Origin of the sequence: Flavobacterium fragile (assembly GCF_023634865.1) — a bacterium.
In the GTDB taxonomy this organism is placed as follows: Bacteria; Bacteroidota; Bacteroidia; order Flavobacteriales; family Flavobacteriaceae; genus Flavobacterium; species Flavobacterium fragile.
This window is the reverse complement of record NZ_JAMLJN010000002.1, coordinates 288,358-346,028: the sequence shown is the minus strand read 5'-3', so window position 1 is coordinate 346,028 and position 57,671 is coordinate 288,358. Positions and strand designations below refer to the sequence as shown.

Below are 57,671 nucleotides of genomic sequence, written 5' to 3'. Positions count from 1 at the left end.
AAATCTTCATGTACGACCACATTATCCATTTCTAAGTATTTTCCGCACCACAATTTTGTTCCAATCCAAAATCCTGCCAAACCCATTGTGATTCCGTTTTCGACTACAATTAATTGTTTATAATTGTGCGGAATCATTTTGTCTAGCAAATTCCCATAAATTTCAAGCGTATAATCAGGATACAACTGTTGAATGATAGGCAATTGCTCTAACATTTCGGCTTTAGTTCCTAATTCTATTAACTGTGACATTTTATTTTTGTAATAGATTTTCGTTGAATAAATTTAAAATTCTTCGGTATTCGTCAACCCAAGAATACGTTTCTGTGAAACCGTGTGCTTCTACTGGGAAAACTGCTAAATCCCAATCTTTTTTACCTAATTCGATGAAACGTTGCGTCAATCGAACAATGTCTTGAAATTGCACGTTATCGTCTACCATTCCGTGTAACATTAACAATTTGTCTTGTAAGTTATTCGCGAAATAAATCGGGGAACTTTTTTTGTACGCTTCTGGATCAGTTTCTGGGAAATTCAAGATGTTTGACGTATAACCGTGATTATAATGCGCCCAATCGGTAACCGAACGTAAAGCAGCTCCAGCTTTGAATTCGCCTGGCTCTGTTAGCAATGCCATCAATGTGATGAATCCGCCATACGAACCTCCGTAAATTCCCACTCGGTTGGCGTCTATTCCTAAATTTTGAACTAAATATTTCTTTCCATCTAATTGATCCGATAAATCTTTTCCGCCCATGTGACGGTAAATTCCCGTTCTAAAATCGCGACCGTAACCATCACTAGCTCTGTAATCGATGTCTAAAACGGTGTAGCCTAAATCGGTTAACATGTTGTGAAACATGTATTCTCTGTGGTAGGTACTCCAATAATTGTGGGCGTTTTGCAAATATCCTGCTCCATGAACAAAAATTACTGCAGCTTTGTTCTTATTTTCCATTTTAGGTTGGTACAAACGTGCGTAAACATTGGTTCCGTCTTCGGCTTTAAAGGTGATGACTTCAGGTGTTTTCCAATTGTATTTTTTGAATTCTGGTGTAGTGGAAAACGTAATTTGTTTTAATTCCGAATTTGGCTTATTAGCTCCAACGTATAATTCCCAAGGTTTGTTTTTATACGAATAACGCACCAAAAGTGTTTTTTCATCGGGAGATACTTCTACTTCATAGTTACCGTCATTGGTTAAAATTCCCGTCATTTTTTTGGAAGCGATGTCTAATTTGTAAAAACTTCTGTTACCTGGATGCGTTGTTGTAGTCGTAAGGTAAAATGATTTTTTATCGTTGGCTAATTTCACTTCACGAACTTCCCAATTCCCTTTTGTTAACGCTTCTTTTTTCTTGGTTTTAAAATTGTATGTGTACAAATGCGAAAAACCAGTAGCTTCCGATTGAAAATAAAAAGTAGAATTATCAATAAAACCTAAAGTTCCGCTACTGAAACTATAGCCTGGAATTCCGGGTCCGCCAATCCATGCTTCGTCTTGTTGGTGGTCTAACTCGGTGATTTTTCCTGAAGTTAAATCCAATTGCACAATCCAACGGTGTTTGTTGTCTTGACTTCTGATTTCTAAAACGGCGTTTTTCCCGTCTGGACTATATACCGGACTCATCATTACAATAGCCGTTTCGTAATCCGTTTTATCTTTTAGATTTTCGTAATCTTGATAGTATTTTGGTGCGTCTTTGATTCCATTTAAATTCGAAAATGAAACGTAATACGTGGTATCTTTTTCGACATTGAAAATTCCGAATTTATGCTTACTGAAATTAGATGTCGAAACTTTTGCTCGTGCTTTTTCTTGACGTGTAAAACCATCAGCGGTGATGAAGTTTTCAACATTTGTTGAGGGCTGATTTGGATAATCTGAAAGACGGAAGGTTACAAATTTTCCATCTGGCGAGGGTTTAATTTGCTCTAACGAAGATTTATCGTAATAGATTTCTTTCGGGAATTTCTCTTTTTTAGATTTTGATTTTTCTTCATACCATTTTGAAGACGCTTCTTCATCACGAACAAATTGAAACAATGCTGCCTGTTGGTTTTTTAAAAAAGAATCTTCTTCTTTTGAAACTTTATTTTCTTTTCCAGATTTAAAATTGGTCAATTGAACAATCGAAAAATCTTTGGTATTGAATTGATATACATTGCGATTTTGCTGAAAAAAAATAATATCAGGATTACTGCTTCTATCCACCGAATTAATGCGTTCGGCTAATTGAATGACTTTTTTCGTTTTTTTATTGGATTTGGTATACGAATACAAAACACCTTGATTGGTATAATACACCACATCATACTCTTTTTGAGTTGCCATAAAATCCAAATCGTAAATAGGATTTGAAGTCGTTACTTTTTGCGGTGTTTTTAAAGTGGAATTCCAGAAATACGTGCTAGTTCCTATTTCGTTATTCGGATTCCAATCGAATAAAACGGTTTGCCCATCGATTGACCAACGATGATTATCCGGTTGGTGCCCGATGAATTCATTTCCTTTCATGATGTCTTCTAAACGAAGATTTTGTGCCGAAGCCAAAAAGGTAAAAAGTACTAAAACGAAAGATATATATTTTTTCATTGGTTAATTGTTATTCTTACAAATATACCAATAAAAGTAAATGAGGGAAAAAAGGTTTTGTTAAATGAATTACCGATGTATGGGTTCGGAATGCAATTCCGCGCTATCTGGTTAAATTATTCATAATCGGGATAAAAAAAACTAAAATTACCTGTTCTCATTCTCTCAATTACATCATATGGATTTACTACTAAACCAAGCTCAGCTTTAATATTATCACCTTCCAATTTTCCAACAAAAGTGAAATCTTTATCATTAATTTTCCAAACATACCAGTCTGTTGAGAACTTTATTTGTTCACCTGGCTTACATCCTGAATCTCTTGAACCTCTAAAAAGTATATTTTGAAGTTCTCCTGTTTTATTTGAATTGCCGACTTTTTCCCACAGTTTCATTTTTAAACCTAACTTTATTACACAATGGGCATAGAAATCTATTTCACCATCTAATATTGATTCTATTTCAACAATTTCATTGAGCAAATATTTTCTATTAAATGATCTTATTACATCACTATTTAACTGCGTTGAATCAACAGCAATGTACTGAAAAAATTTTTTTTCTGATTCAGAAATATTAACGGAAAAAACATCTCCAATCTTTATTCTCACTGATTTATAGTTTTAGTAAATTCCTTAGTTTTTTATTTATTACTATCACAAATATAAAACAAAAAAATCCCGAATAAATCGGGACTCTTTATGAAATCTAAATTAAAATTAGTTATTCAAAGCTTCAGCTCCACCAACAATCTCAAGGATTTCTCCAGTAATTGCTGCTTGACGTGCTTTGTTGTAAGTTAATTTTAATTGGTTTCTTAATTCTGTAGCGTTATCGGTTGCTTTGTGCATTGCGGTCATACGTGCTCCGTGTTCTGCTGCAAATGAATCTCTAATCGATTTGTATAATTGTGTTTTTAATGATTTTGGAATCAAAGTCAACACAATTTCTTCTTTAGAAGGTTCAAAAATATAATCAGAAGCTACTACTTCGCCACCAACAATTGGAGCTAAAGGTAAAAACTGTTGCGTTCTTACAATTTGAGTCGCTGCATTTTTGAATTCGTTATATACGATTTCAATTTTATCATATTCACCTGCTACGAATTTATCCATTAACTGCTGTGCAATAGCTGCTGCATTGTCAAAAGTCAATTGGTCAAAAACACCGTTTTGAACGTCAACCACATTGTGGGTTTTACGTAAAACGTCGTTTCCTTTTTTACCGATAGCAAAAACATCAACTTGTTTTCCTTGGTAAGCATCAGCTACTACTTTTACTTGTTTGATAACGTTTGAATTGAACGCACCACACAAACCTCTATTAGAAGTAATTGCAACGATAAGTACTTTTTTTACTTCTCTCTGAGTTGTAAAAGCACCACCAACTTCTCCTTCAAGAGTTGCACTTAAGTTTTGTAATAGTTCAGTAAGTTTTTCTGCATACGGACGCATAGCCGTAATGGCGTCTTGCGCTTTTTTTAATTTAGCAGCAGAAACCATTTTCATCGCCGATGTAATTTGCATCGTAGATGAAACAGAAGTAATTCTATTACGTATTTCCTTTAAGTTTGCCATGTTATTGTATTAAGATTTTAGTATTAAGTATTAAGACTAATGCTCTGTAATATCAAAGTCTTTCGTCTTAATACTTGATACTTAATACTATTAATTATATTTTGCTGAAATTTCTTTAGCTACGTTTTCTAAAACGTCAGTAATTTTGTCATCAAATTTACCTGCTTTTAACGCATCTAATGTATCTCTGTGTTTTGCATTTAAGAACTCTAAATAATCTTTTTCGAATTCTTTTACTTTATCAACTGGCACATTTCTTAACAAGTTTTTAGAACCTGCATAGATTATTGCAACCTGATTTTCAACTGTAAATGGAGAGTTTAAACCTTGTTTTAAGATTTCAACGTTTCTCTTACCTTTTTCAATTACGTTTAAGGTAACCGCATCTAAATCAGAACCAAATTTCGCGAAAGCTTCTAACTCACGGAATTGTGCTTGGTCTAATTTTAATGTACCAGCAACTTTTTTCATGGATTTGATTTGTGCATTACCTCCAACACGAGATACCGAAATACCTACGTTAATTGCAGGACGAACTCCAGAGTTGAATAAATCACCATCTAAGAAGATCTGTCCGTCTGTAATCGAAATTACGTTTGTTGGGATATATGCAGAAACGTCACCCGCTTGAGTTTCAATAATTGGTAACGCTGTTAACGAACCACCACCTTTAACGATTCCTTTGATAGAATCTGGCAAATCGTTCATATTTCTAGCGATTTCGTCGTTAGCGATAACTTTACAAGCTCTTTCTAATAAACGAGAGTGTAAGTAGAAAACGTCTCCAGGGTAAGCCTCACGTCCTGGTGGTCTTCTTAATAATAAAGATACCTCACGGTAAGCAACTGCTTGTTTAGATAAATCATCATAAACAATTAAAGCTGGACGACCAGAATCTCTGAAATATTCTCCGATAGCAGCACCCGCCATAGGAGCGTAAACTTGCATTGGAGCAGGATCTGAAGCGTTAGCCGCTACGATGATGGTATATGCCATAGCTCCTTTTTCTTCTAATGTTTTTGCTAAAGCAGCAACAGTTGAAGCTTTTTGACCTACAGCAACATAGATACAGAATACAGGTTGACCTGCATCATAAAATTCTTTTTGATTTAAGATCGTATCGATACAAACTGTTGATTTACCAGTTTGACGGTCACCAATAACTAACTCACGTTGTCCACGACCTACTGGAATCATCGCATCAACTGCTTTTACTCCTGTTTGTAATGGTTCAGTTACTGGCTGACGGAAAATAACTCCAGGAGCTTTTCTTTCTAATGGCATCTCATATAACTCACCACCGATTGGACCTTTACCGTCGATTGGGTTACCTAAAGTATCTACAACACGACCTACCATTTGCTCTCCTACTTTAAGAGAAGCTATACGTTGTGTTCTTTTTACTGTAGAACCTTCTTTGATTCCTGTTGATGGTCCTAAAAGTACTACCCCAACATTGTCTTCTTCTAAGTTCAAAACGATAGCCTCTAATCCGTTTTCGAATTGTACTAACTCTCCGTATTGAGCGTTTGATAATCCGTAAACACGAGCGATACCGTCTCCTACTTGAAGTACAGTTCCAACTTCCTCTAACGTTGCACCTGATTCAAAACCAGATAACTGTTGTTTTAATATTGCTGATATTTCAGCAGGTTTAATTTCAGCCATAATTATATATAATTATTATCCTCCTATATTAATATTTATGCCAGATTTCTTTGGCTCTTGATTATTATTGATAATAATGGTTTGACCATTATTTGATTTATTTAATCTATCTGAAAATTCAGTTCCATACTTTTCTACAAGTAAATTAACTTTTTCTTCATTTAAAGTTTGATCTTCATTAATTACTTTAGATTTATAAAGTAATTCAACAATTGATTTAGAAGATTTTTTTAATTCAATTTTTTTATTCAAACCTAAAAAAGAAACTTCCCAATAAACTAAATCTCCATCAGGGTTTGATGGTATTCTTGCTTCAACCCCAGAAACGCGAATGACTTTTATAAAAATAATTTCGTCCCCGTTAGTGGTATTTACAAGCGAACAGAAAGAATCAAATCCACCACAACCATCATACTTTAACCATATGTTACCATCTACTAATACTTCTTGGTTCTTAAATTTGAACTTTTGAGAGTAACCTAAAACAGAAAATAACATCAATAAGAGTAGTAAAACTTTTTTCATTTAACAAAGAATAATTAATTACTAAACTCTCTTTTTAAATTTTGCAAACTGTTTGCTACAGATGCATTGTATTGTTTGTCACCAATTCTTAAAATAAATCCTCCAATGATGGCTGGATCTACAATATTTTGAATGGTGATTTTTTTATTTGAAAACGATGCAATTTTTGCCAACACTTTAGTTTCTAACTCAGGCGTCATTGGAACAGCTGTTGTAACTTTAGCTACTTCAATTCCGTTAAGTTCATCGTATAAAGCATTGAACTGTAAAGCAACATCGTTTAATAATTCAAATCTTTTGTTTACTAAAAGCAACTGAAATAATCCTTTTGTCTCTTTTTGAGCAGAAGTAAAAATTTCGTTTAAAGAAGAAAATTTAATTTCCCCTTTAATAATTGGGCTTTGCAAAAAGTCTTTTAATTCTGCACTATCTTTAATTGCATTTACAATTGAAGTCATGTCTGCATTTACTGCATCAACAGAATTGTTTTCTTTAGCAATGTCCAAAATGGCTTTAGCGTATCGAATTGCTGCTCTAGTTCCTGCCATGATATTAGTTTAATTTAGCGTCACCTAACATTTTCTCAACCAATTTAGTTTGAGCTTCTTTGTTAGATAATTCTCCTTTTAATAATGTCTCAGCAATTTCTAATGACAAAGTTGAAACTTGATTTTTCAATTCTGCCATAGCTGCATTTTTCTCACTTTCGATTGAAGCTTTCGCTGATTCAATCATTTTTTCACCTTGTGCTTGCGCCTCAGATTTAGCATCAGCAATCATTTTTTCTTTGATTTCTCTTGCTTCTTTGATCATAGCATCTCTTTCCGCTCTTGCTTCAGCTAATAATTTTTCATTATCCGCTTTAAGGTTTTGCATGTCTTTCTTAGCGTTTTCTGCTGCTAACAAAGCATTAGAAATACCTTCTTCACGAGCGGCTAATGCTGCTAAGATAGGTTTCCAAGCAAATTTAGCTAATAATACAATTAATATGAATAAAATAATAGCTTGCCAAAAAAACAAACCATAAGAAAAATCGTTGATTAACTTATCCATTTATATAGTCTTTATAAAATTCTTTTTTTAAAATACTGTTTAATTAAACAACACTTGTAGCCAACCGCTACAGGTGTTGTTTTTTTAATTAAGCTCCTAAGATTAAAGCACCGAATGCTAAACCTTCTAATAACGCTCCAATGATAATCATTGCAGTTTGGATTTTTCCAGCAGCTTCTGGTTGACGAGCAATAGCATCCATTGCAGATCCACCAATTTTACCTAAACCTAAACCAGCTCCGATTACGATTAAACCAGCTCCTACTAAATTTGGAATTGTCATGATAATTGATTTATATAATTAAACAAAATTTATACTAATTAATGATGATCGTCGTGATGATGATCTTGAACTGCCATACCTATAAATAAAGATGACAACATTGTAAAAATATACGCTTGTAAAAACGCCACTAATATTTCAATAACCGAAATAAACAAAGTTAAAGCTAATGAAACTGCTGTAGCTCCACCTACTGTTAATTGTTCTTTCATTAAAAATACGATTGCAATTAATCCCATTACTACTGTGTGACCCGCTGTAATGTTAGCAAAAAGACGGATCATTAATGAGAATGGTTTTGTGAACATACCTAATACCTCAATTGGCGCTAAGATAATTTTCATTGGAACAGGAACTCCCGGCATCCAGAAAATGTGTCCCCAATACTCTTTATTCGCACTGAATTGTGTAATAAAGAAAGTAAATAAAGCAGCACATAAAGTGAAAGCAATGTTTCCTGTTACGTTAATTCCTAGCGGTGTTAATCCTAATAAGTTTAACAACCAAATTAAGAAGAATACCGTTAACAAATAAGGCATGAATTTTTTATATTTTTTCTCACCAATGTTTGGTCTTGCAATTTCATCACGAACATATAATACAAGAGGCTCTAACACTCTGCTGAAACCTTTTGGTAAATTGTTATGTCCGTTTTTGTATGTTTTAGCTAATCCAACAAATAAGAAGAATAAAATTACCGCAGTAAGAATTAACGAAACTACATTTTTAGTCATCGAAAAATTCAAAGGCATTTTGTTTGTTGGGTGGTGGTGATCATCCATAGTTAAGTCACCAGCAGCGTTTGTTTCGTAAATTTTTCCGTGGTATAATTTGTAGAATTTACCGTCTACTTCAGCAACTGTTTCACCGTAGTGGAATTTAGATGCTGAGAAAACTTTTAATCCTCCATCAATTAAAATTACTGGAAGTGGGAACCCATAATGCTTACCTTCTGCCTCATCAGCAAAAAATGTAAAATAGTAATCGTCTTGAAGGTGGTGCTGAATATGAGCATTAACAACTTCTTTTGGCGATTTTGCTTCTTCTGCGTGCTCTCCATGTGCTTCAACTTCTGTTGTTGCAGGCGCTGTGGCTACTTGTAAAGAATCAGTAGTTTCACTTGCAGAAAAAACCATTGAACTTGTTAAAAACAATATCGCTGTTAAAATGGAAATGGGTTTCCTTAAAATCATCATAACTATAATTCTTATGTTTCCTAAAAATTTTTGCAAAAGTACAATTTTAATTAATATTCCAAGTTTCTTAAATACATTTTTTGAAAAATTGTTGCTTTTTTACTTGAAAATTATTTTTTATTTAATAATCTTATTACAAAGTAAGCGTCTAAGCCTAAAAAAACTAAAAATGCTACGAAAAAATGTATCTTAATTTCTTTTGCAACTTCTATACCTTGAAACAAAAATTGGGTCGCAATAAGGTAACTCAAAATTACTTTCGCAGAGGTTAATCCTAAAAAGGCATATCCTAATTGTTCTTTTGCTTTTTTATCAATTTGAAGTAAGACCGATAAAATAAGCGCTGTTAAAACCGCCTGACTCACATAGGAAACCAAAAAATTAACCCTATGAAAATTAGCATCCATAAACTGTGCGATTCCAAAATGAATTCCAAAAACAATTCCCACTACGATTGCTACCTTAGCATAAACTGACATATCTTATTTGTTTTTATTTATTTGATTCACTTGACTTATTACTTGATAAATGGCAATAAATACTCCAATTAATGTAAAAATCTTAAAATTGGTTGTTGCCATATTATTATTAGTTGCATCTAACCAAGTTCCTAAATAGGAAAATCCAAAAATAACTAATCCCATTTGAAATGGGATAGTGATTAAAGCTAACCATTTATTCGGTTGTCTTTTTTTGGAATCCATGTTTTTTAGGATTTGCTTTTTATTTAGAATTCAACAACTTAGGTGTTTCGCATTTCACAACTAGCTTCAAAACGAGCTCCTGGTTCGACAGCTAATTTACCAACGATTACTTCTCCTGTGATGTGCGCTTTTGATTTTACATTTAGCATTCCTTCGGCTTGTAATTTTCCTGAAAACACACCTTCAATATCAATATTTTTACAAATAATATCTCCAATTACTTCTCCTTTAGGACCAATTACTATTTTGCCTTCTGAAGTAAAATTCCCTTTTAATTTCCCATCCAATCTAAAATCTGCTTGTGTTGTAATATCTCCAGTAATAGTTGTTCCTTCCACAATTCTATTAGTCTGTCCTAATAAATGATCTTCATTTTTAACTTTTTCAAACATATTAATAGGTATTTGGGTTGTTATTTATTTAACAAAATCCATTCGTTCAACTTCTTTTTCATTTGTATAATCTTGTAATCCTCAGTTGAAATTATATAAGCTTTGTCGGATAATTTGTAATTTTTATGCAATTGTAGTACTGATAATACTGATATTGCAGCATCTTTATTATCAAAACCATGGATTACAATAAAGTTGTCGGTTAACGTATAAATATCCTCCGAAGTCTTTAAAGTTGTATTATTGATATCTTTTAAATAGTTTGAAATTTTATCCGTAAGATTCTTTACTTCTTTTTCATAAGGATATTTTTTAGGAAAAATAATCTTAAACGATGTTGCTGCTGTATTTCCAAAATTCAATGCTTCAATAGTTGGAATTTCATCCTTAAGCATTTTTTCTGCTTGTTTTCCTTCTTCAACATTTGGATAAGTTAAAGCAACAAAGTTTAATGCGCTTTTATAATCTTCTATTCCTTTTAACCTTCCGCTTACTTTTGCTTTAAGCATTTCAAACTTTGGAAGCGATTCCTCACCTGTAAATCTAAGTATAGCATCATCAAGAGCTGTATAAACCTCTCTTATTTGATTTTTTTCAAAATTTTTATATAGTTGATTAAAAACAATTTCTGGATTATCTTCATCAGTAATTTCAGTTTCTGGATTTTTTATAATCTGGGCATATCTACTTTCTGGATATTGATTCAAAATTTGTTGTTTTACCATTGATGCTTTATCTGGATGTATTTGTTGGTAAATTTTGTACAAATTATACATCGCTGGAAGTATTAATCTTTCCTCTGGATTGTTTTTCAAAAGTTGTTCTAAACGGGAAGCCGCCAACTCGTATTCTTTGAACTTTTCTTTGTAAATTATACCCAACTGATAATAGGCAAAATTTCGATCTTTTACAAAAGTTGCAATTAATTCCTGATCCGTAGGAATTTTAGATAAATACGTTTGAACATCATATTTAGGATCCAAAGCTTTCTCTTCATTGGTTTGACCATCAGTTTCATTGTCTAAGGCAATCTGGTCTTCTTTATCTGAATTTTTATCCGAAGATAACAACCTCCAATTGTCTACTAATGAGCGTTTACCCCATCGCGACTGAAACTCTTTTTTTCCAAATTCTACAGCTACTGGATTGTAAAAATAAAAATTACTTCCGTCTGATTTAGAGTTTATTCCTGGCGGAAGCATTGGCATAGGGCTATCTATAACACTTATATCTTTTTTTCCAAAAGCAGCATCATCAGCATTAAAAGCATTTAAATTTTTATTGGCATTAGCTTGAGAATTAGCTTTTGTGTTCGCTTCTTTTTCAGCTTTTTCTGCTGCTATTTTAGCTTTTCTATCGTCTTCAATTTTTAATTTTGCAATGTAATCCTCATAATAATTTTTTCTTTCAGAAAAACTCATTGCTACCACTTTCAAAATACTATCATTCTGTTGTGCAATGGTTTCGTATTTGATTACATCGTCTAAATTGTCTCTTTTTTTCTTGATTTTTCTATGCTCTCTCGTTCTTTCTTTTAAACTCGATAAGGTACTATCGTAATATTTACCAGCTATTTTATATTGAGCATCTTTAAAATAAATTTCCCCTATATTTCTATAATTTGAAGCTACTAGATATTTATCTTGAGACCCTGATTTTACAGATTTATTATAATAAAATTTAGCTTTTTTGTAAACACCTAATTTATCATAAAAAAGCCCCATTTGATGATTTAAAATATCTAAATATGGACGATTTTCTCTGTCTTCTAAAAGTGCATTAAATTTTTCAACAAAAAGCAAAGTATCTCCATTTTTGTAATCAAACTGTGATGCTTGTTTAGCGTGTGATTGAATTACGTATCTACGAGGCGACTTTCTATTCATATCAATTACCTCCTGAAAAGCAGCGTAAGCACTATCATGATAATTTAGATTTTCATACAATTGCCCTAAAATAAAAGCATATCGTGCCTTTTCGTCATTGCTTTTTGTGGTTTCTTTTGCAATTTTTATTGCTGCAACAGCCGTATCATTAATTTGAAGATTCATATAAGCCTGAGCTAACATTGCATTAGCGTCGGCTAAATCTTGTCCTTCAATTTTTTTATCTTTCAAGAGGAGTTTTAGATTTTTAATAGCAACATCTTCATTATCCAATCGAATATTTACTTTTTCTCGCCATACTTTAGCATGATAAATTCTATCACTCAAAGGATATTTATATAAGATATAGTTTAATGCTTCTAAAGCAGGAATGAAACGATTTTCGTAGTAACGCGCCTTAGCCAATAACAAATAGGCTTCATCCATTTGAGGATTCTTTTCAGTCCCAGCGACGTTCATGGAATGCTTTTGAATTGCTTTTACAGCTTTTTCTTCAGCACGTTCAAAGTTCTGATTCTTTGTTTGCCCTGGTAAAAGTGCATCTTCAAGACTAGAAACACGTTCGATGGGTAAAATTTCCCAAAAATTATCTTGATACGTTGTATTTAATTCTTTCAAACCATTTTCGAGTGCAACATTCCCGTTGAACAGAACATTATATTCCGTTGTAACAGCATGGAAATTTCGGTTAACGAATTTATCCTTCTTAACAGAACAAGCTATTAAAATGAATAAAAAACCTAATCCTAAATAATATTTTTTTATAGTGATTTTCAATTTAAAACGTTTTTGTACTTAAACTACTAAAATTACTTTTTAGTATACAGATGGGTAAAAATACGTTTCTTTTTTTGATGTGAAAAAAAATACAACCATTTTTATTAATCAAATACATTTTTAAGATCCTTTATTACCTTAAAAGCTACATCAATTTGTTCATCGCTAACAATAATGGTAAACTCATTGGTCGTAGAAATTACTTCATGAATAATAATTCCTTCCCAGGCCAATCTTTGAAAAATGTAATAATAAACCCCCGGAGTTGAAATGTTTTCCTGAGGCAATTTTACTGTTATAGAAGATAAATTTTCAATTTTGTGTGTTAACTTTTCGTTTTTAAAAAAAGATTCGACAAGGGGCGCAATAGATGTACTTGTTACAATATTTGTTTCATTAACACCGCGAGATGAAGTATAAAAAATATCTTGCTGTTTATTAATTTCAGACATCAATTTTGCTTGATTGTCTAAAAGGGTATCAGAAATAACAAAACTATAATCTGTTAATGACGAACGAACCGTAATTTCGCCAATATTTTTTAAAACCTTTGAAATTTTATAGTTGATTTTGAAATCCAACTCTTCAGAAAGTCTTTTTAATGACATTACAACAGCACCTTGTTTCACATCTTTTCCTAAATGTGCTTCCAACTCAGGCATCATTATTCTTGCTAAAGAAGTTAAATTAATAATTCCTTGCGAGAGCGAACTTAGTAAAAAAGGCTTCGATTTAATGTATTGCTCTACTACTGAGGATATTGTTTTCATACTTTTAGTTGTTTGTTTGGCGCAAAGATAAAAACAAAAAACAAATTGTTATAAATTTAACATCAAAAATAGTAAAATGCTTCTTCTATATGTTCTATAACAAACTCTGTGTTTTCTTTGTGAATTGCAACAATATCAAAACGAACTTCAACGTCTAAATCATTTTGAACAACATATTCATTTACAGCCTTGACCAATAATTGGATTTTTTTTGGCTTTACAAATTCTTGAGGCAAACCAAATTCAATACTCGAACGCGTTTTTACTTCAACAACGGCTAATACTCCATTTTTTTGGGCTATAATATCGATTTCGGCTTTATCAAAAACCCAATTCGTTTCTAAGATTTCATAGCCATTTTTTTTTAAGAAGTCAACTGCTAATTCTTCTCCAAATTTTCCTAAATCGTTGTGTTCTGCCATTACTTAATGTGTCAATTTTAATGGAATTGAAGCTTCACTTCATTATCATTTACTTCAAAATCAACTTGTTTCCCTAGAATCAATGTTCGGTTGTCTTTTTGGTGTCCCGCTGGAAATTCGAATGCGATTGGAATGTTATATTCTTTAGCAATTGCGGTAATAATTTGCACTTCGTTTTGTCCGAACGGAATTTCGTTATCGTGCATATCAGCCATACTTCCCACAATAATTCCTTTTACATTTTCGAAATACCCATTGCGTTTTAAATTGTACATCATTCTGTCGATGTGATACAAATATTCATCCAAATCTTCAATAAAGAGAATTTTTCCATTGGTATCAATCGAAGATTTAGAACCTAACAAACTATATAAAATCGAAATATTTCCACCAACCAATTCGCCCGAAACTTTTCCTTTTACATCATATGGTTTTGATGGAATTGTATAGGAAACAACTTCTCCAAAAAGCGCTTTTCGTAAGGTTTCTTTCACTTCTTCAGGTGCTTTTGGAACTGTAAACGGCATAATCGAATGTAAAGTAGCCACGCGTTCCACATTCAATTGACTGTGCAAAACCGTTACGTCGGAAAATCCCATAATCCATTTCGGATGTTTTTTGAATTTGGTAAAATCTAACGAATCGATAATTCGAACCGTACCATAACCGCCACGCGCGCACCAAATCGCTTTGATGTTGTCATCATCCATCATTTCTTGAAAATCGGCAATTCTTTCGGCATCAGTACCACCAAGTTGGCAACTATCTAAACCTATGGTTCTGCCTAATTTGGCTTTTAATCCCCAAGATTCTAATAATTCAATAGCGGGTTTTGCATCTTCTGGAAAAAATTTACGAGCCGTACAAACAATAGCAACTGTGTCGCCTTTTTTAAGATAAGGTGGAATTTTCATTTTCTTTTGCGAATGAGAAAAGTTTGAAATTAAAATAAGTATCAAAATAAATCTATACATCGTCAGATTTTATTAACTCAAAAGTAAACAAAATCCAATTAAAATTCGGGATTTCATCACTAATCGATTATTTTTGTTTCAGTTTTTAATAAAAAAATCTTTGTGCTTTTAAATTAATACTTCATTTGTTCAAAATTTAACGCAAAGTTTAGAAGTTTTTCGCAAAGTTAAAAAAGGAAAAATGACAGAAAATGAAATCTCAAATAGAGTTATTGGAATTGCCATTGAAGTTCATAATGCATTAGGACCTGGCTTACTTGAAAATACATATAAAGAATGTCTTTATTATAAACTTGTACAAGCAGGATTTAAAGTTGAAAAAGAAAAATCAATTCCATTGATTTTCGAAGAAGTAAAACTAGATTGCGGTTACAGAATCGATTTACTTGTAGAGGATAAACTCGTTTTAGAATTAAAAAGTGTTGAAGAACTTTCCGAACTTCATTTTGCTCAAACTCTAACTTATTTAAGGCTTGGTAACTTCAAATTAGGCTTACTTTTAAACTTTAATTCAGTTCTTTTAAAAGAAGGTATCAGACGAGTTGTGAATAAATTATAATTTTCACGACATTTGCACTTTTAAAACTTAAATTTCTTTGCAAAGCTTTGCGAAAAACTTAGCGTCTTTGCGTTAAAATAAAATAAATTATGTTAGAAAATCCGAAAAGATATACGATTACAGCGGCTTTACCTTATACAAACGGACCTATTCACATTGGACATTTAGCAGGTGTTTATGTTCCTTCTGATATTTATGCAAGATATTTGCGTTTGCAAGGAAAAGATGTGGCTTTCATTTGCGGAAGCGACGAGCACGGTGTGGCGATTTCAATGAAAGCTAAAAAAGAAGGGATTACGCCTCAACAAGTAATTGATAAATATGACGGAATCATTCGCAAATCGTTTGAAGATTTCGGAATTTCTTTTGATAATTATTCGAGAACTTCTGCCGAGATTCATCATAAAACGGCTTCAGAATTTTTTAGAAAATTATACGATAACGGTGATTTCATCGAAGAAACTACCGAACAATTATACGACGCCAAAGCAGATCAATTCTTAGCAGACCGTTTCGTAACCGGAACTTGTCCAAAATGCGACAATCCAGAAGCGTATGGCGATCAATGCGAAAAATGTGGTTCGACTTTAAATGCAACCGATTTAATTAATCCAAAATCAACTATTACAGGCGAAACTCCGATTTTAAAATCAACAAAACACTGGTTTTTACCTTTAAATCGCTACGAATCGTTCTTAAAAGAATGGGTTTTAGAAGGGCACAAAAACGATTGGAAACCAAATGTTTACGGACAAGTAAAATCATGGGTTGATGGCGGTTTAGAGCCAAGAGCGGTAACACGTGATTTGGATTGGGGAATTGATGTTCCTGTGGAAGGTGCCGAAGGAAAAAAATTATACGTTTGGTTTGATGCGCCAATTGGTTACATTTCGTCAACCAAAGAATGGGCAGCTCGTGAAGGAAAAGATTGGGAACCGTATTGGAAAGATGCCGATACAAAATTGGTTCACTTCATTGGAAAAGACAATATCGTTTTCCATTGCATCATTTTCCCAGCGATGTTAAAAGCGGAAGGAAGTTATATTTTACCCGATAATGTTCCAGCAAATGAATTTTTAAATTTAGAAGGAAACAAATTATCGACTTCTAAAAACTGGGCGGTTTGGTTACACGAATATTTGCAAGATTTCCCAGAAAAACAAGACGCATTACGTTATGCGTTAACGGCAAATGCTCCAGAAACAAAAGACAACGATTTTACTTGGAAAGATTTTCAAGCAAGAAATAATAACGAATTAGCTGCGATTTTTGGAAATTTCATCAATCGTGTTGTGGTGTTAACCAATAAATATTATAACGGAATTGTTCCAGTTCCAAACGAATTTTCAGAAGTTGACGAACAAACATTAGCCGAATTAAAAGCGTATCCAGCTGTAATTTCAAGTTCTATTGAACGTTATAGATTCAGAGAGGCGTTAGGCGAATTAATGAACGTAGCTCGTTTAGGAAACAAATATTTAGCAGATGAAGAACCATGGAAAATGGTAAAAGAAAATCCAGCAAGAGTACAAACGCAAATGTATGTAGCGTTGCAAATTGCTTCTGCATTAGCGGTTTTATCGGAACCATTTTTACCTTTTACGGCTAAAAAATTATCGAATATTTTAAAAATCGATGCTTTAGGTTGGAATGATGTAACGACTAAAACTGATTTGTTACCAGCAGGACATCAAATTGGTCAAGCAGAAATTTTATTTGCCCAAATTGAAGATGCCGAAATCCAAAAACAATTAGACAAATTAGAAGCAACTAAAACTGCCAACAAAGTGGAAAACGCAAAAGCTGAACCTCAAAAAGACATTATCACTTTCGAAGATTTTGCCAAAGTAGATTTACGAATTGGAACCATCATCGAAGCTGAAAAAATGCCAAAAGCCAATAAACTTTTAGTGTTAAAAGTAGATACAGGAATTGATGTAAGAACCATCGTTTCTGGAATTGCTGAGCATTTTACACCAGAAGAAGTAATTGGAAAACGCGTTACGGTTTTAGTAAACTTAGCACCAAGAGCTTTACGTGGTGTAGAAAGTGAAGGCATGTTGTTGTTGACTAACAATGCAGAAGGCAAATTAGTTTTCGTAAATCCAGATGCGGAAGGCGTTATTAATGGTGCGATGATATCTTAAATTATATATTTAACTATGAAAAAGTTTATTTTACTGTTTTTTTTGTTCTCAAAATTAACTTTCTCTCAAGAGTTAGTAAATTCAATAGATATTAATCTTGACAAGATTAAAAGTTTTTATCGTATTGAAGACCCTAATAACAATGATTATGCACTTATTTTAAAAAATAAAGAAAACATTGAATTAATAAAAGCTGACAAAAGTTTTAATGTATTAAGTAGGTTTGAACATACAGAAATTGATAAGTCTGGAGATTTCATTGGTAATAGTATAAAAGAAAATTTATTCTACACTTATTGGAAAAAGAACAAAAAAACATTGGAGGTACTAACTATTGATTTTGAAAATAAAAAGATTATTAAAAATGAAATAAATTACCCCATTGAGAGTAATGAAAAAACGTTATCTAGTTATACAAAAGATGCATTTTTTAATGTTATTACTGTAACTAAAGAAGCATCAATTATAAATTATTATAGATTTAATGGTCTAACAGTAGAAAAAAAATCATTTGACTGCTCTAATATGAGTTTTGTCAATTCATTAAATCAAAAAATAAAATTTTGGGATTTTTTAAATGACGAAAACGGAACAGTTTATAAGGCTTCTTTTCCAATATTTTTAACTGATAAAATTAACTTTAACTCTGTTCATGCAACGGAAAAAAAGAAAATTTATGTTGATAATGAAAGAATAATTATTTCATCAGATGTAAATAATAATTTTAGTCAATTTGTAATACTGTCTTTAAAAGATTTTACTGCAAATAGCCACAATATTTCTAAGCAGGATGAAAATTCAATTGATTCATTTTTATCTAAGGAAACGAATTCTTTTGTAATTGACAATAAAATTTTTATTGCAAAATTTAGCAATGAAAGAATTTCAATCATTATTAAAAACTTTGACAATAAAACACTTAACTCTTTTTCAATAACCGCTACAGAAGGTCATCAATATATCAATTCAGAACTTATAGAAGAAGTTGGAGGTATAAAAAACAGAGAAATTCTTAAAAATGAAGAGAAATTCTTGAGAAAAAGTTTTGCTAAAAATCCTTCAATAACAGGATTCCTTTCAAACGGTAATTATTATTTATCTATAGCTGGAGTTTCTTATCCAAGACAACAATCTTATCAAATGCTTGGAATGTTTGGGTTAGTTGGAGGTATTGCAGCAGCAATTATTAATGATGGCTCAGGCTCATCAATTACTTCTTATTCCGATAAAGTTGTTGTATATATTAGAAGTTGTATATCATCTTCAAATTTCAAACCAACAGATTTGAAAAATGTGACTTCAAATTATGATAATGTTAGAAGTTACGTTGAAAATAATAATTTAAAAGAAAATTTTTTAACTCTTTTTGAAAGTAATAACCATTTTTATCTTTTTGCCCATAAAAACAAACAGGAAAAAGTAACAATATATAAATTCTAATTTTTTCATGACTCCAAAAATAATCGCTTTCGACGCAGACGACACTTTATGGCACAACGAACCTTATTTCGATGAGGCGCAAGAACGCTTTTGTGTCTTGTTTCAAGATTATGCTTCGAGTCAGGAAATTTTGGGATTGATTTTGAATCATCAGGTGAAAAATTTGCCTTTGTATGGTTTCGGAATTAAAGCGTTTACCTTGTCGATGATTGAAACTGCCTTGCAATTGACAAATCATCAAATTTCGGGGAAAGGGATTGAGCAAATTTTAGCCATCGGAAAAGATTTACTTCAAAAACCTGTCAAATTGTTACCTAATGTTGAATCTGTTTTGGAACAATTGAAAGGAAAATATAAATTGGTAGTAGCTACAAAAGGCGATTTAAAAGACCAACACAGAAAATTACACGATTCTGGAATTGGACCTTTTTTTCATCATATTGAAGTGTTGAGTGACAAAGCCGAGTTGGATTACGAGAAAATGTTAGGCCGTTTGGATTGCAAACCTGAAGATTTTCTAATGATTGGAAATTCATTAAAATCGGATGTATTACCTGTTTTGAACATTGGTGGACATGCAATTCACATTCCATACCACACTACTTGGGAATACGAGAAAATTGATTTCGAAATCAAGCACGATAACTTTAAATCATTTGAAAACATATCTAACATTCTTCCTTTATTGATATGAAACAAAACATAGATTTGAAGAATTGGAACCGAAAAGGGCATTTTGATTTTTTTTCAGCATTTGACGAACCTTTTTTTGGAATTACCTCAACGATTGATTGCACTATTGCAATGGAACGAGCTAAGGCAAATCAAATTTCGTTCTTTGTATATTATTTGCATAAAACTTTAGTTGCAATTAATAAGATAGAAAATTTTCGTCTACGAATCGAAGGCGAAAATGTAGTCCTTTATGATGAAATAGATGCATCGGCAACCATCATGCGTGACGATAAAACGTTTGGATTTTCCTTCATGAAGTTTCATGAAGATATAAATGAATTCCATAAAATAGTCCAAAAAGAAATCGCAAGAATTCAAACTACAACCGGAATTTTAACTAGAAAATATCCTGAAAATATTATTCATTTTTCGGCAGTTCCTTGGATCAATTTTACAGGTTTAACTCATGCGAGAAATTTTAAATTTGCGGATAGTTGCCCGAAAATCTCATATGGAAAAGTAATGGAAGAAAGCGGAAAGAAAACAATGGCGATTTCTGTAACCGCTCATCACGGACTCGTTGATGGTTACCACATTGGATTGTTTATTGAAGAATTACAAAATTTAATGAATTCGTAAATGTTTCCCATTGCATTTCATCCTATTTTTAAACATCCGTTACCCGAAGGACATCGCTTTCCAATGTTAAAATACGAATTGTTACCACAACAATTACTACATGAAGGCATTGCTGAAAAAAGTGATTTTTTTGAACCCGAAATTATACCGATTGACACAGTTTTAAGGATTCACACAAAAGAATATGTTTCCGATTTACTGAATTTAACGTTAGATCCTAAAGCAGCGAGAAAAATTGGATTCCCACTTTCCAAAGAATTAGTAGAAAGAGAATTACGAATTGCACAAGGAACCATTTTAGGCGCTGAAAAAGCGTTTGAAACCAAAGTAGCGTTCAATATTGCAGGTGGAACGCATCATGCCTACTCCAATCGCGGTGAAGCCTTTTGTTTATTAAATGACCAAGCCATTGCTGCTCAACATTTATTAGATAAAAAACTAGCAAAAAAAATCTTAATCATCGATTTGGACGTGCATCAAGGGAATGGAACGGCAGAAATTTTTCAAAAAAACGATAAAGTGTTTACCTTTTCTACCCATGGGAAATCGAATTATCCGTTTAAAAAAGAAACTTCTGACTTAGACATTGCGTTTGAAGACAATACTTCGGATGAAGATTTTTTGAAAACCATTTCCGAAATTATTCCAAAATTAATAGAAGAACAAAAACCTGATTTCATTTTCTATTTGGCTGGAGTTGATATTTTAGCTTCTGATAAATTAGGGAAATTAGGTTGCTCTATCGATGGTTGTAAAAAAAGAGACGAAATTGTTTTTCAAAATTGTGAGCGTTATCAAATTCCCGTTCAAGTAAGCATGGGTGGAGGTTATTCTCCTGAAATCAAAACGATTATTGAAGCACATGCCAATACGTATCGAGCAGCAAAAGACATTTTGTTTTAAATAAAAAACCACCAACTTTCGCTGGTGGTCTTTTCTCAAACAGCATTCAAAATAGCTAAAATATCTTCTCCGAATCGCTCCGATTTTTGTTTCCCGAAACCTTTGATTTGTTGTAATTCATCTAAGTTGCTTGGCTTGTACATGGCTAAATCGATTAATTCTGAATTGTGACAAATCATATACTTTTTCAATTTTAAAGCTTCTGATTTTTCGTTTCTCCATTGATTCAAATAACCGTAAACTTGTTTGTCTTTCGGATTCAAATCTTCGTACGATTTTCGTTCTAATCGCTCTGGTTTTTGTTGTTCTTCTGTTTCATAATAAACAATAACCGACCAATGCGCTTCATCAATTTCAACAAATTGTGTGCTTGATTTTTTAAACGTTACTGTATTCAAAAAAGCATTCAATTGTTGCTGATCGTACTCCAAAAAGGCAGCATCCAAACGGATTGAAAACACTCTAACTTGCATAACATCCTTATTTACCGATTAACAAAATTTCATTGGCAACAACTTCTGTAACATAGCGCTTGTTTCCGTCTTTGTCGTCGTAACTTCTGTGGGTTAACTTTCCTTCAATTCCGATTTCTTTTCCTTTGGTTACAAATCGTTCGATAATTTCGGCTGTTTTGCCCCAAGCAGTTACTCGGTGCCATTGGGTTTGTTCCACTTTATCACCGTTTTCGCGATAATACACTTCGTTTGTAGCGATACTGATGTTTGCTAATTTTTTTCCTCCTTCAAGGTTTTTGATTTCTGGTTCTTGACCAACGTGTCCGATTAATAGTACTGAGTTTTTCATGGCGTATAAATATTTAATGTTTGTGTTACTTGATTTTTAGGAACACAGATTTAAGAAATTGTAATAACTTAAAAAATCTGTGTGTTGAATTTTGAACTTGAATTTGATCTATTTCATTTACTTAATAAAACCAATTCATTAGCAACCACTTCCGTGATATAACGTTTGTTTCCGTCTTTATCGTCGTAACTTCTGTGGGTTAGTTTACCTTCGATGGCAACGTGACTTCCTTTGGTTAATAATTTTTCAATAATGTCTACTGTTTTTCCCCAAGCGGAAACGCGGTGCCATTCGGTTTGTTCTACTTTTTCACCTTTGGCGTTGGTGTAATTTTCATTCGTAGCGATTGTGAAGTTAGCTACTCTTCCAGATTCTAAGTTTTTGATTTCTGGTTCTTGACCTACATGTCCGATTAATTGTACTCTGTTTTTCATGGCGTGTAAAAATTTAAATGTTTATAAAATTAATATTGATTCTTTTTTGGAACACAGATTTAAGAAATTGGAATAATTTAAAAAATCTAATGTTTTGAAATTTGAACTTGCTCTTGTTTTTGAACTTGAACTCGTTGTTTCATTTCGACAGTGCAAAGATGTGGCGAGAAAAAAAGTTTATTCGGTAATTAGCTATTTAATATCGGTTGTAAATATTTGTAAGCGTTTGTAAATGGAAATTATTTTTGTATATTCGCTTTTACTATAAGACTTTACAGATGAAAAAATCTCTCTTCCAAAAAAGTATTTATTTTTTACTTTTTATTTGTTCGTTTACCACATTTGCACAAAACACCTTAAATTACAACGATGAAAAAGGTTCGCCAAAAGCCACTTTACAAGATGTAAAATGGATTGTAGGCAATTGGAAAGGCAAAGCTTTAGGTGGTATTTGTCAAGAAACGTGGAGCGAACCGATTGGGAATTCCATGATGTTTAACTTCAAATTAGTTGTGGATGGAAAAGTCGCTTTCTATGAATTGGGACACATTATTGAGAAAGAGAAAACCCTTTTATTACAACTCAAACACTTTGATGGCGAATTAAAAGGTTGGGAAAAGGCGGAAGTAAGTTTGAATTTTAGATTGGTAAAAGTCACCCCAACACATGTATATTTCGATAAATTTACGTTTGAGAAAATTTCGGATAATGAAATCAATATTTACGTGGTTTTTGAGGATAGTAGTAAAGAAATGAAGTTTAATTTTAAGAAGTAAGCCATGAGTAAAACCTGTTTAGAATGTGGCGATAAAATCATTGGTCGCGAAGACAAAAAGTTTTGTTCGGATGGTTGCCGCAATGCGTACAACAACAAAATGAACAAAGATCAGAACAATCTGATGCGCAACATAAATAACAAATTGCGTAAAAATTACCGCATTTTGTGTGAACTCAACCCAGAAGACAAAGGAAAAACCACAAAAACCAAATTACTTAGTAAAGGTTTCGATTTTGAGTTTTTTACGAGTATGTTACAAACCAAAACCGGTAACACCTATTTCTTTTTGTACGACCAAGGCTATCGTGCTTTGGAAGACGATTTTTATATGTTGGTGAAGAAAGATAGTTAAGAAGATAGATGAAAGAAGAAAGAAAAAAGATTGCCATACTCGGTTGCGGTTGGCTCGGTTTACCCTTAGCCAAATCATTGCTTTCAAAAGGTTACGAAGTAAAAGGTTCTACGACTTCGGAAAGTAAGTTAGAAGTGTTGGAAAACTCAGGAATTTTACCTTTCCAAATTCAATTGGAGGAACATCAAATCATTGGAAATATGGAAGGTTTTCTGAAAGAAACCGATGTTTTGATTATTGATATTCCACCAGGGTTGAGAAGAGAAACTTCGACTTCTAACGAAATGAGATTTGTAAATAAAATAAAAACGTTGATTCCTTTTATCGAAAAATCGGGCATTCAGAAAGTTATTTTTGTGAGTTCGACTTCGGTTTATGGTGATTCAAAAAACTTCTCGACTCCGCTCGAAGTGACAGAAGAAACAAAACCCAATCCCGATACCGAAAGTGGTAAACAATTAGTTATTACTGAAACTCTTTTGCAATCGAATCCAAATTTTAAAACTACAGTAATTCGTTTTGGTGGTTTACTTGGTGATGATCGTCATCCGGTGAAATTTTTAGCAGGAAGAACGAATGTTGAAAATCCGGATGCTCCCGTAAATATGATTGAAAGAGAAGATTGTATTGGAGTTATTGAAAAGATACTAAAACAAGTTCAGCATGACAATTGGGAATGGAATCAAACCTTTAACGCTGTGGCACCTCAACATCCAACTCGTAAAGCATATTATCACAAAAAAGCGGAAATATTCAATTTGCCATTTCCTACCTTTGCGGAAAATTCGGAATCGAAAGGCAAAATGATTTCTAGTAAAAAAGTAGAAACGATTTTGGACTATTCGTTCCAAAAAGAAATTTAGTAATGGCTTATTTTAGCGTATTTCACAATTACATCAAGCAAAAGAAAAATGCGATTGGCTTGCCGATTTTAGCATTAATTTGGATTAGTTTTTTCTGGGGAACCACTTGGATTGCTTCCAAAGAAGGTGTAAAACACATGCCTCCGATGCAATTGGTAGCACTGCGTCAACTTTTTGGAGGCTTATTGTATTTGCTCTATTTCTTAATCAAAAAACATCCTTGGCCAAACAAACGTCAATGGCGTACTATTTTAGTTTTGAGTGTTTTGAATTTCATGTTAAGTAATGGTTTGAGTACTTGGGGCGTGAAATACATTTCGAGTGGTTTGGGTGCGATTATTGGTTCGATATTTCCACTTTGGATTGTCATCATCAGTTTGTTTCGCGGACAAAAAACATCTTGGAAAGCGGTTGTTGGTTTGATTGTAGCTTTTGGCGGAATTTGCGTAATTTTTTACGATTACCTCAACGATTTCTTACAACCTGAATTCCGTTTTGGAATTTTACTTTCGGTAATTGCTACGTTTACTTGGGCATTGTCTTCGATTTATATCAAGGAAAACAAAACGAATTTCAATCCGTATTTTAGTTTGGGATTGCAAATGTTGATTTCGAGCGTTGTGATTTCGAGCGTGATTGGATTTAATGGTACTTCTGTTCCGTTGAGCGAAATTCCTGCGATTTCTTGGTGGTCGATTGGCTATTTGGTGGTTTTTGGTTCGGTTTTGACGTTTATTGCGTTTATTTATGCTTTAGAAAATTTACCGACTGAAATCAGTAGTTTGTATGCCTACATCAATCCGATGGTGGCTTTGTTTTTTGGATATTTATTGTTTGATGAACCTTTAACAACGGCGATTATCATTGGAGGAACGATAACCATTATTGGACTTTATTTAGTGAATCGAGCGATTAAGAAGAAATAATTTTTAGTTACAGATTAAATTTTCACAGATTATAATCTTTTAATCCTTGGCGATAATCTTTACTATTCAACAAAAAAATCCCACCTTAAAGATGGGATTTGATTTTATTTTAAATTTGATTACCAAATTTTAACGCGTTTATCTGGCGCAACATACATTCCGTTATTTGGCTGAATATTGAACGCTTTATAAAATGCTTCCACGTTTTGCAACGGCACATAAGCACGATACATTCCTGGAGAATGTGGGTCTGTTTTTACTTGGTTTTTGATGGCTTCATCACGCATTTTACTTCTCCAAATGGTTGCCCAAGAAATAAAGAAACGTTGCTCTGGCGTAAATCCGTCTATTAAACCTGGGTTTCCGTTTGCTTTCAAATAGATTTGTAATCCGTCGTAAGCAGCGTTAACTCCACCTAAATCTCCGATGTTTTCACCTAAAGTGAATTTACCATCTACAAAAATTCCTGGTAATGGTTCTAAAGCGGAATATTGATCTGCTAAAGCACTTCCTAAAGTGGTGAATTGTTTTAAGTCGTCTTCGCTCCACCAGTTTACTAAGTTTCCATCCGCATTATATCTTGAACCTGAATCGTCAAATCCGTGTGAAATTTCGTGACCAATTACGGCTCCAATTCCACCATAATTTACCGCTTCGTCCGCTTTGTAATCGTAGAAAGGTGGTTGTAAGATCGCCGCTGGAAATACAATTTCGTTGTTCGTTGGGCTGAAATACGCATTTACCGTTTGAGGCGACATTCCCCATTCTTCTTTATCAACAGGTTTCCCCATTTTTTCGATGTTCTTCTTGTGACTCCATCTTGCGTACATTTTTGAATTATCGAAATACGTTCCGCCTTGTTCTGGAGATTTCACTTGTAATTCTGAGTAATCTTTCCATTTATCTGGATATCCAATTTTTACTCGGAATTTATTCAATTTGATTTTTGCATTTTCCTTAGTAGCTTTGGTCATCCAAGGTAAATTATCAATACGGTTGTCAAAAGCTTTCATTACGTTAGCAATCATGGCTTGTGCTTTTTCTTTCGCTTCTGGCGGGAATTTTTTAGCCACATAAAGCTTCCCTAACGCTTCACCTAATCTTCCGTTAACTGTTGCTAAAGCTCTTTCTTCCGCTGGACGTTGTTTTACGGCTCCTGTTAATGTTTTTCCGTAGAAATCAAAATTCGCATTTTCGATATCCGTTGACAATAAACCTGCCGAACCTCTTAAAGCGGTCCAACGCATGTAGGCTTTCCAATCTTCAACTTGGTTATCTTTTAAAATGGTTTCAACCGTTTGTAAATATTTTGGTTGCGAAACTACTAAAGAATCTACTTTTCCAATTCCAACACTTTGGAAATACGTATCCCATTTTACCGTTGGCGCTAATTTTTGTAAATCAGCAAAACTCATTGGATTATAGGTTTTTCTTCTATCTCTACGTTCTACTCTATCTAAAGTAGCAGTCGACATTTTAGTTTCTAAAGCTAAAATTTTCTTTGCATTCGCATTTGCAGTAGCTTCAGATTCTCCGATGAATTGTAACATTCTGGTTACGTGAGCCACGTATTTTTCACGTTTTTCTTTGTTGTCGGGCGCATCGGAAACATAGTAATCTCTATCTGGTAAACCTAGACTTCCTGTACCTACATAAATTACGTTTTTGTTACTGTTTTTGGCATCGGCTCCGATGTAACTTCCGAAAAAACCTAATCCCATTTCTGGCTCCATTTCGGCTAACAAAGCTACTAATTGATCTGCATTTTGAACTGCGTTAATTTTTGCTAAATATGGTTTTAAAGGTTCGATTCCTTGTTTGTTTCTCGTTACCGTATCTAAAACCGATTTGTACAAATTAATGGCTTTCGCTTGATCAGAATTAGGATCGATAGTTTTATCGTTAATCGCTTCTTTCAAAATTGCCATAACATCGTCATCGGTGTTTTTACGAAGTTCATCAAAACTTCCCCAACGGGTTCTGTCGGCTGGGATTTCGGTTTTATCTAACCATGTTCCGTTTACATAACGATTAAAATCATCTGCTGGATTTACGGATTTATCCATATATCCTAAATTAATCCCTGAAGAGGTTTTAACCTCTTTTTTTTCTGTAACGCTTTGTGTTGAATTACAGCTTTGCAAAATTGCTATGGCTGCACAAAAAGCAACTCCTTTTTTAAAATTTGTTTTTATTTCCATATCCAATTTATTTATTTCTACAAATATAAATTTTATTCTATTGAATATGGTTTTAATTTACAATTTTCACGAATTTGGATTATTTTTGTAAAAAAAAATATGCTTAATTTTCTTGCTCCATATAAAAAGTTTTTCATCATTTTTGGAATACTTTCGCTAATCATTTATTTGGGAATATACAGTTTGTTAGTTCCCAAAAAAACCTTACCCATTTATTCTCCGAGAGATATCAATCCGGAGTTAGTTGATTCTACTGTGCAACACATTGGAAACAATCATAAAATTTCTGATTTTGCATTTACCAATCAAAATGGTAAAACAATTACACAAAAAGATTACGAAAACACCATTTATGTAGCCGATTTCTTTTTCACTACTTGCCCAACTATTTGTCCAAAAATGACGGATAACATGGTTTGGTTGCAAAATCAATTGAAAAATAACCCAGAAGTGAAACTGTTGTCTTTCTCTGTTACTCCTGATATTGACACCCCTGAAGTTTTAAAAAAATACGCCATTGAAAAAGGGGTTGATGATTCAAGATGGAATTTAGTTACTGGAAATAAAAAAGACATCTATTATTTAGCCCGAAAATCGTATTTAGCAGTAAAAACAGGCAAGCCAGAAGAATTGTACGACATGGTACATACTGAAAATTTTGTTTTAGTAGATAAAAATAAAAGAATTCGTGGTTTTTACGATGGCACCAATTTAGATCAACCTACAGGTGATGAAAAAACAAAAAATATGAAACAACTTTTGGAGGATATTTTATGGCTAAGTGAAAATCAGTAAGGTGTTAAATAAAGTTATTATTTTACTAAAACTGATAAAAATCAACTTAAGTCCAATTATAATTTTTACTTTTGTATTTTAATTCAATCTAAATAAGGAAATGGAAATTTGTTCTTCTGAACTCAAAATTGGAGAAGTAGCTACTATAGCTTCAATTAATCTTGATGAAATCCCACTTAAATTATTAGAAATGGGATGTTTACCTGGAAATTCCATTACTTTAATTCAAGTTGCTCCTTTAGGCGATCCTTTGTATTTTAACGTAAATGATTCACATGTAGCAATTCGAATAGAAACTGCTAAAGAAATCACGGTTACTAAATAATAATTCTCATGAGTAAAAATCCTATCAAAGTTGCTTTAATTGGAAACCCAAATGTGGGCAAAACATCGGTTTTTAATGAATTAACAGGATTGAATCAACAAGTGGGAAATTACCCGGGAATTACCGTTGAGAAAAAGCAAGGCGTTTGCAAATTAAATGAAACCACAAAAGCTAAAATCATCGATTTACCTGGAACTTACAGCTTAAATGCTAGTTCTATTGATGAAAATGTGGTGATTGAATTATTACTCAACAAAAATGATGAAGATTTTCCAGATGTTGCCGTTGTGGTGACCGAAGTGGAAAACTTAAAACGAAATTTACTCCTTTTTACCCAAATTAAAGATTTAGAAATTCCGACCATTTTAGTCATTAATATGGCGGATAGAATGAAATTGAAAGGAATTGAATTGGATATTCCGGTTTTAGAAAAAGAACTAAAAACGAAGATTGCTTTAATAAGTTCCCGTAAAAAAATTGGAATTGATTATTTGAAAGATTTAATTCTGAATTATAATGTTCTTTCTACCGAACCATGTTTGAATGCGTCTTCAATTGATCCAGAGTATTTCAATAACTTAAGAAGAGCGTTTCCAAATCAATTGTTGTACAAACTTTGGTTGGTAATTACGCAAGATGTGAATTTCTTGAATTTAGACCGAAACGAAATCAAAAGTTCGTTTACCAAATCGCATTCCGATTTAAAAAAACTCCAACAAAAAGAAACTATAAAGCGTTATCAGTTTATCAATGACACGCTAAAATTAGGTCAAAAAATAGACGTTTCAAAAGCAACGGATATTCGTGCAAAAATTGACCGAATTCTGACACACAAAATTTTTGGTTATGTGATTTTCTTTGGAATTTTAATGCTTATTTTCCAATTTTTATTTGATTGGAGTAGCATTCCGATGGATTTTATTGATGAAACCTTTGCTAATTTAAGTTCGCTTGCCAAACAACATCTTCCAGCAGGAGAATTTACCAATTTAATAAGTGAAGGATTGATTCCAGGAATTGGTGGAATTGTGATTTTTGTTCCTCAAATTGCCTTTTTATTCTTGTTCATATCAGTGCTGGAAGAAAGTGGCTACATGAGTCGCGTGGTGTTTTTGATGGATAAAATCATGCGGAAATTTGGTCTTTCTGGCAAAAGCGTCGTGCCTTTAATTTCAGGAACGGCTTGTGCTATTCCTGCAATTATGGGGGCGAGAAATATCGAAAATTGGAAAGAACGTTTAATTACCATTTTAGTTACGCCATTCACCACTTGTTCGGCAAGATTACCTGTTTATGCGATTCTAATTTCTTTAATTATTCCCGAAAAAAGAGTATTAGGTTTTTTAAGTTTACAAGGTTTAACCTTAATGGGATTGTATTTATTAGGATTTGGAATGGCTGTTTTTTCAGCTTATCTACTAAACAGATATTTGAAATTAAAATGCAAGTCCTATTTTGTAGTTGAAATGCCAAGCTATAAAATTCCTATGTTTAAAAATGTTGGAATTAATGTATTAGAAAAAACGAAAGCCTTTGTTTTTGGTGCTGGAAAAATCATCTTAGCATTATCGGTAATTTTGTGGTTTTTAGGCTCTCATGGCTTAAGTGACAACTTCAATAATGCTGAAAAAATTATTGCAGAACAAAACCTAAACAAAACTCTTTCTTCAGCGGAATTTGATGATTTAGTAAATTCATATAAACTAGAAAACTCTTACATTGGTTATATGGGAAAAGCAATAGAACCCATAATTCGCCCTTTAGGTTATGATTGGAAAATTGGAGTTGCTGTGGTGAGTTCGTTTGCCGCTCGTGAAGTTTTTGTTGGAACACTAGCTACAATATACAGTGTAGGAAGTCATAGTGAAGAAGAAACCACTATAAAAAACAGAATGGCAGCTGAAATTCATCCAGAAACAGGTATAAAAGTATTCAATTTTGCTACTGGAATTTCCTTATTACTATTTTATGCATTTGCGATGCAATGTATTTCTACTTTAGCTATTGTAAAAAAGGAAACCAATTCATGGAAATGGCCAATAATTCAGTTGGTTTTCATGAGCGGATTTGCTTATGTAACTTCTTTAATTGCATATCAATTATTGAAATAACTTGCTAAAAAAAATAATGAAATTCAAATTCCGAACTATTTTTACCAAATTTTAATCAATTAAAAGTTATCTCGTCAATTAAAACCTCATCATTTTCGATTTAATTATACGAATATTTAAAATTAAGACTTAAAACATTTTATTATTAATAAATCGTAAATTATCTAGAAAAAAAATTATTTGTAATTTGTCTAAATAAAGTTTAGTAATTAATTTTGCAATGTAGAATTAATCTAAATAAAAATGAAATATATAATCGCCCCAATTATCTTATTAATTTCAGGGATAGCATTTTCACAAGATAAAGAAACAAAAAACGACTCGTTAAAATCCTTAAAAGAAGTTGTTATTTCGGCTAATCAAATCATTGGAAGTAAATTTGAAGCGACTAACAAAACAGGTTCGGCTGCTTATATTTCAGCAGCAGATTTACAAAAATTCAATTATACCGATATCAACCGTGTTTTAAGAACAGTAACTGGAGTAAATGTGTATGAGGAAGACGGTTTTGGTTTAAGACCGAATATCAGCTTAAGAGGAACTTCACCAGATAGAAGTGCGAAAATCACTCTAATGGAAGATAACGTTTTAATCGCTCCTGCTCCATATTCAGCTCCTGCCGCTTATTATTTCCCATCAGTTGCTCGTATGAGTGCGGTTGAAATCTTAAAGGGAAGTAGCCAAATTCAGTACGGTCCTTTTACTACAGGTGGTACTATCAACTTTGTTTCTGCACCGATTCCTAAAAAATTTAGCGCAGGATTTTTAACCGATTACGGAAGTTTTAATACCAGCCGAACTGTTGCAAATGTTGGAATTGCAAATGAAACGGTAGGTGCTGTTGTCCAATTTTTAAACTACAATTCAGACGGATTTAAAAATTTACCAAATGGAGCCAACACAGGTTTTGACAAGAATGATGTAATGGCGAAATTTAGAGTACAATCTAAACCAACTAGTAAAATCTATAATGCTATTGAATTTAAAATGGTGTATGCAGATGAAGATGCAAATGAAACGTATTTAGGTTTAACAGAGGATGATTTCAATAATTCTCCTTTCATGCGATACGCAGGATCGGAAAAAGATAACATTACAACTAAAAATAATCAATTTTCGGTTACACATACTTTAAAAACCAGCAACTATTTTAGTGTAACCACTACGGCTTACCGAAATAAATTTTCTAGAAATTGGTATAAATTAAACGATGTACGATTTGGCGGAACAACTTATGCCATTGATGCTATTTTAGAGGACCCAGTAACAAATGAATTAGCCTTTGAATATGTTACAGGAGCACAAAACTCTCCAAATAACGCTTTGCGAGTTCGTGCAAATAACAGAGGATATTTAGCTCAAGGAGTTCAAACTAAATTAGATTTTCATTTCTTGACTGGGGAAGTTTACCATGACTTAGAAGTGGGAGTTCGTTATCACAAAGATAGCGAAGATAGATTTCAATGGAATGACAGCTATGCTATGATTAATGGTTCAATGGTATTAACAACAGCTGGAATCCCAGGAACACAAGATAATAGAATCGCTTATGCAGAAGCACTTGCAGCTCACGCCTTGTACAAAATTAAATATAACGACTTAACCGTTACACCTGGTATACGTTTTGAAACTATCGATTTGTTAAACAAAAACTACGGAACAAATGACGTAACAAGAACTGGAACAAATTTAGTTAAAAATGACAATCATGTAAAAGTTTGGTTACCTGGTGTAGGTACAAATTATAGAATCAATAATAATTTATCATTCTTTGGTGGTGTTCACAAAGGTTTTGCTCCTCCAACAAATACCCCAGGTACAAATGCTGAAAAAAGTATAAACTATGAATTAGGTTCGCGTTTTAAACACAACAATTTATCAGGAGAAGTTGTAGCTTATTTTAACAACTATTCTAATTTATTAGGAAGTGACTTAGCTGCAAGTGGAGGCTCTGGAACCTTAGACCAATTCAATGCGGGTGAAGCGCATGTAAAAGGAATTGAGTTATTATTAAACTATCCAGTTTTAAATGAAGACGGAAAATTCAAATTGCCAATTACCTTTGGATATACTTTTACTGATACCGAATTTGTAAACGAATTTGCAAGTTCAGATGGAGCTTGGGGAACCATCGTAAAAGGGGATGAAATTCCATACATTTCAAAGCACCAATTTAATGCTTCAATTGCATTAGAACACGCAAAATTTGAATTGATTTTAGGCGCAAGATTTAATGGTGAATTCAGAACAGTTGCGGGTCAAGGCTCTATCCCAAATGAATTTTCTGTCCCAAATAATACAGTTGTAGATTTTGGGTCAAAATATAAATTCAACAAAAATTTTAGCTTAACAGGAAACATCAATAACCTATTTGATACTACCTATTTGGTTTCAAGAGTGCCAGCAGGATTACGCCCAGGAATGCCTTTTAGCGCATCTATAGGAATTGCCGCTAAATTTTAAATTAATAAAAAAACAATCTCGTTTATTTTGAGATTGCTTTTTCTACTTTTGTATTATGGATGTACAACAAATATTAGTCTATCTTTCGCTTTTCATAGCTATAGGTTTTTTGGTAAAAAAATTCTTTTGGAAAAAACGCAAAAAGAAATCAAAACCTTGCAACGACGATTGTGCTTGTCATTAACCCAATGCCACATCTAAAGTCATCATTAGAATAAAACCTCCTATGAAACCTAGAGTGGCAATGTCGGTATTTTTATCTTGTTGCGTTTCGGGAATAACTTCTTCAACTACCACAAAAATCATAGCTCCTGCTGCAAATGCTAGAGCATAAGGTAAAATCGGAGTAAAAAAAGTAACAGCAACAGCTCCTAATACTCCAAATATAGGTTCCACAATAGCAGAGGATTGTCCGTACATAAAACTTTTTGCTCTGCTCATTCCCATTCTTCTTAACGGCATAGAAACGGCAATTCCTTCAGGAAAATTTTGAATACCAATTCCAATGGCTAAAGTAACCGCTCCAGCAATCGATGCTTCTGGAATTCCAGCTGCTACTCCACCAAATAAAACACCTACGGCTAAACCTTCTGGAATATTATGTAACGTAATAGCTAGAACCAAAAGCGTTGTGCGTTGCCAAGGAGATTTCATCCCTTCTGTTTCTTTGAAATTAATATGCATGTGCGGCAAGATTTTATCCAAGCCGAAAATAAATAAAGCTCCCAAAGCAAATCCAACCGCAGCCGGAATTACTTTTACAAAACCATCACCATCACTCATTTTGATAGCAGGAGCTAATAAACTCCAGAAACTGGCTGCAACCATCACACCTCCAGTAAAACCTAGCATTCCATCTAACACTACTCGATTCATATTCTTAAAAAAGAAAACAAACGAAGCGCCAAATGCCGTTAATCCCCATGTAAAAGTGGTAGCTAAAAAAGCAGCTAAAATTGGGTCAATACTCTCAAAAAAATGGATAATTGAATCAAACATACTCATTGAACATATAAATTATTTGCAATTTTATTTGAAATCGTTAATCGTTTTCCATCAATCTCAACTATTAAAGTGTCATCAAAATTTTCTTTTTCAACTACTTTTACTACCGATCCTAATGCTATTTTTTGCTTATCTAAATATTTTAAAAAATCAGTAGAAGAATCTTTCACGCCAATACAATGAAAGGAAACGTTAATCTCTACTTCCGATAAAAGTTGTTTTTCAACCTTTTGAATTACACCTTTCGCATTTGGAATGGGATCACCATGTGGGTCAGCAATTGGAAAACCTAAAAAAGCATCTAGTTTATTAACCAATTGCTCCGATTTGATATGTTCTAATTCTTCGGCAATTTCGTGCACTTCATCCCAAGAAAAACCTAATTTATCTACCAAAAAAACTTCCCATAAACGGTGTTTTCTAACAATCATTTTGGCAGAATGTAAGCCTTTATCAGTAAGTGTAACACCGTGATATTTTTGATAACTCACCAAATCTTTATCTGAAAGCTTCTTCAACATATCGGTAACTGATGACGCTTTGGTATCTAACATTCCTGCTATAGCATTCGTATTAACACCTCTAGGAGAAACCAACGACAAATGATAAATAACTTTAATATAATTTTCTTCCGAAATGGTCATAAACAATTTATTTTGACAAATATAAATAATATTTTAGGTATAACTAAATTTATTTTTAGGCAAAAACGAATAATATATTGATAAAGTTTAAGTGAATGAGCTTTTCTTTAGATTTCAAAAACATTCCGATTACTGATAAAATTTGACTAATTTTGAGGTTCTTGAATAGAAAATCATACAAGGAGAAATTTTTTAGAAATTCGATATACCATTTATTAATGCAACATTATCACTACATTTTTACGGGTTCAGGGTTATCGGCTTTGATGACGGTTAATGAAATGCTTTTATCTGGAAAATTTGAGGATAAATCCATTTTGCTAATTGATGAAAATGCTAAAAAAGTAAACGATAGAACTTGGTGCTTTTGGGATGAACATAATTTATTTGATGGAATCGTCTCAAAAAAATGGAATCAAGCGATTTTTGCGAATGAAAAATTTAATAGGGTTTTAGAATTAACACCTTATCAATACAAAAAAATCAATGGTTTAGATTTTTACAAATTAGTTTTTAAGAAGATTTCCGAACATAAAAACATTCATTTTCTAAATCAAAAAGTGGTTGATTTTTCGGAATTAGGAGATCATTGTATTGTAAAAACGGTAAGTGAAACCTTTACTTGCAACAAAATTTTCAATTCCATTTATAATCCAGAAGTTGTAACAACACAAACCAAATTCCCATTAATTCATCAACATTTTATTGGTTGGTATATCAAAAGTAAAGAAGCGGTTTTTACTCCAAATTGCGCTACTTTCATGGATTTTTCGGTGGAACAAAAAGGCAATACCCGTTTTATGTATATTTTACCGACTTCTTCAACTGAAGCGTTATTAGAATATACCTTGTTTTCAAAAAACTTACTTTTTAAAGAAGAATACGAAGCTGAAATTCAGAAGTACATTACAAATCTTGGCATAACAGAATACGAAATCATCGAAAAAGAACAAGGTAATATTCCGATGACGTGTTATCCTTTCTGGAAACACAACACGAAAAATATCATTAATATTGGTTCCGCTGGCGGATGGACAAAAGCGAGTACAGGTTATACTTTTAAAAACGCTTCCAAAAAATCAAAAGCATTAGTTCAATTTCTAAAATCAGAATCTGACTTTACAAAATTTCATAAAAAAGATAAATTTTGGTTTTATGATTTATTGCTTTTGGATATTTTAGGTTCTAAAAATGAATTAGGTTCTACAATATTTTCATCTATGTTTAAAGAAGGAAATTCAAGTGTAATTTTTAAATTTTTAGATGAAGAAACTTCATTTTTAGAAGATTTACGCGTGATTTGGAGATGCCCGAAAATGCTATTTGTGAAGGCTTTGTTGGGGAGAATTCTCTAGCTTAAAATACTTGATGATTTTAGAAATAATTGCAACCAAAAATAAAAATGTTATTAGAACCAAATCACGAAAAGCTTCTGTAATTTCAACAAGAGCATCCGTATTTCTTTGCAAATGATACAGTAATTTTTTCTTGTCTTCTAGGTCAGAAACATCCTGTGGAAATCCTGAAAAAACATGAGAAATTGTTAACGACAAAAGTAAAATTGCAATTCCATATGAATACAACACATACTGTAATGTCAATTTCAAGTTGTTGGTTTTTTGAATAATTAAATAACCAATAACAAAGACGATTAAAAATCCAATTTTAACATAAAACTCATCAGGTTCCGCTAAAAAACTCATACAATATATTTTAGAAATGTAAACATAACAAATCTTTATGAATTCCGATTCTGTAACTACCAAAAAACTTTGTAACTTTGCGACACGTTAACTTATAACAATATACATTATGTATCCAGAAGAAATGGTAAACCCAATGCGTGCTGAATTAACAGACGCAGGTTTCAAAAATTTATATACTTCAGAAGACGTAAAAAACGCTATTAAATCTGAAGGGACAACTTTAGTAGTGATTAATTCTGTTTGTGGTTGTGCTGCAAGAAATGCACGTCCAGGAGCAAAAATGAGTTTAGAGGGTGGAAAAAAACCCGCTAACTTAATTACTGTTTTTGCTGGAGTTGATAGAGAAGCAGTAGATGCAGCAAGAGCAGAAATGTTTCCTTTCCCACCGTCATCTCCAAGTATGGCGTTATTTAAAAATGGTGAATTGGTTCATATGCTAGAGCGTCATCATATTGAGGGACGTCCTGCCGAATTAATTGCTGAAAATTTAAAAGACGCTTACAACGAATTTTGCTAAGGTATTAGGCTTGCATACAATAAAAACCACCAAAAATGGTGGTTTTTTTATTTTATAGTTTACTTTTGCTGAAATAATTATTTATATGGAAAAAATTCTTTCTTACCCACTATCCATAATTTATTATTTATTATTTGGTCTCTGGTTGTTGGTTTTTCATCCTATACAATGGGTTTGTCTTAATGTGTTTGGATACAATGCACATCGATTGAGTGTGGCTTATTTAAATTGGTTTTTAGTTAGAACTGCTCATTTTTTAGGCACTACATATCACATTAAAGGAATGGAAAATGTTCCAGAAAACCAACCTTTAATTATCGTTGCAAATCATCAAAGTTTACATGATATCACCACTATTATCTGGTTTTTACGAAAAACACATCCAAAATTTATAAGTAAAATAGAATTAGGAAAAGGAATACCAAGTGTGTCTTACAACCTAAAACACGGTGGTTCGGCTCTTATCGACAGAAAAGATCCCAAGCAGGCTTTACCTGAAATTAAAAAAGTGGCCGAATTAATTAATAACAATAATTACGCAGTAGTAATATTTCCTGAAGGGACAAGAAGTAAAACTGGAACCCCTAAGCCTTTTGCAGTTAATGGCTTAAAAATGCTGTACAAATTTGCACCCGATGCTTATTTTCTTCCTGTAACGATTAATAATTCATGGAAAATCACAAAATTTGGAACTTTCCCTTTAGGCTTAGGAACAAGTTTAGAATTAATCGTACATAAACCTTTAAAAATATCAGATCATTCTTTTGAAGATATTTTAGAAAACACTGAAACAATAATAAAAAAATATATCAAAAATTAACCTCCTATGTCAATACAAAATGTACGCTTAGAAGTGATGCAATTTTTAGAAAAGAAAATTGATCACTTCATGGAAGAATTCCTAATCCCTGTTGAAAAAATTTGGCAACCAACCGATTTATTACCAAATTCTCAAAATGAAACTTTTTTTGAAGAAGTTAAAGAATTAAGAGAAATTGCTAAAGAACTACCTTACGATTTTTGGGTAACAATGGTAGGTGACACCATCACTGAAGAAGCATTACCAACATACGAATCTTGGTTAATGGAAGTTGAAGGGGTAAACCAAGAAGGAGAAGGAAATGGCTGGAGCAAATGGATTCGTCAATGGACAGGTGAAGAAAATCGTCATGGAGACTTGTTAAACAAATACTTATATCTTTCTGGAAGAGTAAATATGCGTGAAGTAGAAATTACTACGCAACATTTAATCAACGACGGTTTTGATATTGGAACTAGTAATGATCCTTACAAAAATTTTGTTTATACTAGTTTTCAAGAGTTGGCTACTTATGTTTCTCACAACCGAGTAGCTTTAATTGCTAAAAAATATGGAGATAAAAAGTTACATAAAATTTGTAATATGATTGCCGGAGATGAAATGCGCCATCACTTAGCATATAGTGAATTTGTTAACCAAATTTTTAAAGTGGATCCTAGCGAAATGATGTTGGCTTTTCAACATATGATGAAACATAAAATTGTAATGCCTGCTCATTTTTTAAGAGAATCAGGACAAAAAATAAGCACTGCATTCGAACAGTTTTCAGATTCAGCGCAACGAATTGGTGTTTACACGGCTGCTGACTATGTTGATATTATGCAAAAACTTATTGATAAATGGGAAATCGATAAAGTTTCTGGATTAACAGATGAAGCTGAAAAGGCGAGAGATTATCTGATAAAATTACCGGCTAGAATGATAAAAATTTCTGAGCGATTAGTAATTCCTGAAACGGGTCATGTATTTAAATGGGTTGAACCAGCTTTAGCAAGATAGAAATTGTAAAAATTGAAAAATTCCAATTTAAGTTTTAAATTGGAATTTTTTATGAAATATTATATGAAAATAATACACGATACGATACGTTTTGTAAAAGAAAAACTTCAAAATGCGGAAGGTGGACACGATTGGTTTCACATTGAACGCGTTTATAAAAACGCCTTGTTAATTGCAGAAGAAGAAGAATGTGATTTGACTGTAGTGAAATTAGCCGCTTTGCTTCATGATATTGCAGATTCAAAATTCCACAATGGAGATGAAACGATTGGGCCCCAAATTGCACGAGAATTTTTAGAATCTCAAAAGGTTTCAGAAGTGATTATTTCACATGTAATTGCGATTATCGAAAACATTTCGTTTAAAGGTGGAAATTTTGAAAAGAATTTTCATTCTAAAGAATTAGAAATCGTGCAAGATGCTGACCGATTAGATGCTATTGGTGCTATAGGAATAGCGCGTACTTTTAATTATGGCGGCTTTAAAAATCGTCCGTTATACGACCCAAATATTCAACCTAATTTGAATATGAATAAAGATGAATATAAGAATAGTGAAGCCCCTACTTTAAACCACTTCTACGAAAAACTCTTACTTTTAAAAGACAAAATGAATACGGAAACTGGAAAAAAAATAGCTCAAAAACGTCATGATTTCATGATAACTTTTTTGAGCCAATTTTATGCCGAATGGGATGGGGAAGTTTAGTGAGCAGCGTAGTGTTCAGTTAAAACAATACTTACTACAGCTAAGAATCTTATTTTAGTTTGTTACTTTTTCTATCAATTTTAAAATGTTAAACACATCGTATGATTGTAAAAACAGTTAATGACTTTTTATTTCGAAAACTAAAAACTATGCCTGAAAACTAAATCCTATTTCCCAGGAAACTCTGCTTTTCTTTTTTCTAAAAACGCTGTTGTCCCTTCTTTAAAATCTTCGGTTCCAAAACAAGCACCAAAGTTTTCTATTTCTACTTGGTAACCATTAACTCCATCGGTATAATTAGCATTCACCGCTTGTATTGCTTTTGCGATAGCTACACTCGAATTTTTAGTAATTTTTGAAGCAATTCCTTTAGCAAAATCTAATAATTCTGCTTGTGAAACTACGTGGTTTACTAATCCGAAGTTTTTAGCGGTTTCGGCATCAATCATGCCAGCAGTCATAATCATTTCCATGGCACGACCTTTTCCTACTAATTGCGCTAAACGCTGTGTTCCTCCATAACCCGGAATAACTCCTAACGTTACTTCAGGCAATCCCATTTTTGCATTATCTGATGCTACTCTAAAATGACATGACATCGCTAATTCTAATCCACCACCAAGAGCAAAACCATTTACAGCTGCAATTACGGGTGTGCTTAAATTTTGAACAAAATCAAACAATAATTCCTGACCTTGAGCTGCTAATTTCCCTCCTTCTTCTACAGAAAAATGGGCAAATTCTGAAATATCGGCCCCTGCTACAAAAGCTTTTTCTCCACTACCTGTTACAATAATTGCTTTCACAGATTGATCTTCATTTAACGATTTAAATCCATCGTGCAATTCTTGAATAGTTGCCTTATTTAGGGCGTTTAATTTTGTTGGTCTGTTAATCGTTACAATTGCAATAGCATCTTGTTTTTCAATAAGAATATTTTCCATTTTTGTTTGTTTTGATTATTTATTAATTGGGAATGAAACCAAAAATTCAGTTCCCACATTAGGTTCCGTTTCAAAGGTAATCGTTCCGTTGTAATTTTCGATAATATTTTTTATGATGGCCAAACCAAGTCCCATTCCACTCGATTTTGTAGTGAATTTTGGTTCGAAAACACGTTTTTGGTTTTCTGTAGAAATTCCTTTTCCATTGTCTTTAACGGCTATCTTAACCTCGTTTCCTTGTCTAAAAACCGTAACAAAAACTTGCTTGTTTTCTTGTTCTTCGGGAATGGCTTGAATAGCATTTTTAACCAAATTGGTAATCACACGAATTAGTTGTGTTCGGTCTAATTTGGCAATAATTTCGTCTTCTAATGCTGAAAATTGAATATAATCTTCGTTAAAAATTTCCAGTGCCATTTTCACTATTCGCACCACATTTAAAGTTTCATTTTGTTGTGCTGGCATCGTAGCAAAATTTGAAAAAGCACCCGCAACAGCTGTCATCGTATCAATTTGTTGTAAAATAGTTTTAGTGTAATCGTCTAATTTTTGGGTTATATTTGGATCATTTACATCAAATTTTCTTTGAAAACTTTGTACGGTTAATCGCATTGGTGTTAATGGATTTTTTATTTCGTGCGCTACTTGTTTTGCCATTTCGCGCCAAGCTTGTTCTCTTTCGCTTTGTGCTAAAATTGTGGCACTTTCTTCCAATTTATCCACCATTTTATTGTAGGAATTAATCAGAAGATTGATTTCTTTACTTCCGTCTTCAATCACAATTTTTTCATTACGTTGATTTAATTGTGTTTCCTCGATTTTATCACTGATAATCTTTAGTGATTTTGTGATATAACTCGATAAAAAGTAAGATAAAACAACTGAAATCAATAACATAAAAGCATAAACCTGGCTAAATCGAAGTAAAAAATTACTTACTTCGTTATCGTAAAACTCTGTATTCTCTTCATACGGTAAATTCAAAATAGCTAAAGGCTTAAATTTCGTATCCTTTAAATACGAATAAGACGAACGAAATGTTTGGTCATCAACAACCGAGAACTCCATGTATCTTTTATCTAATGAAGATTGAATAATTTTTAAAGTAGAAGGGTTAATTTTGGGTTTATCTTTATCTAATTTAAAAATTGCCTTTGATGAAATTAAAAGTTTCCCTTTTAAATCAAAAAAGTTGATTTCCATACTATGGATATCGGCCAATTCAAAAATTTTCTCTTTAAAAATTAAAGGAATATTTTCAGTTGTTAGCGGATATGTTGTAGTTTGAAGCACATAATTTATGTGTTCCGAAATAGCGGATTCTTTTCGCTCCAATCGGTCTTGATGGTATTCGCGAGCTTCTTTTCTAAATTGATAAATAGAAACCGCAGCAATAAGGACAGAAGCTATCAACGTTAAGAATATCATAGAAAGAAATATTCTTACTCGTAAAGAAAGGTTTTTAAAATTAAATATTCTGTCCATTAATTGTGCTAAAAATTAGCTGTTATTTTTCTCTCGAACTTTTTTATACAATTTGTAACCTACCATTAATAATATCGAGAATGCTATAATTCCAACAACTCCAAAAATCCAATTGAGAGCATTTTTTAAAATTACTAAAAAAACCACTGCAAAAAGAATAATAGTTGCGCCTTCGTTCCAAATTCTAAAGAAACTTGAGGAATGCTTTACCTCATTATTTTGTAATTGTCTGAATATTTGATGGCATTTTAAATGATACAAATACAACAAAAAAACAAAAGCTAGTTTTACATGCATCCAAGGTTGGGCTAACCAAACCCTTCCTACTTCTGTAAAAAACAACATCCAAAAAGCAAAAATACTGGTTAAAACAGCGCTTGGCCAAGTTATGATATACCACAAACGATATTGCATTAATTGGTATTGCTTGATTAAAATATCTTGCTCAGGTTGCGGTTTTTGCTTGGCTTCGGCATGATAAACAAATAAACGAACAATGTAAAACAAGCCAGCAAACCAAGTGACTACAAAGATTAAATGCAACGATTTTATGTAATTGTAAAATTCCATGTTTTATTGATTTTGAAATGCCCATTGATCAATCCAGCGGCTCATGGTTTTTACCCAATCTTCATTATCGTTCAAACAAGGAATGGATAAGAAATGTTCGCCTCCATTTTCTTCAAAGCTTTCTGCAGCTTCCATTCCAATTTCTTCCAAAGTTTCCAAACAATCCGATACAAAAGCAGGCGTAACTACAGCTAAATTTTTAATTCCTTTCTTTGCTAAACCATCAATTGTGGCATCGGTGTAAGGTTGTAACCAAGGATCACGACCCAATCGAGATTGAAAAGAGGTGCTATATTTTCCTTCTTCCAAACCTAAAAATTCGGCTACTTGTTTGGTAGTTTCATAACATTGATGACGATAACAGAATTCATGTGCTTTTGATGGCGTATTACAACAACTTCCATCTATTTTACAATGCGATTTTGTTACATCTGATTTTCTAATGTGACGCTCTGGAACACCATGATACGAAAACAATAAATAATCCGATTTAAAATTATCTAAAGCCGATTTGATAGAATTGGATAAATCACGAATATAATCCGGTTTATTATAAAAAGCGGGAAGTATCGTGAATTTCATATTTGGAAACTGCTTTTTTCGAATTTCCTCTGCTAAAACCAAGATAGTTTCTGTAGTAGCCATCGCAAATTGCGGATATAATGGCACTAATAAAACCTCATCTACTCCCTGATTGTGCAATTGTTGTAAACCAAATTCGATACTTGGATTTCCATAACGCATTGCTAAACCTACAGGAATACTCACTTGCTCTTGAACTTTATTTTGTAATCGTTTCGATAATACAATCAAGGGCGAACCTTCTTCCCACCAAATTTTTTTATATGCTTTGGCTGATTTTTTTGGACGTGTATTTAAGATAATTCCTTTCACTAACAGAACTCTTGCCAAATAAGGAAGATCAATTACACGTTCGTCCATTAAGAATTCATCTAAATATTTTCTAACATCTTTTGGTTCAGGGCTATCCGGCGAACCTAAATTAACTAATAGTACTCCTTTTTTCATTTTCTTTTTTTTATAAAAGTAATCAATCTCCCTTTTTAGGAAAATTTTAAATACGTTTTTTATTTATGATGCGATTTGTAAAATCAATTGAATTATTCAATATTGGCATTTAAGTTCATCAAATATTTTTTAGGTGTTGTTCCAAATTTTTTCTTAAAAGCTGCAATAAAATGACTTCCTGTACTGTAACCAATTTTTAAACCTACTTCATTCACGTTGTAAGAACCGCTGTCTAACAATTGACGAGCATAATCCATTTTGTAGTCGAATAGAAATCCGTAAACAGTATCACCATAAATTTGTTTAAATCCCATTTTTAATTTTTTCAAACTTAATCCCACTTGCTCTGACAAAACTTCTAAAGTAGGTGGTTCTGCCATATTGGCAATCATAATTTCTTTAGCTTTTTTGATTTTTAGAACGTTTTCTTCATCAATCAAAAACGGACATTGTTCTGCATTTGGATCTTCGGAACGATTGAAATACAAACTCAACAACTCATAGCCTTTTCCTTTGTAATATAAATTCTTGATGAATGAATTTAGGTTATAATGAAAAATTTGACTCAAAACAATAGCCATAGACGGACTAATATCGTTTTCTTTGTAATACTTCTTATCCTTATTTTCTTCACTTAAAAACGGAATATTTTCCGCTTCAGAAGAGAACAATCCATGAAATTTTTTAATGGAAATAATTACTGAAATCACCCATGTATGGGGTGCTAATTCGAGATGAATTGGCAATTCTTTTTGTGGATTATAAAATAAAAGGGATTTCTCTTCTTTTAAATCTAAGGCATAATTTCCCTGATTGAAAACAAATTTTCCTTTTCCTTTAAGTCCAAAATGAAACTGAATAAGGCCCTGATTAACAGAACGTTCTACTACAACTGTTTCATTAGTATCGTTTTGAAAACGCAACAAAATAAAGTCGTTTTCAATTTTTATTTCTTCTTGAGAACCCATAGCGGTATTTTTTCGTATATGATCTAACAAATACACTAGTTGTTATTTAGAATTATTCTATATAGCGCGTTAATTAAAGCTTGAATTTAGTACAAATTTAGGAGAAATATTGCAATCTAGAACAAATGATATCAAAATAACTTTGAGCGACATAAAAAGTACTTTTAGCGTTGTTTTTATAAAATAGTATCATTTAATTTTGTTAAACTTTTAGGGAAGAGTATATCATATGGAAAACAATACATTCGCAAAGCATCCAACTTTCTATGCAGTGGGTTTGAGTTACAAAAAAGCAGATGCTGAAATGAGAGGAAAATTTAGCTTAGATGATCAAGCGAAGGCTAGCCTATTGCACCAAGCAAAAGCTGAAGGTATTGATAGTTTAGTTGTAACCTCTACATGTAATAGAACCGAAATTTATGGTTTTGCCCAACATCCTTTTCAGCTAATTAAATTATTGTGCGAGAACAGCCAAGGAACGGTTGAAGATTTTCAAAAAGTTGCTTTTGTTTACAAAAATAGTGAAGCTATCAATCACATGTTCCGTGTAGGAACAGGTTTAGACAGTCAAATTTTAGGTGATTTTGAAATTATCAGTCAATTAAAAAATGCATTTGTTAAGAGTAAAGAATTAAACCTAGTGAATGCTTTTTTAGAACGATTAGTGAATGCCGTAATCCAAGCAAGCAAAAAAATTAAAAACGAAACCGAAATTTCTTCAGGAGCTACTTCGGTATCTTTTGCTTCGGTTCAATACATTTTCAAAAATGTGGAAGACATTGCTGCTAAGAACATTTTGCTTTTCGGAACAGGAAAAATCGGAAGAAATACTTGTGAAAACCTTGTAAAACATACAAAACACGAGCAAATCACATTAATCAACAGAACCAAAGAAAAGGCTGAAAAATTGGCAAAAAAATTGGATGTCATTGTTAAAGATTATGCTGATTTACAATTAGAACTTCAAAAAGCTGACGTATTAGTTGTGGCAACTGGAGCACAAAATCCTACAGTTGACAAAACGATTTTGAACCTAAAAAAACCACTATTAATTTTAGATTTATCGATTCCGAAAAACGTAAACGAAAATGTAAAAGAAATTGAAGGGGTTACTTTAGTGCACATGGATGAACTTTCGCAGATTACGGATGAAACTTTGGAAAACAGAAAAAAACACATTCCTGCAGCTGAAGCCATCATCGAAGAGATTAAAGACGAATTTATGGCTTGGACCAAACAGCGTAAATTTGCACCAACTATACATGCTTTAAAAGCAAAACTGAATACAATTAAAGAAGGAGAATTAAATTTTCAACGTAAAAAATTGGCCAATTTCGATGAAGAACAAGCCGAATTAATTACAGCAAGAATCATCCAGAAAATCACCAATCATTTTGCCAATCATTTAAAAGATGAAGAAACGATGGTAGACGAAAGTATCGAATGGATTGAAAAGATTTTCCAATTAGAAACGGTTTCAAAATAATGAGCAAAACCATCCGAATAGGAACTCGTGATAGCGAATTAGCCCTTTGGCAAGCACACACAGTACAAAAAAAACTTAACGGTTTAGGTTACAAAACAGAAATTATAGCTGTAAAATCTCAAGGTGATATTATTCTAGATAAACCTTTATACGAACTAGGAATTACCGGAATTTTTACCAAAACCTTAGACATAGCCATGATAAACGGTCAGGTAGATATTGCAGTGCATTCTATGAAAGATGTACCAACAGCTTTACCTATCGGAATTGTGCAAGCAGCAGTTTTGGAACGTGCTAACACCGTAGATCTTTTAATTCATAAAGGCAATTTAGATTTTCTAAATTCTTATGGAACTATTGCTACAGGTAGTTTACGTAGACAGGCACAGTGGTTACATAAATATCCTAATCACAAAGTAGTGGATTTACGTGGAAATGTAAACACACGTATGCAAAAACTACAGGACAACGAGTGGAATGGTGCTGTTTTTGCAGCAGCTGGTTTAGAAAGAATTAATTTAAAACCGGATACTTATATTAATTTAGATTGGATGATTCCTGCACCTGCGCAAGGTGCTATGATGGTTGTGGCTATGGCAGATGATGCTTTTTCATTAGAAGCCTTGTCCGAATTAAATCATGTAGAAACAGAAATCTGTACTTACATAGAAAGACAATTTTTGAGAACCTTAGAAGGAGGCTGTACAGCGCCTATTGGAGCACTTGCTTCCTATAATGAAAACACGGATGAAATTCATTTTCAAGGTGCATTATTTTCAATTGACGGGAAACAAAAATTAGTTGTAGAACGAAAATATGATATTTCCGAATGGAAAAAATTAGGTTTCAATGCTGCAAAAGAAATTTTAGAAAACGGGGGAACCGAACTAATGGCAGAAATTAAAACACAACTAAAAAAATAAAGTGGCAAAAGAAATCGGGGTCATATCAACTAAAAAATTGGCTGTAAACCAGAAACAGTTTTTGTTAAATGCTGGTTTTAAGGTTATGGATGAAGATTTTATTAGCATTAATCCGATACCATATGAAATAGATGACGCCAATGATATTTTGATTTTTACGAGTCAAAATACCGTTCAAAATATTCTTAAACACAAAGACAAATTAATATTAAAACCGGTACTTTGTGTTGGAGATAAAACAAAACAAATGCTGATCAATCATGGTTTTACGGTTTTAAATGCCCAACCTGAAGCTAGTGAATTGATCAAAATTATAGACGATGCATATCTTGATAAAAGTTTTACCTTTTTCTGTGGAACTTCTCGATTAAACACTATTCCTGATTTTCTTAAAGAGAAAAAACTAAAACATAAAATCATCGAAGTATATGAAACAATAGAAACACCCATTACTATTCAATCGAAAATGGATAGCATTTTATTTTTTAGTCCATCAGGCGTTTCTAGTTATGTAAAAGACAATTCTATTATTGATGAAATTTGTTTTTGTATCGGAAATACCACAGCAAAAGCAGTTGAAAAGTATTCAAAAAATATTGTAATCGCTAATCAACCTACAGTTGAAAATGTGATTATCCAATGCATAAATTATTATAAAGCTAATAGCTAAAAAAGATGATAAAAAACGATTTATTTTTACGAGCATTAAAAGGAGAAACTGTTGAACGTCCACCTGTTTGGATGATGCGTCAAGCTGGAAGATATTTACCAGAGTTCAGAGCATTACGCGATAAATATGATTTTTTCACCCGTTGCGAAACTCCAGAATTAGCTGCTGAAATTACAGTGCAACCTATCCGAATTGTAAAACCAGATGCGGCTATTTTGTTCTCGGATATTTTGGTAGTACCAAGAGCGATGGGAATTCACGTAGAATTAAAAGACAATTTAGGTCCGATAATTCCAAATCCGATTCGCACAATGGAACAAGTAAACCAGGTTTTTGTTCCGAACATTCACGAAACCTTAGGATACGTTATGGATGCAATAAAACTAACGAAAGAAATGTTGAACGAGGAAGTGCCATTAATTGGTTTCGCTGGTTCGCCATGGACGATTTTCTGTTATGCTGTAGAAGGAAAAGGTTCTAAAAGTTTTGATACAGCCAAAGGATTTTGTTTTTCAAATCCAGTTGCAGCACACTTATTATTACAAAAAATCACCGATACCACAATTTTATATTTAAAAGAAAAAGTAAAAGCAGGTTGTAATGCAATTCAGATTTTTGACTCTTGGGGCGGAATGCTTTCTCCAGTAGATTATCAAGAATTTTCATGGCAATACATCAACCAAATTGTAGAAGCATTAGCCGAAGAAACAGAAGTAATCGTTTTTGGAAAAGGATGTTGGTTCGCTTTAAACGAAATGTCAAAATCAAAAGCATCAGCTTTAGGAGTGGATTGGACATGCTCACCAAGAAACGCTCGCTATTTAACCAGTGGTGACATCACATTACAAGGAAATTTCGACCCAAGTCGTTTGTTATCTCCAATCCCAACCATCAAAAAAATGGTACACGAAATGATTGACGAATTCGGAAAAGACAAATACATAGTAAACTTAGGTCACGGTATTTTACCAAATATTCCTGTGGACCATGCTAAGGCGTTTGTGGAAGCAGTGAAGGAGTATCAAAAGTAAGCGGTCTCAGTTTCAGTTTACTGATAAACTGCGACTGAATACTGCGACTGAATACTGATTAATATGAAAAATAAATTCTACACTTACATACTAAACCTACAAGATCAAATCTGTAAAGGCTTAGAAGACATAGACGGTGGCACTAAATTTCGTGAAGATATTTGGGAACGACCAGAAGGTGGCGGCGGTCGCACACGTGTTATTGAAAATGGTAACGTTTTTGAAAAAGGTGGTGTGAACATTTCAGCCGTTCATGGCAAATTACCCGATACGATGCAAAAAATGTTCGGATTAGGCGAAGCTGATTTCTTTGCTTGTGGATTAAGTTTAGTAATTCATCCGAAAAACCCAATGGTACCAACCGTTCATGCCAATTGGCGTTATTTCGAAATGTATGATGAAAATGCCAACATCATCAACCAATGGTTTGGTGGCGGACAAGATTTAACACCATACTATTTGTTTGAAGAAGATGCGAAACATTTTCACCAAACTTGTAAAAATGCTTGCGACAAACATAACTCTGAATTTTATCCAAACTATAAAAAGAAATGCGATGAGTATTTCTGGAACGCACATCGTAATGAAGCGCGCGGAATTGGCGGATTGTTTTTCGATTATTTGAAAGAAACCGAAACCATGAAAATGGAAGATTGGTACAATTTTGTAACTGAAGTTGGGAATTCATTCTTGCAAGCGTATGTTCCAATTGTAGAAAGAAGAAAAGATTTACCTTATACAGATGCGCAACGCACTTGGCAAGAAATTCGCCGTGGTCGTTATGTAGAATTCAATTTAGTTCACGATAAAGGCACCCTTTTCGGACTAAAAACCAACGGAAGAATCGAGAGTATCTTAATGAGTTTACCACCTCATGTGCAATGGATATATGACCATCATCCAGAAGCTGGTAGTGAGGAGGAAAAATTATTAAAAGTATTAGAAAACCCAGTTGAATGGGTAATTTCTTAATACGCTTTACTTATAGAAATTATTACAAAATATTTTAAAAGTCTAACTATGAAAGCTAAATTATCATTTTTGCTACTCCTAGTTTCCTTCTTTTCTTTTTCTCAAATTGAAGAAAGCAAATTAGATGAATTAATTCAAAATACTTTAAAAACTTTCGATGTTCCTGGAATTTCTGTCGGAATTGTGAAGGATGGAAAAGTAGTTTATTCCAAAGGTTTTGGTGTGCGCTCTTTAATTACAAATCAAGCAATGACGGATGAAACTTTAGTTGGAATCGCTTCTAATTCAAAAGGATTTACTGCCACGGCTTTAGCAATATTAGCCGATGAAGGAAAATTAAATTTCGATGATAAAGTTTCTAAATATATTCCAGAATTTCAAATGCACGATGCTTATGTTTCGCAAGAAGTAACTATCAAAGATTTGATTACGCACAGAGCAGGATTGGGTTTAGGACAAGGAGATTTAATGTTTTTCCCAGAAGGTGGAAATCTTACTGTAAATGACATTATTCACAATGTTAGATATTTAAAGCCTGAAAATTCGTATAGAAATACATTGGATTATAATAACATTATGTTCATTGTTGCAGGCGAAGTAATTCACAGAGTTTCCGGATTAACTTGGGCTGAATTTATAGAACAAAAAATCATGCAACCTGTTGGTATGACTTCAAGTTATGGAAGTTATAACCGAGCAAAAGCAGCTAATGTTAAGAATATTATTGATGCACACGCTCCCGTTGATGGAAAAGTAGTTGCTGTGCCACACGATTGGAATGAAACCGGAAATGCTGCGGGTGGAATCATCAGTAATATTAAGGATATGAACATTTGGGCAGAATTCTTGATGAATGGTTTTACTACGAAAGACGGAAAAAAATTAGTTACAGATACACAAATTTTTCAATTATGGAATCTTCAAATTGCTACACCAGTTGCTTTGAAAAACCCATACGATTCGAACTTTAATGGTTATGGATTAGGCTGGTTTTTAACCGATGTAAAAGGGCATAAACAAGTTTATCATACTGGCGGATTAATCGGAACAGTGACGCAATTTACTTTAATTCCAGATATGAAATTAGGAATTATAGTTTTGACGAATCAACAAAGTGGTGCTGCATTTAATGTAATTACTAATACGATTAAAGATGCCTATCTAGGTCTTGAAGATAGAAATTGGTTGAAGAATTTCAGTGAAAGAATGGCAAAAGTTAACGCTAAATATGACAAAGAAAAACTAGACGTTTTCACTAAATCAGAAGCTTTCAAAAAGGAAAAGAAAAGTCAAATAAAAAGCGAACAAATTACAGGAACTTATACTGACTTATGGTTTGGGGATGTTACAATTGCATTAGAAGGAAAAAAATTACGCCTTTCTTGTGTAAATTCACCACGATTAAAAGGAGAATTGATTCCTTATTCACCAAATGTTATGGTGATTAAATGGGATGATAGAAGTTATGATGCTGATGCTTTTGTAAATTTTCAAATGGATGAAAATGGAAAAGCTCAAGGAATGAAGTTAAAACCAATTTCGGGTGTAACTGATTTTAGTTTTGATTTTGAAGATTTAGATTTACTGAAAAAGAAATAAAAATAACGCTCAATTTGAGCAAAAAAAATAAAGAATATGTTTCCAATACACAGAGGTCGTCGTTTAAGAGTAAACGAATCTATAAGAAGTTTAGTTCGCGAAACCAGCTTGAGTCCGGCTGATTTTATGTTTCCAATGTTTATTATGGAAGGAGAAAACACAAAAGTGGAAATTCCTTCTATGCCAGGCATTTTCCGTCGTACTTTAGATTTAACGGTGGAAGAAGTGAAAGAATTATTCGCTTTAGGAATTCGTGCTGTAAACATTTATGTAAAAGTTAGCGATGATTTAAAAGACAATACCGGAAAAGAAGCTTGGAACGATAATGGTTTGATGCAAAGAGCCATTCGTGCTATAAAAGCGGCTTGCCCTGAAATGATTATAATGCCCGATGTGGCTTTAGACCCGTATTCGATTTATGGCCATGATGGTATCATTGAAAAAGGTGATGTAGCAAATGACGCCACTAATGATGCTTTGGTTAAAATGGCGGTTTCACATGCACAAGCTGGTGCCGATTTTGTGGCTCCTAGTGATATGATGGATGGTCGTGTTTTACGTTTACGTCAAGGTTTAGATGCTGCTGGATTTCACAATGTGGGAATTATGAGTTATTCGGCTAAATATGCTTCAGCTTTTTATGGTCCGTTTCGTGATGCTTTGGATTCGGCTCCAAAAGATGCGGATGTAGAAGTACCAAAAGATAAAAAAACCTATCAAATGGATTACGCCAATCGAATAGAAGCCGTTAAAGAAGCACTTTGGGATGTGGAAGAAGGTGCCGATATGGTCATGGTAAAACCAGGAATTGCTTATTTAGATATCGTTCGTGAAGTGAAAAATGCTGTTGATGTTCCGGTAACGGTTTTCCATGTTTCAGGAGAATATGCGATGATTAAGGCTGCTTCAGAAAGAGGTTGGTTAGACCATGATAAAATAATGATGGAACAATTAATGTGTATCAAAAGAGCGGGCGCTAGCTTGATTTCGACTTATTTTGCGAAAGAAGCGGCTATTTTATTAAACAAGTAATTTTAAAATGAAACAGATAGTAAAATCAATAGTTGTTTTTGCATTAGCGATTTCTGTAACAAATTGTGGTGATAAAAAAGAAACTGATAAATACGGAAATGCTGTTGAAGAAAATACAGAAACAACAACTGAAACTTCGGTTGATCCATTATTAGCAAAAGGGCAAGAACTTTTCGAAGGAAAAGGAACGTGTACCGCATGTCATAAACCCGATGCAAAAGTTGTTGGTCCTTCCATAAAAGAAATTGCTAAAATTTACAAAGAAAAAGAAGCTAGCATCGCAGCATTCATTAACGAAGAAAGCAAGCCAATTGTTGACCCATCACAATACGACACCATGAAAACCAACTTTGCCATTACAAAAGCAATGACGGCTGAAGAACGCAAAGCCTTAGAAGTATATATGATGAGTTTCGAGTAAGATTACTCAACCACCAATTTAAAGCCCACGCGCGGAATGTTTTCAATTCTCACGTGGGTTTCTTCTTTTATGATTTTTCGCAATCTCGAAATAAAAACATCCAAACTTCTGCCAAGAAAATAATCATCGCTTCCCCATAATTCCATTAAGATTTTTTCGCGTTTTAAAACGGTATTCGGGTTGTCTAAAAATAGTTTTAAAAGTGAGGCTTCTCGCTCGGTTAACGTTATGTTTTGGCTTTCATTTTTTAATAAATAATTCTCAGGTTCAAATTGAAAACTTCCAAAAGTATATTGTTTTTGGACCAAATTATCGGTCGACTTTTGACTTCGATTTAAGAAAATTTCGATTTTTAAAATCAATTCTTCAATCGAATACGGTTTTACTAAATAATCGTCGGCACCCAATTTCAGACCTTTAATTCGGTCTTCTTTCATGGTTTTTGCGGAAAGAAAAATAATCGGAATTTCCTTGTTGCGCTTTCTGATTTCGGTAGCCATTTCAAATCCATCCATATCGGGCAACATAATATCTAAAACACACAAATCGAAAGACTCTTTGCAAAACAATTGAAAAGCTTCTTTCCCATTGGCGCAATGTGTTACATCAAAATGTTGCTCTAAATTATCAGCAGTTAAAAACGCTAAGGTTTCGTCGTCTTCAACATACAAAATGCGCTTTTTACTCATAATCGTTTTTGTTTATTTGGATGGTTATAGTGATTCCTTTTTCTTCGTTGTTTTTAGCTTCGACTTTCCATTTATGCCATTCGCAAACGCGCTTCACATAAGAAAGTCCGATTCCAAAACCTTCAATATCTTTATTGTCTTCTCTTGCTACACGATAGAATTTATCAAACACAAATGGCAAATCACTTTCAGGAATTCCACTTCCGTTATCAGTAAATTTTAAAGTCAATCCTTTCGAATTTTCTTTTAATTGAATTTTAATTTCTGGATTTTGACCTGAATATTTTACTGCGTTATCCAAAATATTGTAAATCAAGTTATAAAAATGAAATTCGTCGGCTTCAATTACATAATTTCGCTCTAACTGAATGTCAATATTAATTTCTTTTTGATGTTTTAAAAATATATTTTCTCTTACCAATTCTAACAACACCTTCAAATCTACTTTTGATTTTTCAATTTCAATTTGCTTGCTTTCCGTTTTTGCAACATATAAAATTTTCTCGATATGTTGGTTCAGTTTATTACTTTGATTGATAATAATTTGCATGTACTTTGACAATCTTGGGTTGTCGATAATTTCCTTTTGAGTACTGGCATAATTAGAAGCAATCAGAATGGAAGCTAAAGGGGTTTTAAATTCATGCGTCATGTTATTAATAAAATCTTTTTGCAAATCGGTATATCGTTTTTGCTTTAACATCAATAAAACGGAATACACATATATAATTAAAACCAAGAACAAAACGCCTGTAAAAATCCAATATTGGGATAAACTTTTGAAATACGTTTTTTCAATATTCGGAAATCTTACTGCAAAATAATATGTTAAATCTGAATTTTTAGGAAAACATTCTTCACAAAATTTGGAGGGCTCTTTTCCATTTGCTGAAACATAATTTCCATACACCATTGCATCTGAACTACAATCATAAATAGCATATTCATAATTGAGTTCTAATTTTACTTTATCAAATTCACTTTTCAAATACTGTTCTAAAACTGTATTTTCAAAAACATCATTTACATTAACGATATAATAATCATCCGATACTCTTTTAATAGGGTTACTTATAGGAAGCTCCTTTCTATTGTCTTTGTAAATTTTATTAACTACATCCTGAAGTGCGAAGTGAATTTTATCTTCAATATCTTTCTTTTCAAAACTATACGCTTGACTAAGCAAAAAAAGTTGCATGATAATTACTCCAACAATTGCTAAAAACCCAGCAAAAATTACGGTATTGAATTTGTTTATTTTCATAAAATAATATTGCATGCCCTCATTAACATGTCATTAACAATCATTAGAGTATAATTAACAAGAGTCTTTTAAAACTTTTTTAGTTTTGTAATACAAATTTAAAATAACTAAAATATTATAAAGTATGAAATCTATTAAATTTTCAATTTTAGCTTTATTCATTGCAAGCTTTTCATTTGCTCAAAGTAAAGAAGGAAAAGTAGAAAATTCTAAACCAGCTCAAATGGTAACTGCTGAAGTAAAAACTCCAGCTACTCCAAAACAGTCTACAATTAAATGGGATCAAGAAATACATGACTTTGGTGATATTGAAAAAGGAAAACCAGTTACTTATGAATTTTCTTTTACTAACAATACAAAAGAAACTGTTTTAATTACTAATGTTAGACCTGCTTGTGGTTGTACTGCTGCAAATTATACTAAAACTCCTATCAAACCAGGAGAAAAAGGTATGGTAGCTGCTACTTTTAATGCAGCTTCACCTGGTATGTTCCAAAAATCAGTTACTATTACTACAACTGAAAATGGATCTGAAGCCGTTAAAACATTATCTTTTAAAGGTAAAGTTTTAGATAACACTGCTAATTAAACCAAAAAAATTATTAATTCAGCTTTTTACATCTTATTAAACCACCTATTACAGGTGGTTTTTTTATATTTTAAGAATGGAAACCATCAACATACTCTCACCACTTGGAATTATTAAAATTACAGGCGATGTTAAGGGAATTTCAAAAATTCATATAGTAGATCAACCTATAGAAATAACTAATGAAATTCCTGAAATATTTAAGATTGCTGTATCTGAACTTCAAGAATATTTTGATGGAAAAAGAACTAAATTTACTTTTAAAATAAATCCAATAGGAACAGAATTTCAGAAAAAAATTTGGCAAGAATTAATAAATATTCCCTTCGGAAAAACTTGTTCCTATATAGAATTATCCAAAAAGATAGGTGATGCAAAAGCCATTAGAGCTGTAGCGGCAGCTAATGGAAAAAATCCGCTTTGGATTGTTATTCCTTGCCATCGAGTTATAGGCACCAATGGTTCACTTACAGGTTACGCAGGTGGCCTATGGCGCAAAAAATGGCTTTTAGAACATGAGAATCCTAGTAAACAAGAAAGTTTGTTTTAGTTTTTTTTAAAATTTAATCACTTTTTGCTACTTTTATAACACAATCTTATAAAAATAGCTCATGAAATTTCTTGTAAAATTCTTCAAATGGATTGCCATCTTTTTGGTTAGCATTATTATTTTAACATATATTTTCAACGTTGATTATCTTTTGCGTGCTGTAAGAACCATTTATTTTAAAGGTTACACAACAGCATATTTAGAAGACTATAAAGAATTCCCAAACAGAGAAATTAAAAAAGGATTATCCCAACCTTGGGCTATTGCTGATGATTACAATACCATTCCGGCTACTGAAACACTACAAAAAACACACAAAGAATTACAAACCATTGCTTATTTAATCATTAAGAACGACAGTATTTGGCATGAAAGCTATTTAGATGGATTTGACAAGAATTCTAAAACTAACTCTTTTTCCATGGCAAAAAGTGTTGTAACTATGGCTATGGGAAAAGCTATCATGGAGGGAAAAATGAAAAGTTTAGATCAAAAAGTAACCGACTATTTTCCTGAACTAAAAGGTAAATATGCCAAGGAAGTTACTATCGGCGATTTATCTTCTATGGCTTCTGGATTAAGTTGGGAAGAGGAATATTACAGTCCCTTTTCAATTTTAACAAGAGCTTATTTTGATGATAATTTAAAAGACATTATCCTTGATTTAGATATCATTGAAAAACCAGGCCAGTCGTTTAAATATTTAAGTGGTGCCACCCAATTATTAGCTATGTGTGTAGAAAAAGCCACTGGCGAACATTTATCGGATTATGTTTCAAAACACTTTTGGCAACCTATGGGCGCAGAAAACGAAGCGCTTTGGCAATTAGACGAAGCTCCTGATGGAATTGAAAAAGCCTATTGCTGTATTGCAAGTAATGCAAGGGATTTTGCTCGTTTTGGAAAACTATATCTAAATAATGGAAAATGGAATGGGCATCAATTATTAGATAGTGCTTTTGTAAAAAAATGCATCACACCACGTTTCGAAAAAAGTCCAGAATATGGTTACGGGTGGTGGATGCACGAAATTAAAGGAAAGAAACTTTTTTATATGCGCGGTCATTTAGGACAATTTGTAATCGTAATTCCTGAGGATGATTTAATCATTGTTAGATTAGGACATTTAAAAGGACTTCAAACTAAAACAGACCCACATAGTAACGATTTATATATTTATGTTGAAGAAACTTATAAAATGTTAGCCCAAAATAATAAGAAAAAATAATATCACATTAATTCTAACAATAGCTACTCTTATGATTGAAAAAATTAATTTAAACAACATTCTATTTCTCGATATTGAAACAGTTCCTGAATACCAAAGTTATCGCGGATTAGATTTAGAAACTCAACAACTTTGGGAACAAAAAACACAGTACCAACGAAAAGATGAAGTTTCCGCAGAAGACTTTTATGAACGAGCTGGAATTTGGGCTGAATTCGGAAAAATCATTACCATCTCTGTGGGATATTTTGTAAACAAAGCTGACATTCGAAACTTTCGCGTGACTAGTTTTTGGGGCGATGAAAAGAAAATTTTACAAGATTTTTCTAATTTGTTAGAAACTCATTTTAACGGTGCCCAACACCTATTGTGTGGTCATAACGCCAAAGAATTTGATATTCCTTTCATTGCTCGACGTATGATTATCAATGGAATTGCACTTCCAAACAAACTGAATTTATTTGGCAAAAAACCATGGGAAGTTCCGCATTTGGACACATTAGAATTATGGAAATTTGGAGATTACAAACACTTTACCTCTCTAAAATTACTAACAAAAGTTCTTGGAATTCCCTCTCCAAAAGA

The 57,671-nt window shown here is 32.8% G+C and carries 62 protein-coding genes (2 of these 62 only partly in view); 31 read left to right on the top strand and 31 right to left on the bottom strand.

Going from position 1 to position 57,671, the window contains the following annotated elements:
* From NAT47_RS04095 to NAT47_RS04015, 17 genes are all read right to left on the bottom strand, one after another.
* Window positions 1-251 carry the 5' portion of a GNAT family N-acetyltransferase gene (locus tag NAT47_RS04095; RefSeq protein ID WP_250580543.1) on the bottom strand. 175 nt of this gene lie to the left of the window's left edge, so 251 of the gene's 426 nt are visible here — the first part of the coding sequence; the start codon lies at window positions 249-251; its stop codon lies off the left edge, out of view.
* 1 nt (window position 252) lies between these two features.
* The gene (locus tag NAT47_RS04090; protein WP_250580541.1) at window positions 253-2,595 is read right to left on the bottom strand and encodes a S9 family peptidase; all 2,343 of its coding nucleotides are present in this window, start codon (window positions 2,593-2,595) and stop codon (window positions 253-255) included.
* Between the two features lie 116 nt (window positions 2,596-2,711).
* Window positions 2,712-3,206 carry a hypothetical protein gene (locus NAT47_RS04085; protein ID WP_250580540.1) on the bottom strand — a complete coding sequence of 165 codons (495 nt, stop codon included), beginning with the start codon at window positions 3,204-3,206 and terminating at the stop codon, window positions 2,712-2,714.
* Window positions 3,207-3,314: 108 nt separating this feature from the next.
* A complete protein-coding gene (atpG, locus tag NAT47_RS04080) occupies window positions 3,315-4,172 on the bottom strand; it encodes an ATP synthase F1 subunit gamma (RefSeq protein ID WP_194093524.1) in 858 nt (285 codons plus the stop codon).
* A gap of 90 nt (window positions 4,173-4,262) precedes the next feature.
* Window positions 4,263-5,840, bottom strand: coding sequence for a F0F1 ATP synthase subunit alpha (gene atpA, locus NAT47_RS04075; RefSeq protein ID WP_250580538.1), 1,578 nt, complete (start codon window positions 5,838-5,840; stop codon window positions 4,263-4,265).
* Between the two features lie 15 nt (window positions 5,841-5,855).
* Window positions 5,856-6,365, bottom strand: coding sequence for a hypothetical protein (locus NAT47_RS04070; protein WP_250580530.1), 510 nt, complete (start codon window positions 6,363-6,365; stop codon window positions 5,856-5,858).
* A gap of 14 nt (window positions 6,366-6,379) precedes the next feature.
* On the bottom strand, window positions 6,380-6,913 hold the full coding sequence (gene atpH / locus NAT47_RS04065) for an ATP synthase F1 subunit delta (protein ID WP_250580529.1): 534 nt from the start codon (window positions 6,911-6,913) through the stop codon (window positions 6,380-6,382).
* Window positions 6,914-6,917: 4 nt separating this feature from the next.
* Complete coding sequence (locus NAT47_RS04060; RefSeq protein WP_250580527.1) at window positions 6,918-7,418, bottom strand: F0F1 ATP synthase subunit B; 501 nt, start codon at window positions 7,416-7,418, stop codon at window positions 6,918-6,920.
* Window positions 7,419-7,506: 88 nt separating this feature from the next.
* Window positions 7,507-7,701, bottom strand: a complete 195-nt coding sequence (locus NAT47_RS04055; RefSeq protein ID WP_014165720.1) for an ATP synthase F0 subunit C — start codon at window positions 7,699-7,701, stop codon at window positions 7,507-7,509.
* Window positions 7,702-7,739: 38 nt separating this feature from the next.
* Window positions 7,740-8,897 (bottom strand): F0F1 ATP synthase subunit A, encoded by a 1,158-nt coding sequence (atpB, locus tag NAT47_RS04050; protein ID WP_250580738.1) that lies wholly within the window; start codon window positions 8,895-8,897, stop codon window positions 7,740-7,742.
* Between the two features lie 110 nt (window positions 8,898-9,007).
* On the bottom strand, window positions 9,008-9,376 hold the full coding sequence (locus NAT47_RS04045) for a hypothetical protein (RefSeq protein ID WP_250580525.1): 369 nt from the start codon (window positions 9,374-9,376) through the stop codon (window positions 9,008-9,010).
* 3 nt (window positions 9,377-9,379) lie between these two features.
* Entirely contained in the window at window positions 9,380-9,601 is a 222-nt protein-coding gene (locus NAT47_RS04040; protein WP_250580523.1) for an AtpZ/AtpI family protein, read from the bottom strand.
* Between the two features lie 38 nt (window positions 9,602-9,639).
* Complete coding sequence (locus NAT47_RS04035) at window positions 9,640-9,993, bottom strand: bactofilin family protein (protein ID WP_250580521.1); 354 nt, start codon at window positions 9,991-9,993, stop codon at window positions 9,640-9,642.
* Window positions 9,994-10,013: 20 nt separating this feature from the next.
* The gene (porW, locus tag NAT47_RS04030; protein WP_250580519.1) at window positions 10,014-12,656 is read right to left on the bottom strand and encodes a type IX secretion system periplasmic lipoprotein PorW/SprE; all 2,643 of its coding nucleotides are present in this window, start codon (window positions 12,654-12,656) and stop codon (window positions 10,014-10,016) included.
* A gap of 104 nt (window positions 12,657-12,760) precedes the next feature.
* Complete coding sequence (locus NAT47_RS04025) at window positions 12,761-13,426, bottom strand: aspartate kinase (RefSeq protein WP_250580517.1); 666 nt, start codon at window positions 13,424-13,426, stop codon at window positions 12,761-12,763.
* A gap of 62 nt (window positions 13,427-13,488) precedes the next feature.
* Window positions 13,489-13,848 (bottom strand): YraN family protein, encoded by a 360-nt coding sequence (locus tag NAT47_RS04020; protein WP_250580515.1) that lies wholly within the window; start codon window positions 13,846-13,848, stop codon window positions 13,489-13,491.
* 17 nt (window positions 13,849-13,865) lie between these two features.
* Window positions 13,866-14,762, bottom strand: a complete 897-nt coding sequence (locus NAT47_RS04015) for a S66 peptidase family protein (RefSeq protein ID WP_250580513.1) — start codon at window positions 14,760-14,762, stop codon at window positions 13,866-13,868.
* Between the two features lie 241 nt (window positions 14,763-15,003).
* Between NAT47_RS04015 and NAT47_RS04010 the strand changes: the two genes are divergently transcribed.
* The 6 genes from NAT47_RS04010 (at window position 15,004) to NAT47_RS03985 (ending at window position 21,185) form a co-directional block, all read left to right on the top strand.
* Window positions 15,004-15,381 carry a GxxExxY protein gene (locus NAT47_RS04010; RefSeq protein WP_250580511.1) on the top strand — a complete coding sequence of 126 codons (378 nt, stop codon included), beginning with the start codon at window positions 15,004-15,006 and terminating at the stop codon, window positions 15,379-15,381.
* An 89-nt stretch (window positions 15,382-15,470) separates the two neighbouring features.
* Window positions 15,471-17,528 carry a methionine--tRNA ligase gene (gene metG, locus NAT47_RS04005; RefSeq protein WP_250580507.1) on the top strand — a complete coding sequence of 686 codons (2,058 nt, stop codon included), beginning with the start codon at window positions 15,471-15,473 and terminating at the stop codon, window positions 17,526-17,528.
* Between the two features lie 15 nt (window positions 17,529-17,543).
* The gene (locus NAT47_RS04000) at window positions 17,544-18,968 is read left to right on the top strand and encodes a hypothetical protein (RefSeq protein WP_250580502.1); all 1,425 of its coding nucleotides are present in this window, start codon (window positions 17,544-17,546) and stop codon (window positions 18,966-18,968) included.
* A gap of 7 nt (window positions 18,969-18,975) precedes the next feature.
* A complete protein-coding gene (locus tag NAT47_RS03995; RefSeq protein WP_250580501.1) occupies window positions 18,976-19,662 on the top strand; it encodes an HAD family hydrolase in 687 nt (228 codons plus the stop codon).
* A complete protein-coding gene (locus NAT47_RS03990) occupies window positions 19,659-20,282 on the top strand; it encodes a chloramphenicol acetyltransferase (RefSeq protein ID WP_250580499.1) in 624 nt (207 codons plus the stop codon). The genes NAT47_RS03995 and NAT47_RS03990 overlap by 4 nt, the downstream gene beginning before the upstream one ends.
* Window positions 20,283-21,185, top strand: coding sequence for a histone deacetylase family protein (locus tag NAT47_RS03985; protein ID WP_250580498.1), 903 nt, complete (start codon window positions 20,283-20,285; stop codon window positions 21,183-21,185).
* Between the two features lie 35 nt (window positions 21,186-21,220).
* Here NAT47_RS03985 and NAT47_RS03980 read toward each other — a convergent pair whose 3' ends face one another.
* The 3 genes from NAT47_RS03980 to NAT47_RS03970 form a co-directional block, all read right to left on the bottom strand.
* The gene (locus tag NAT47_RS03980) at window positions 21,221-21,658 is read right to left on the bottom strand and encodes an HRDC domain-containing protein (protein WP_250580495.1); all 438 of its coding nucleotides are present in this window, start codon (window positions 21,656-21,658) and stop codon (window positions 21,221-21,223) included.
* A gap of 7 nt (window positions 21,659-21,665) precedes the next feature.
* Window positions 21,666-21,989: a single-stranded DNA-binding protein gene (locus tag NAT47_RS03975; RefSeq protein ID WP_250580493.1), complete on the bottom strand. Its 324-nt coding sequence runs from the start codon at window positions 21,987-21,989 to the stop codon at window positions 21,666-21,668.
* Between the two features lie 113 nt (window positions 21,990-22,102).
* On the bottom strand, window positions 22,103-22,423 hold the full coding sequence (locus tag NAT47_RS03970; protein ID WP_026725498.1) for a single-stranded DNA-binding protein: 321 nt from the start codon (window positions 22,421-22,423) through the stop codon (window positions 22,103-22,105).
* Between the two features lie 278 nt (window positions 22,424-22,701).
* Between NAT47_RS03970 and NAT47_RS03965 the strand changes: the two genes are divergently transcribed.
* From NAT47_RS03965 to NAT47_RS03950, 4 genes are read left to right on the top strand one after another with little or no spacing between them, the layout of a single operon-like run.
* Complete coding sequence (locus NAT47_RS03965) at window positions 22,702-23,199, top strand: DUF6265 family protein (protein WP_250580491.1); 498 nt, start codon at window positions 22,702-22,704, stop codon at window positions 23,197-23,199.
* A 3-nt stretch (window positions 23,200-23,202) separates the two neighbouring features.
* On the top strand, window positions 23,203-23,553 hold the full coding sequence (locus tag NAT47_RS03960) for a hypothetical protein (RefSeq protein ID WP_113987668.1): 351 nt from the start codon (window positions 23,203-23,205) through the stop codon (window positions 23,551-23,553).
* 8 nt (window positions 23,554-23,561) lie between these two features.
* Window positions 23,562-24,416 carry an SDR family oxidoreductase gene (locus NAT47_RS03955; protein WP_250580489.1) on the top strand — a complete coding sequence of 285 codons (855 nt, stop codon included), beginning with the start codon at window positions 23,562-23,564 and terminating at the stop codon, window positions 24,414-24,416.
* Window positions 24,417-24,418: 2 nt separating this feature from the next.
* Window positions 24,419-25,342: a DMT family transporter gene (locus NAT47_RS03950; protein WP_250580485.1), complete on the top strand. Its 924-nt coding sequence runs from the start codon at window positions 24,419-24,421 to the stop codon at window positions 25,340-25,342.
* 119 nt (window positions 25,343-25,461) lie between these two features.
* Here NAT47_RS03950 and NAT47_RS03945 read toward each other — a convergent pair whose 3' ends face one another.
* The gene (locus tag NAT47_RS03945; protein WP_250580484.1) at window positions 25,462-27,543 is read right to left on the bottom strand and encodes a M13 family metallopeptidase; all 2,082 of its coding nucleotides are present in this window, start codon (window positions 27,541-27,543) and stop codon (window positions 25,462-25,464) included.
* A gap of 99 nt (window positions 27,544-27,642) precedes the next feature.
* Here NAT47_RS03945 and NAT47_RS03940 point away from each other — a divergent pair, with 99 nt between their 5' ends.
* The 4 genes from NAT47_RS03940 (at window position 27,643) to NAT47_RS03925 (ending at window position 33,237) form a co-directional block, all read left to right on the top strand.
* Window positions 27,643-28,338 (top strand): SCO family protein, encoded by a 696-nt coding sequence (locus tag NAT47_RS03940; RefSeq protein ID WP_250580483.1) that lies wholly within the window; start codon window positions 27,643-27,645, stop codon window positions 28,336-28,338.
* Between the two features lie 100 nt (window positions 28,339-28,438).
* Complete coding sequence (locus NAT47_RS03935; protein WP_250580481.1) at window positions 28,439-28,663, top strand: FeoA family protein; 225 nt, start codon at window positions 28,439-28,441, stop codon at window positions 28,661-28,663.
* A gap of 8 nt (window positions 28,664-28,671) precedes the next feature.
* Entirely contained in the window at window positions 28,672-30,774 is a 2,103-nt protein-coding gene (gene feoB / locus NAT47_RS03930) for a ferrous iron transport protein B (RefSeq protein ID WP_250580475.1), read from the top strand.
* Window positions 30,775-31,017: 243 nt separating this feature from the next.
* A complete protein-coding gene (locus NAT47_RS03925) occupies window positions 31,018-33,237 on the top strand; it encodes a TonB-dependent receptor family protein (protein ID WP_250580474.1) in 2,220 nt (739 codons plus the stop codon).
* 180 nt (window positions 33,238-33,417) lie between these two features.
* Here the strand turns inward: NAT47_RS03925 and NAT47_RS03915 are convergent, their stop codons facing one another.
* Window positions 33,418-34,236 (bottom strand): ZIP family metal transporter, encoded by an 819-nt coding sequence (locus NAT47_RS03915; protein ID WP_250580472.1) that lies wholly within the window; start codon window positions 34,234-34,236, stop codon window positions 33,418-33,420.
* 2 nt (window positions 34,237-34,238) lie between these two features.
* A complete protein-coding gene (locus NAT47_RS03910) occupies window positions 34,239-34,886 on the bottom strand; it encodes a metal-dependent transcriptional regulator (RefSeq protein ID WP_250580471.1) in 648 nt (215 codons plus the stop codon).
* Window positions 34,887-35,104: 218 nt separating this feature from the next.
* On the opposite strand from NAT47_RS03910, the gene NAT47_RS03905 reads away from it, so the two are divergent.
* A complete protein-coding gene (locus NAT47_RS03905) occupies window positions 35,105-36,241 on the top strand; it encodes a lycopene cyclase family protein (RefSeq protein WP_250580735.1) in 1,137 nt (378 codons plus the stop codon).
* Here the strand turns inward: NAT47_RS03905 and NAT47_RS03900 are convergent.
* Window positions 36,206-36,589 carry a hypothetical protein gene (locus NAT47_RS03900; protein ID WP_250580469.1) on the bottom strand — a complete coding sequence of 128 codons (384 nt, stop codon included), beginning with the start codon at window positions 36,587-36,589 and terminating at the stop codon, window positions 36,206-36,208. The genes NAT47_RS03905 and NAT47_RS03900 overlap by 36 nt on opposite strands.
* 109 nt (window positions 36,590-36,698) lie before the next feature.
* Here NAT47_RS03900 and NAT47_RS03895 point away from each other — a divergent pair, with 109 nt between their 5' ends.
* From NAT47_RS03895 to NAT47_RS03880, 4 genes are all read left to right on the top strand, one after another.
* Window positions 36,699-37,109, top strand: coding sequence for a BrxA/BrxB family bacilliredoxin (locus tag NAT47_RS03895; protein WP_250580467.1), 411 nt, complete (start codon window positions 36,699-36,701; stop codon window positions 37,107-37,109).
* 85 nt (window positions 37,110-37,194) lie between these two features.
* Window positions 37,195-37,929 (top strand): lysophospholipid acyltransferase family protein, encoded by a 735-nt coding sequence (locus NAT47_RS03890; protein ID WP_250580465.1) that lies wholly within the window; start codon window positions 37,195-37,197, stop codon window positions 37,927-37,929.
* Between the two features lie 6 nt (window positions 37,930-37,935).
* The gene (locus tag NAT47_RS03885; RefSeq protein ID WP_250580464.1) at window positions 37,936-38,928 is read left to right on the top strand and encodes an acyl-ACP desaturase; all 993 of its coding nucleotides are present in this window, start codon (window positions 37,936-37,938) and stop codon (window positions 38,926-38,928) included.
* Between the two features lie 63 nt (window positions 38,929-38,991).
* Complete coding sequence (locus NAT47_RS03880; protein WP_250580463.1) at window positions 38,992-39,636, top strand: HD domain-containing protein; 645 nt, start codon at window positions 38,992-38,994, stop codon at window positions 39,634-39,636.
* Window positions 39,637-39,803: 167 nt separating this feature from the next.
* On the opposite strand, the gene NAT47_RS03875 is transcribed toward NAT47_RS03880, so the two are convergent.
* The 5 genes from NAT47_RS03875 to NAT47_RS03855 form a co-directional block, all read right to left on the bottom strand.
* A complete protein-coding gene (locus NAT47_RS03875) occupies window positions 39,804-40,580 on the bottom strand; it encodes an enoyl-CoA hydratase/isomerase family protein (RefSeq protein ID WP_250580462.1) in 777 nt (258 codons plus the stop codon).
* A gap of 15 nt (window positions 40,581-40,595) precedes the next feature.
* A complete protein-coding gene (locus tag NAT47_RS03870) occupies window positions 40,596-42,008 on the bottom strand; it encodes a sensor histidine kinase (protein WP_250580460.1) in 1,413 nt (470 codons plus the stop codon).
* 72 nt (window positions 42,009-42,080) lie between these two features.
* The gene (locus tag NAT47_RS03865; protein WP_250580458.1) at window positions 42,081-42,635 is read right to left on the bottom strand and encodes a CopD family protein; all 555 of its coding nucleotides are present in this window, start codon (window positions 42,633-42,635) and stop codon (window positions 42,081-42,083) included.
* A gap of 3 nt (window positions 42,636-42,638) precedes the next feature.
* A complete protein-coding gene (hemH, locus tag NAT47_RS03860) occupies window positions 42,639-43,664 on the bottom strand; it encodes a ferrochelatase (protein WP_250580456.1) in 1,026 nt (341 codons plus the stop codon).
* A 92-nt stretch (window positions 43,665-43,756) separates the two neighbouring features.
* Window positions 43,757-44,632: a helix-turn-helix transcriptional regulator gene (locus tag NAT47_RS03855; protein WP_250580734.1), complete on the bottom strand. Its 876-nt coding sequence runs from the start codon at window positions 44,630-44,632 to the stop codon at window positions 43,757-43,759.
* A gap of 229 nt (window positions 44,633-44,861) precedes the next feature.
* Here NAT47_RS03855 and hemA point away from each other — a divergent pair, with 229 nt between their 5' ends.
* The 8 genes from hemA to NAT47_RS03815 all read left to right on the top strand — a co-directional run bounded on the left by hemA (window position 44,862) and on the right by NAT47_RS03815 (window position 52,766).
* Window positions 44,862-46,118, top strand: a complete 1,257-nt coding sequence (hemA, locus tag NAT47_RS03850) for a glutamyl-tRNA reductase (RefSeq protein ID WP_250580449.1) — start codon at window positions 44,862-44,864, stop codon at window positions 46,116-46,118.
* Window positions 46,118-47,041 carry a hydroxymethylbilane synthase gene (gene hemC / locus NAT47_RS03845; protein WP_250580441.1) on the top strand — a complete coding sequence of 308 codons (924 nt, stop codon included), beginning with the start codon at window positions 46,118-46,120 and terminating at the stop codon, window positions 47,039-47,041. The genes hemA and hemC overlap by 1 nt, the downstream gene beginning before the upstream one ends.
* A gap of 1 nt (window position 47,042) precedes the next feature.
* Window positions 47,043-47,711: a uroporphyrinogen-III synthase gene (locus tag NAT47_RS03840; RefSeq protein WP_250580439.1), complete on the top strand. Its 669-nt coding sequence runs from the start codon at window positions 47,043-47,045 to the stop codon at window positions 47,709-47,711.
* 5 nt (window positions 47,712-47,716) lie between these two features.
* Window positions 47,717-48,742: a uroporphyrinogen decarboxylase gene (gene hemE / locus NAT47_RS03835; protein WP_250580437.1), complete on the top strand. Its 1,026-nt coding sequence runs from the start codon at window positions 47,717-47,719 to the stop codon at window positions 48,740-48,742.
* A gap of 63 nt (window positions 48,743-48,805) precedes the next feature.
* Window positions 48,806-49,714 carry an oxygen-dependent coproporphyrinogen oxidase gene (gene hemF, locus NAT47_RS03830; protein WP_250580436.1) on the top strand — a complete coding sequence of 303 codons (909 nt, stop codon included), beginning with the start codon at window positions 48,806-48,808 and terminating at the stop codon, window positions 49,712-49,714.
* Between the two features lie 48 nt (window positions 49,715-49,762).
* Window positions 49,763-51,313: a serine hydrolase gene (locus tag NAT47_RS03825; RefSeq protein WP_250580435.1), complete on the top strand. Its 1,551-nt coding sequence runs from the start codon at window positions 49,763-49,765 to the stop codon at window positions 51,311-51,313.
* Between the two features lie 36 nt (window positions 51,314-51,349).
* A complete protein-coding gene (hemB, locus tag NAT47_RS03820) occupies window positions 51,350-52,345 on the top strand; it encodes a porphobilinogen synthase (RefSeq protein WP_250580434.1) in 996 nt (331 codons plus the stop codon).
* A 7-nt stretch (window positions 52,346-52,352) separates the two neighbouring features.
* The gene (locus NAT47_RS03815) at window positions 52,353-52,766 is read left to right on the top strand and encodes a c-type cytochrome (RefSeq protein WP_250580433.1); all 414 of its coding nucleotides are present in this window, start codon (window positions 52,353-52,355) and stop codon (window positions 52,764-52,766) included.
* A gap of 2 nt (window positions 52,767-52,768) precedes the next feature.
* Here NAT47_RS03815 and NAT47_RS03810 read toward each other — a convergent pair whose 3' ends face one another.
* Together NAT47_RS03810 and NAT47_RS03805 are read right to left on the bottom strand one after the other, a co-directional pair.
* Window positions 52,769-53,455: a response regulator transcription factor gene (locus tag NAT47_RS03810; RefSeq protein WP_250580432.1), complete on the bottom strand. Its 687-nt coding sequence runs from the start codon at window positions 53,453-53,455 to the stop codon at window positions 52,769-52,771.
* Window positions 53,448-54,719 (bottom strand): sensor histidine kinase, encoded by a 1,272-nt coding sequence (locus NAT47_RS03805; RefSeq protein WP_250580431.1) that lies wholly within the window; start codon window positions 54,717-54,719, stop codon window positions 53,448-53,450. Before NAT47_RS03805 ends, NAT47_RS03810 begins: the two co-directional genes overlap by 8 nt.
* Before the next feature lie 124 nt (window positions 54,720-54,843).
* Between NAT47_RS03805 and NAT47_RS03800 the strand changes: the two genes are divergently transcribed.
* The 4 genes from NAT47_RS03800 to NAT47_RS03785 all read left to right on the top strand — a co-directional run.
* The gene (locus tag NAT47_RS03800; protein WP_250580429.1) at window positions 54,844-55,308 is read left to right on the top strand and encodes a DUF1573 domain-containing protein; all 465 of its coding nucleotides are present in this window, start codon (window positions 54,844-54,846) and stop codon (window positions 55,306-55,308) included.
* Window positions 55,309-55,384: 76 nt separating this feature from the next.
* Entirely contained in the window at window positions 55,385-55,858 is a 474-nt protein-coding gene (locus NAT47_RS03795; RefSeq protein WP_250580427.1) for a methylated-DNA--[protein]-cysteine S-methyltransferase, read from the top strand.
* 61 nt (window positions 55,859-55,919) lie between these two features.
* Window positions 55,920-57,086, top strand: coding sequence for a serine hydrolase domain-containing protein (locus NAT47_RS03790; RefSeq protein WP_250580426.1), 1,167 nt, complete (start codon window positions 55,920-55,922; stop codon window positions 57,084-57,086).
* 31 nt (window positions 57,087-57,117) lie between these two features.
* On the top strand, window positions 57,118-57,671 hold the 5' portion of the coding sequence (locus NAT47_RS03785; RefSeq protein ID WP_250580425.1) for a 3'-5' exonuclease. The gene runs 160 nt beyond the window's last position; 554 of the gene's 714 nt are visible here — the first part of the coding sequence; it begins with the start codon at window positions 57,118-57,120; its stop codon lies off the right edge, out of view.

Excerpts from the sequence above, each read along its gene's own strand:
- NAT47_RS04090 (WP_250580541.1), bottom strand. The coding sequence starts at position 2,595 with ATGAAAAAATATATATCTTTCGTTTTAGTACTTTTTACCTTTTTGGCT.
- atpG (WP_194093524.1), bottom strand. The coding sequence starts at position 4,172 with ATGGCAAACTTAAAGGAAATACGTAATAGAATTACTTCTGTTTCATCT.
- atpA (WP_250580538.1), bottom strand. The coding sequence starts at position 5,840 with ATGGCTGAAATTAAACCTGCTGAAATATCAGCAATATTAAAACAACAG.
- NAT47_RS04070 (WP_250580530.1), bottom strand. The coding sequence starts at position 6,365 with ATGAAAAAAGTTTTACTACTCTTATTGATGTTATTTTCTGTTTTAGGT.
- atpH (WP_250580529.1), bottom strand. The coding sequence starts at position 6,913 with ATGGCAGGAACTAGAGCAGCAATTCGATACGCTAAAGCCATTTTGGAC.
- NAT47_RS04060 (WP_250580527.1), bottom strand. The coding sequence starts at position 7,418 with ATGGATAAGTTAATCAACGATTTTTCTTATGGTTTGTTTTTTTGGCAA.
- NAT47_RS04055 (WP_014165720.1), bottom strand. The coding sequence starts at position 7,701 with ATGACAATTCCAAATTTAGTAGGAGCTGGTTTAATCGTAATCGGAGCT.
- atpB (WP_250580738.1), bottom strand. The coding sequence starts at position 8,897 with ATGATGATTTTAAGGAAACCCATTTCCATTTTAACAGCGATATTGTTT.
- NAT47_RS04045 (WP_250580525.1), bottom strand. The coding sequence starts at position 9,376 with ATGTCAGTTTATGCTAAGGTAGCAATCGTAGTGGGAATTGTTTTTGGA.
- NAT47_RS04040 (WP_250580523.1), bottom strand. The coding sequence starts at position 9,601 with ATGGATTCCAAAAAAAGACAACCGAATAAATGGTTAGCTTTAATCACT.
- NAT47_RS04035 (WP_250580521.1), bottom strand. The coding sequence starts at position 9,993 with ATGTTTGAAAAAGTTAAAAATGAAGATCATTTATTAGGACAGACTAAT.
- NAT47_RS04025 (WP_250580517.1), bottom strand. The coding sequence starts at position 13,426 with ATGAAAACAATATCCTCAGTAGTAGAGCAATACATTAAATCGAAGCCT.
- NAT47_RS04020 (WP_250580515.1), bottom strand. The coding sequence starts at position 13,848 with ATGGCAGAACACAACGATTTAGGAAAATTTGGAGAAGAATTAGCAGTT.
- NAT47_RS04015 (WP_250580513.1), bottom strand. The coding sequence starts at position 14,762 with ATGAAAATTCCACCTTATCTTAAAAAAGGCGACACAGTTGCTATTGTT.
- NAT47_RS04010 (WP_250580511.1), top strand. The coding sequence starts at position 15,004 with ATGACAGAAAATGAAATCTCAAATAGAGTTATTGGAATTGCCATTGAA.
- metG (WP_250580507.1), top strand. The coding sequence starts at position 15,471 with ATGTTAGAAAATCCGAAAAGATATACGATTACAGCGGCTTTACCTTAT.
- NAT47_RS04000 (WP_250580502.1), top strand. The coding sequence starts at position 17,544 with ATGAAAAAGTTTATTTTACTGTTTTTTTTGTTCTCAAAATTAACTTTC.
- NAT47_RS03995 (WP_250580501.1), top strand. The coding sequence starts at position 18,976 with ATGACTCCAAAAATAATCGCTTTCGACGCAGACGACACTTTATGGCAC.
- NAT47_RS03990 (WP_250580499.1), top strand. The coding sequence starts at position 19,659 with ATGAAACAAAACATAGATTTGAAGAATTGGAACCGAAAAGGGCATTTT.
- NAT47_RS03985 (WP_250580498.1), top strand. The coding sequence starts at position 20,283 with ATGTTTCCCATTGCATTTCATCCTATTTTTAAACATCCGTTACCCGAA.
- NAT47_RS03980 (WP_250580495.1), bottom strand. The coding sequence starts at position 21,658 with ATGCAAGTTAGAGTGTTTTCAATCCGTTTGGATGCTGCCTTTTTGGAG.
- NAT47_RS03975 (WP_250580493.1), bottom strand. The coding sequence starts at position 21,989 with ATGAAAAACTCAGTACTATTAATCGGACACGTTGGTCAAGAACCAGAA.
- NAT47_RS03970 (WP_026725498.1), bottom strand. The coding sequence starts at position 22,423 with ATGAAAAACAGAGTACAATTAATCGGACATGTAGGTCAAGAACCAGAA.
- NAT47_RS03965 (WP_250580491.1), top strand. The coding sequence starts at position 22,702 with ATGAAAAAATCTCTCTTCCAAAAAAGTATTTATTTTTTACTTTTTATT.
- NAT47_RS03960 (WP_113987668.1), top strand. The coding sequence starts at position 23,203 with ATGAGTAAAACCTGTTTAGAATGTGGCGATAAAATCATTGGTCGCGAA.
- NAT47_RS03955 (WP_250580489.1), top strand. The coding sequence starts at position 23,562 with ATGAAAGAAGAAAGAAAAAAGATTGCCATACTCGGTTGCGGTTGGCTC.
- NAT47_RS03950 (WP_250580485.1), top strand. The coding sequence starts at position 24,419 with ATGGCTTATTTTAGCGTATTTCACAATTACATCAAGCAAAAGAAAAAT.
- NAT47_RS03945 (WP_250580484.1), bottom strand. The coding sequence starts at position 27,543 with ATGGAAATAAAAACAAATTTTAAAAAAGGAGTTGCTTTTTGTGCAGCC.
- NAT47_RS03940 (WP_250580483.1), top strand. The coding sequence starts at position 27,643 with ATGCTTAATTTTCTTGCTCCATATAAAAAGTTTTTCATCATTTTTGGA.
- NAT47_RS03935 (WP_250580481.1), top strand. The coding sequence starts at position 28,439 with ATGGAAATTTGTTCTTCTGAACTCAAAATTGGAGAAGTAGCTACTATA.
- feoB (WP_250580475.1), top strand. The coding sequence starts at position 28,672 with ATGAGTAAAAATCCTATCAAAGTTGCTTTAATTGGAAACCCAAATGTG.
- NAT47_RS03925 (WP_250580474.1), top strand. The coding sequence starts at position 31,018 with ATGAAATATATAATCGCCCCAATTATCTTATTAATTTCAGGGATAGCA.
- NAT47_RS03915 (WP_250580472.1), bottom strand. The coding sequence starts at position 34,236 with ATGTTTGATTCAATTATCCATTTTTTTGAGAGTATTGACCCAATTTTA.
- NAT47_RS03910 (WP_250580471.1), bottom strand. The coding sequence starts at position 34,886 with ATGACCATTTCGGAAGAAAATTATATTAAAGTTATTTATCATTTGTCG.
- NAT47_RS03905 (WP_250580735.1), top strand. The coding sequence starts at position 35,105 with ATGCAACATTATCACTACATTTTTACGGGTTCAGGGTTATCGGCTTTG.
- NAT47_RS03900 (WP_250580469.1), bottom strand. The coding sequence starts at position 36,589 with ATGAGTTTTTTAGCGGAACCTGATGAGTTTTATGTTAAAATTGGATTT.
- NAT47_RS03895 (WP_250580467.1), top strand. The coding sequence starts at position 36,699 with ATGTATCCAGAAGAAATGGTAAACCCAATGCGTGCTGAATTAACAGAC.
- NAT47_RS03890 (WP_250580465.1), top strand. The coding sequence starts at position 37,195 with ATGGAAAAAATTCTTTCTTACCCACTATCCATAATTTATTATTTATTA.
- NAT47_RS03885 (WP_250580464.1), top strand. The coding sequence starts at position 37,936 with ATGTCAATACAAAATGTACGCTTAGAAGTGATGCAATTTTTAGAAAAG.
- NAT47_RS03880 (WP_250580463.1), top strand. The coding sequence starts at position 38,992 with ATGAAAATAATACACGATACGATACGTTTTGTAAAAGAAAAACTTCAA.
- NAT47_RS03875 (WP_250580462.1), bottom strand. The coding sequence starts at position 40,580 with ATGGAAAATATTCTTATTGAAAAACAAGATGCTATTGCAATTGTAACG.
- NAT47_RS03870 (WP_250580460.1), bottom strand. The coding sequence starts at position 42,008 with ATGATATTCTTAACGTTGATAGCTTCTGTCCTTATTGCTGCGGTTTCT.
- NAT47_RS03865 (WP_250580458.1), bottom strand. The coding sequence starts at position 42,635 with ATGGAATTTTACAATTACATAAAATCGTTGCATTTAATCTTTGTAGTC.
- hemH (WP_250580456.1), bottom strand. The coding sequence starts at position 43,664 with ATGAAAAAAGGAGTACTATTAGTTAATTTAGGTTCGCCGGATAGCCCT.
- NAT47_RS03855 (WP_250580734.1), bottom strand. The coding sequence starts at position 44,632 with ATGGGTTCTCAAGAAGAAATAAAAATTGAAAACGACTTTATTTTGTTG.
- hemA (WP_250580449.1), top strand. The coding sequence starts at position 44,862 with ATGGAAAACAATACATTCGCAAAGCATCCAACTTTCTATGCAGTGGGT.
- hemC (WP_250580441.1), top strand. The coding sequence starts at position 46,118 with ATGAGCAAAACCATCCGAATAGGAACTCGTGATAGCGAATTAGCCCTT.
- hemE (WP_250580437.1), top strand. The coding sequence starts at position 47,717 with ATGATAAAAAACGATTTATTTTTACGAGCATTAAAAGGAGAAACTGTT.
- hemF (WP_250580436.1), top strand. The coding sequence starts at position 48,806 with ATGAAAAATAAATTCTACACTTACATACTAAACCTACAAGATCAAATC.
- NAT47_RS03825 (WP_250580435.1), top strand. The coding sequence starts at position 49,763 with ATGAAAGCTAAATTATCATTTTTGCTACTCCTAGTTTCCTTCTTTTCT.
- hemB (WP_250580434.1), top strand. The coding sequence starts at position 51,350 with ATGTTTCCAATACACAGAGGTCGTCGTTTAAGAGTAAACGAATCTATA.
- NAT47_RS03815 (WP_250580433.1), top strand. The coding sequence starts at position 52,353 with ATGAAACAGATAGTAAAATCAATAGTTGTTTTTGCATTAGCGATTTCT.
- NAT47_RS03810 (WP_250580432.1), bottom strand. The coding sequence starts at position 53,455 with ATGAGTAAAAAGCGCATTTTGTATGTTGAAGACGACGAAACCTTAGCG.
- NAT47_RS03805 (WP_250580431.1), bottom strand. The coding sequence starts at position 54,719 with ATGAAAATAAACAAATTCAATACCGTAATTTTTGCTGGGTTTTTAGCA.
- NAT47_RS03800 (WP_250580429.1), top strand. The coding sequence starts at position 54,844 with ATGAAATCTATTAAATTTTCAATTTTAGCTTTATTCATTGCAAGCTTT.
- NAT47_RS03795 (WP_250580427.1), top strand. The coding sequence starts at position 55,385 with ATGGAAACCATCAACATACTCTCACCACTTGGAATTATTAAAATTACA.
- NAT47_RS03790 (WP_250580426.1), top strand. The coding sequence starts at position 55,920 with ATGAAATTTCTTGTAAAATTCTTCAAATGGATTGCCATCTTTTTGGTT.